Raw genomic sequence first — 49,449 nt, 5'->3', positions numbered from 1 at the left:
AAATCGGTAGTTAAATGCTCTTTCCATGTGGGATTCAAAGGAGTTCTCACATTGTAGCACCTAAGATGTAATTGTGGTAGCCTATGGTTAGTAAAGCCGCCCTGGAAGGGCGGGGTTTCAGACCCAATTTTTCTGATGAAGCAATTCAATCTATACCGTCCTTGGATTATCCATAACTTTTTTAGAATAGGACTTGGCCTGATGGTTTCAAGTTCTTGCTTATGGACTCAAGGGACTTCGGCTCGTTCCGCAGAGCCGCCCGATCGCACATCGGTAACCTTGCCTCCTGAATCTAATGTAGAGTATAACCACAATTTATCTACAACAGAAGAATCCTTAGCTTCCCCAGTAGCGCAAGCGCCGAATGGGCGATCGGTGACCATTGAGGAAATTAAAGGAACGGTTTGGTTTAACGATCGCCCAGCTCGTGTGGGAGATCAATTGAGAACTCCAGAAGATCGGATCGTCACGGGAAAGGACTCAACCGCTAGGTTACGCATTGATAGCCAAGTTGGGGTGGTAGAATTGGCTCCGCAAACCACGTTTCAAGTGGATATCCTCGAAGGTGGCAACCCACCGATTACGGGGTTTTATATTCCCCTGGGCCGAGCGCGGTTTTCGATCGCCCCATGGGTCAGTAATCCAGAGCGTCTGTTAGGACAAGCCGAGGAAGAAATTACGGGATTAAAGAGTCTAGATATTGCTCTGGATATTGCCCAATCAACGGAGACAGAAAATGCACCGGTGCGGGTAAGGACTCCGGCCGGGGTTGCAGGAGTGCGAGGAACATCTTTTGGAGTCAATGTGGGCCCAGATGGGAAAACAGGGATTTCTACCATCGATGGTCTGGTGGGAGTCTTCAGTCAAGGTCAAGAGGTATTGGTCAATCCGGGATATTATGCGGTGATTAATCCCAATGAACCGCCAACCTTACAAGAAATCACGCCAGCCCTATCAACGTTGAGGATTCGGAGCATCTCACCTGCGGGTAATGGAGCTGTGATTGTAGCCCAAGCCGATCCGATGGATATTGTGTATGTGAATAATCGGGAAGTGGCCACGGATGCTGAAGGTAAGTTTAGGGTTCGGGTACGATCTGGCGATCGCGTGAGAATTGTTCTGCGCGGCCCCTCTGTGCGCGAGCGACACTATATTTTGAATGTGGATGTCAGAGATTAAGGGTCAATCCAGGGGCTAAACCATCAGTTTTAAGTGTTCGGCGGCGATTTTCAGTTGTTCTGTGCCCGATTTGAGTTGACTGATGCCATCGGTGCTAATTTTAGCGGCCGTATTCAGTTCGTTAATGGCTTGTAAGATTTGGGCGATCGCCTGCTCCTGTTGTTGACTGCTTAAGGAGGTTTCTTGATTATTGACAAAAACTTCCTGAATAGATTGGGTCACCCCCAAAAATGACTGGGCTGTGTTTTTCAGGGTTATACTGCTCGTCTGCACCGTCACCTTACCCCGATCCGCAATAGTCACCGTATCGGCGATCGCCCCTTGAATTTCATTGACCAAATGATTTATTTTTACGGCTGACTCTCGGCTTTCATCAGCGAGTTTACGGATTTCTGCGGCCACCACACCAAACCCACTCCCATATTCCCCCGCCCGTACCGCTTCAACCGCCGCATTGAGCGCTAACATATTGGTTTGGTTGCCTAAATTACTCACCAATTCGGAAATACTGGCAATTTCTTGGGCATGTTGCTTGAGTTCTCCAATTTTGGTGGCCATCATATTCACTTGTTGGTTTAAGGTGTTGATGTCCTCAAGGGTATGTTCTGCGGCTTGGTTACCCGCTTCGCTCAGTTCCAAAGCATTGGTGGCATTATTCACCGTTGATTGAGCCTGTTGTGCAGATGTTTTAGCCGTTTGACTCAGTTCATCAATTGACATCTTCGTTTGAGTCACAGAAACCGCCTGTTGACTGATAATTCTTTCCTGTTCTTGGGCAATGGAGTCAATTTCACTAGAGGATACGGCAATGACATCGATCACCTCTTGCAACGCAGCCGTAATCCCTCGGCGAATAATGATAAACCCTGCGGGAGATCCTACCAAGATTGCTACGATCAGTAGGGGAATAAAAACTAAGAGGGTTTCTCGATAAATATTGCCAGCAATTTGCCGTTCTTGACTGGCGACTTTTAGTTGTAATTCGGTTAATTGATCGATCCGTTGTGTGATCGGATCGATCGCTAAATAAAGTTCTCCATCAAGGCGATCTAATGTGGTGCGATCGCCTGTTCTTAACACTTGTTCTAAATTTTCAATTTCTGGGTTAGCTTGAATAAATAGACGTTGAATTTCCTGCACTAAGTTTTCTTCTGCATGGGTTAAATCTGTTTGGATATAAGCTTGCCAATTTCTTTCTATTTCTATTTGCGCTTGTTGCACAGAGACTAAAGCTTGGGTTAGAGAGATTTGGTTGGCATTCGCTTTATTTACGGCATCGATAATGCGGATGGCATAGTTATCTGAGACTTGTTTTAATTGCGACAAGGGAACCACTCGATCGTCATAGATCGTTTGAATACGATAATTAATCCGATTAAAAGAATAAATGGCATAAAATCCGACTATGCATAAAGTAACTAAGGGAATACCAAAGCCTAGGTATAACTTTTTACTCAGTTTCACGACGGAACCTCCTATGGTAGCGCTATACGCTGGTAATGGGTAATGGGCAGAAGGGTAATGGTTTACAGTGGTTTTCCCTGCTATACAGTACATCTTGCTTCCCATTTTTCTAAGGAATCCAGAACATCAAACCAACTTGGCAAAATAGTCAATAATGTTATTTTTCACAAGGGTGCAAATTGACAACATTTTTTAACACCCATCAAATCGTTACAAACACGGGTTGTTCAAAGTTTATACTTCCGAAAAGACTGCCAATAACTATGGTTTTAGCCACCCAATTATAACCTGGATTTTTCTAGCAAAATCGAAAAAAATATTTAATTTTGTTTGTAATTTAAAGGGTCACAAAAGGACTCTATACCAGATTTTAAGACATACAAAACCACGGGAGTGACCAGAAGAGGGGGACAGACTTGTGCGGTTTTCAGGGTGGTGACTACGCCAGCAAGTTGTCCGTGCTGAAAGTAGCTCTGACAGGGGTCTTGGCATAAAATCACGCGACAGCGTTTAGCGACTCCAGATAACCAGTCCGTGCGATCGGGTTGTTGTCCGGCTTGAATGCCCAGGGAGATTGCCGCATCTTCGAGATCTCCTTCACAGTCTTCAATTTGGTCTAAGGCTTCTAGGGCTTCTGGCTCGGCGGCTAATTCCGTGCGATAATGGGCGATCTCTTGGGAAGAAAGGACAATCGTCATAAGAATCTGGCAGTGGAGAACGGGAATAATGGTAACATCAGGTAAGGCATTATGCTCTTTTCAGACCTGCCAGCGCCGAGAATCTATATGTTGACTGACCTTGAACAACAATTAGCCGACCTTAAGCAAGCCGCAGTGGAGGCGATCGCCACCTGCGAGGATCTCCAGAAGCTGGAGGAACTCCGGGTGACTTATCTGGGTAAAAAAGGTCAGTTGCCGAAAGTGTTGGGAGGAATGGGCAAATTAGATCCCGGCGATCGCCCCCGTATCGGTGCAGTTGCCAATGAGGTGAAAACGGCTCTCTCTACAGCCCTAGATGATAAAAAGAGCGCCCTGCAACAAGCCCAAATTCAAGCCAAATTGGAAGCCGAAACCCTGGATGTGACCATGCCTGGGGTCTATCGTCCCCAAGGGCGCATTCATCCGTTGAATAGCACGTTCGATCGGGCGATCGATATCTTTGTGGGACTTGGCTATACCGTCGCAGCCGGCCCGGAAATGGAAACGGACTACTATAATTTTGAAGCCCTAAACACCCCCCCCGACCATCCGGCTAGAGATATGCAAGATACCTTCTATCTCCCCGATGGGAATCTGCTCCGCACCCATACTTCCTCGGTGCAAATTCGCTACATGGAGAAGAATGACCCCCCGATCCGCATTGTGGCCCCTGGACGCTGCTATCGTCGCGATACCGTGGATGCTACCCATGCGGCGGTGTTTCATCAAATGGAGTTACTTGCGGTAGATGAAGGTCTCACGTTTACGGACTTAAAAGGCACAGTCAAAGAATTCCTCACCCAAATGTTTGGCGAGGTGGATATCCGCTTTCGAGCCAGTTATTTCCCCTTCACGGAACCCTCGGCAGAAGTGGATGTGCAATGGAATGGCAAATGGTTGGAGGTTTTAGGCTGTGGCATGGTCGATCCGAATGTCTTAAAAGCGGTAGGCTACGATCCAGAAATTTATACTGGGTTTGCGGCTGGTTTTGGCATCGAACGGTTTGCCATGGTACTGCATCAGATTGATGATATTCGCCGATTTTATAGCAGCGATCTGAGGTTTTTACGTCAGTTTTAAGAGGTTGAGGAGCCAGGGAACCGATGACAAGTCTATCGATCCAATCTGAACAGAGATTATGGCCAATCGATCTCTCTGCGCTCATTTCCCTACCCACAATGAGCGATCGCCAGTTTTATGAATTTTGTCGCACCAATGCCAATTTACGCATTGAACGCAATTCCAATGGAGAAATTATCGTTATGCCTCCAGCCTTTGCTGACACGGGAAACCGCAATGGTAGAGTTTTTGGCCAGCTTTTTATGTGGTCTGAAACTGATGGAACTGGAGAAGCATTTGATTCGAGTTCCGGGTTTACATTACCCAATGGAGCCGTGCGATCGCCAGATGCAGCTTGGATATTTAGCGATCGCTGGAATGCACTCTCACCCGAACAGCAGGCTTCTTTTGCCCCCATCGCACCTGATTTTGTCGTCGAATTACGTTCTAGCAGCGATACCCTTGCCAGTCTCCAGAAAAAGATGGCAGAGTACATCAGCAATGGGGTACGCTTAGGCCTGCTCATCGATCGCCAGAACTACAAAGTGCATATCTATCGCTGCGATCAAGAACCCCAGATTTTGGATCGTCCAGAGTCAGTCAGTTGCGAACCGGAGATGCCGGGGTTGGCGCTGAAGATGGCTAAAATTTGGTAATCTGGCTATGGTGGATGACTCCGATCTGTCCACAGGCATCCGTATAATACCACCCCCCACCATCAGACCCATAAATATTGATATCCCTGCGATCGTTCACCGAACACAAAATATCTCCATATGGTTTTAACCCTCCATTAACGGTAATGATATCTTAACATTTAGATGGTTGGCAACCATGAATGCCCTGATCGCCGAGTAAATACCAAAGCCAAATATGGGTATCGAGCAAAGTTTTCATGCCAAAACGTCCCAAGCTTCGGAAACTGGTTCAATAATATCCCCTAAAATTTCACCCGTACCTTTCATTATGCCAAAGCTCGGACGTACTATTGGGTTAGTGGCAGGATAAACAATGGCTAATGGTTTTCCTTCATGAAGAATTGTAAGCGGAATTTTAGTCTGTTCAACTTCTATCAGTAGATTCTGTAAGCTTTCTGGTAATTCAGTGGTGGTAATTTGTGTCATCTTTTTACTTGAAATCTCGGTTTAGGCATCTTCACTCAAGATTTCGTCTAAAATTTCTTGAGTTAAGCCATTTTCTTGTGCTTGCGATCGCATGTCGTCAATAATATCGTCTAGCGATCGCTGCTTGAGCATCTGCTTAAGCCATCCATTGACGATTATTTGCATCTTTTGACGTTCTACCAAGGTTTTTGCTTGATAGACTTGGGCAATTTCTGAGTCAACTTCGATACTAATGCTTTCCATCATCTACCTCTCAATCCTTGGTTAGGCTGGTTTCTAGTTTAGCATCGACCGCGATCGCCTCCAGTCATACCATTTCTCTTTAATCTTGCAACTAATCGATCCCTGAGAGACAAGTTGCTCTCAGCCCCTTGTTAAAGCGCATCATCATAGAGAAATGGTATCAGCGATCGCTGCTAGATTGTTAATCGTAGATGTATCACTGACAACACTAGACTTCCTGTACTGACGACTGAAAATCCAAGATTTTTGCATATAGACTATCTACGGACTCTTCCGCGAATAGTTCATCCTTCAGCTTCAGGTAGTCACTCCCTCTGAGATTGCAGGCCGCCCAAAATCGGGCCACCTCAGAGGGTTCCATGTGGGCGAAAAGAATTTCCAGCCCTTCTTGTAGAATTTGCTGCTCACTCTTCATTTGAATCATCGTTGCTAATCTCCAAAACAAAATCCACCGGATTCATTACCTTTATTGCCAAGTTAGAACACCGATTAATCAGCCGCTTGTCACAAGTAATAAAGTAATTGCTACTAGCTGCCTCAGCACAAGCAACATGCAACGCATCAACCGCCTTTAATCCATTATGTTCTAATTCCTGACCTCTTTGCTTAATCATGTCATCAACGTTCAACCTTGATCCTGCGATTTGAAGAGACTGACTCATTGCTTTCCGTTTGACTGGATCGGGATTCCGACTATTTTCGTACTCTAGCACTGAAGAACTAACCAGTTCAAAGATTTGTGCTTTGATGGATTGAAGAATGATCGCCACTGCTTGGGTTTCTAAAAAAATTTTGGGTTGTGTTTGATCATCAAAAGGACGATTGTAAACACTGGTATCTAAATAAACTTTATAACCCATCAATCAGTGCCTTCAGTAACTCAACACCATTCAATTAGCGAACCTGCCCCATACCCTTTTGCGTATGGGTGGGGGCGGGTTTAGGGTATCGATCCTCTTTCTCCTAGATTATTGGTGAAACCCGCCCCTACAAAACAATGATATTTCTGAACGGGTAAGGAGGAAAATCCATCTTCCCCCTTACCCAGAGGGTTAACTAAACCACGGCGGTTTCGTGCTGCGCGTGCAGGCGGTCTTTCTTCAACGCTTCCGACAGACGGTTCAGGGCGTTCACATAGGCTTGTGCAGACGCAACGACAATATCCGTATTCGCTGCATGACCCGAATATACCCGGTCTTCATGTTGCACGCGGATGGTGACTTCACCGATCGCATCTATCCCCGCCGTAACTGACTGCACGGAGAACTCGATCAGCTTATTCGGCACATTAATCACCCGATTAATTGCCTTATAAATCGCATCCACCGGCCCAGTACCGATCGCCGCATCCGTCAGCTCTTCCCCATCCGGAGTCCGCAGCGTTACCGTTGCCGTCGGTTGTGCGCGATCGCCACAGGACACCTGCACCAACTCCAAACGGTAAAAGTCCGGCGCTTGTTGAATCTCATCATTCACGATCGCCTCAATATCCCAGTCGCTGATCTCCTTCTTCTTATCCGCCAACTCCTTAAAGCGCACAAACGCCTTATTCAAATCCGTATCTGACAACTCAAAACCCAACTCTTGCAGCCGGTTACTAAACGCATGACGGCCCGAATGTTTACCCAACACAATCTGGTTTTCACTCAAGCCAATGGACTCGGCATCCATAATTTCATAGGTGAGCTTATTCTTCAGCACCCCATCCTGATGAATACCCGACTCATGGGCAAACGCATTCGCCCCCACGATCGCCTTATTCGGCTGCACCAACATTCCCGTCAGATTCGACACCAACCGCGAACTCTTGTAAATTTGCTTCGTATCGATCTGCGTCAGAGGTTCCGTAGACTCCGGAGGGCGGCCAAAGAACGGATTATAATACTGACGGCGCACATGCAAAGCCATCACCAACTCCTCCAGAGCCGCATTACCCGCACGCTCTCCGATGCCATTAATCGTACATTCGAGTTGACGAGCGCCATTTTCCACGGCTGACAAGAAGTTAGCCACCGCCAAACCCAAATCATTATGGCCGTGAACCGAAATAATCGCCTGGTCAATGTTCGGCACATTCTCCTTAATACCGCGAATCAACCCCCCAAACTCAGCCGGAGTCGTATACCCCACCGTATCGGGAATATTAACCGTGGTTGCGCCTGCGGCGATCGCCACCTCCAAAATCTGATACAAAAACTCCGGATCGGAACGTCCCGCATCCTCCGGCGAAAACTCCACATCATCCACAAACGACTTCGCATAAGCCACCATTTCCGGCGCAATTTTCAGCACCTCTTCCCGGCTCTTCTTCAGCTTATACTGCAAATGGATATCCGAAGTCGCAATAAACGTATGAATCCGGGGTTTAGCCGCCGGTTTCACCGCCTCAGCCGCCGCCTTAATATCCTGGCGCGTCGCTCTCGCCAACCCACAAATGGTTGGCCCCGTTTCGGTTCCCACCGTTGCGGCAATCTTCTGCACCGCATCAAAATCCCCCGGACTTGCAAACGGAAAACCGGCCTCAATCACATCCACTCCCAGACGGGCCAGTTGTTTAGCAATCACCAGTTTTTCATCACCATTCAGGGTTGCCCCTGGACATTGTTCACCGTCGCGGAGAGTGGTATCAAAGATAATGATACGGTCGTGTTGAGGTTGCATAGTCATACAAGCTATTCGACAAAAACAGGTTCATCTCATTTTAGCCCACATTTTAATATATTAGTAATATATGAGGAAATACAAATTATGCCCTATAGTAAATTTACCCTCAGTCGCGCTGTAGAAGATTTTGAACTAACCTTGATTGAAGGCGATCGCTTTTTCCCTAAAATTCAACCAGTCCAACCGACCCCCCTACTCCAAGAGATCCTAAAAGAAACCATCCCTTGGGCGATCGCCGTCAGTAGTGAAAAAGCCCGTTCCGAAGGAATCATTAACCCCGTTTTGTTGGAAGTAAAACGTCAACTGAAAGGACAAATTAGTGTTTTTTCGGGTGAAGAGTTTACCGTACAACCGGAAGTAGATTTAACCGGATATGTAGATTTTTTGATTAGTCGTTCCCCTGAACAATTGTTCATTAAAGCTCCTGCTGTTGTGTTAGTCGAAGCCAAAAAAGAAGACCTCAAACCTGCTTTAGGTCAGTGTTTAGCTGAGATGGTCGCTGCTCAACGGTTTAACCAACAAAAACAACAAGCGATCGCCACAATTTATGGGACTGTCACCAGTGGAACGGTGTGGCGGTTTTTAAAGCTCGAAGGACAATCTGTTACCATTGATTTAACCGATTATCCATTACCCCCCGTTGAGCAAATTTTAGGATTTCTAATGTGGATGGTGCAGGAAGGGTAAAGTTTCACTGTAAGCATTCACCGTCAGCTATCAGTCATCAGCTAGGGACGTAGCATACTACGTCCCTACAGGTTTTAGATAGGGATTAGAGCGGTTAACTCAATTGGCCCAACAACACATGCTATAGATCGGTTTTCTCAATTAACGGTCGGATATCATTCAGGTCAATATAGCGGTCTGTTGCGTTTCGGAGTTCCCTGGCAATCATTCCTTCCGTGGAAACGACGGTAATATGGGTACTTTTAGAGCGCAATAACTCGATCGCCCGTTCAAAGTCCCCATCCCCACTAAATAAAATAACCCGGTCATATTGCTCTACCGTATTAAACATATCAATAACAATTTCTATATCTAAATTCGCTTTCTGGGAATAGCGCCCCGAATGGTCATCATAATATTCCTTAAGGATTTTTGTGCGTACCGTATAACCCAAACTAATTAAGGCATCTCGAAATCCTCTTTGATCTTGGGGGTCTTTAATCCCAGTATACCAAAAGGCATTAGCTAGATCCATTTCTTCCTTGCCCGCAAAGTATTCTAAAACTCGTTTCGGATCGAAAAACCAGCCATTTTTTTGTTGGGCATAGAACATATTGTTTCCATCGACAAAGATTGATACACGATTTTTATTTTTGTATCCCATAAAATGTTAGTCCTAAAAGATTTGAGGTGCATAACAGATGATTAACGGTCGGCAGAGGTGCTAACCGTTCAAAGAAAAAACCCACCCCATCCAGTCTGGCCATTTAGACCTTTTCTGGGGGGCACTATTGAGCGTTAGAGTAGGAATTTCAGGAGGAATTTAGACCTGAAAATTGAGTCAATAGAATTGAGGGTAAAAATTGAGTTGTAAGGGTTTTAATAGGAAAAACAAAGCGATCAAATCGCCTAAAATTTATACAAGAATAAAGAGACTTAATCGCTTCGAGAAGGTTCTCTAATTCGATTTCGGTCTCTAAATTCTGATTCTATTATGACAGAAAGTCTTAGCTTTTGCTCAAGAGTTTTGTCAAGAGTTGGGAAATTCTGTGGCGATGGGGTGTTCGGGATAGGAACACCAATCACTCCAACTGCCAACATAGAGTTTTTCTTGGGGTCTTCCAGCAAGCGCCAGGGAAAATAAGTTAACACAAGCGGTAACTCCGGAGCCACAGTATACCCAGAATTCTGCATCATCAGGATAGGCTTGCCATCGAGTTTGGCGATCGTTCATCGGTTGCGTCGCTCCCGATTCGGTGGTGACCTCTTGCCAAGGGTGGTTAACCGCTCCGGGAATATGACCGGCTATGGGATCGATGGGTTCAGTTTTGCCGATGTATCGGTCATAGGCTCTGGAGTCTACCAGAATGACATCGGGTCTTTCTCCTAATCGCTTAATCGCTTCACAATCGACCACCCAATCCGATTGAATCTCAGGTGTAAATTCTCCCGATTGTTTTGCCACCCCTGGTTCTTGACTGACTGGATATCCAGCTTCTTGCCAGCTTTTCCAACCCCCATCTAAAATGGCGACTTGCTCATGACCTAGATAGCGCAGTAACCACCAACAGCGAGAGGCAAAGGCCATCCGGGAGTTATCATAGGCAACCACTAAGGTTTCTCCGGATTTAACGCCGAGTTGGGCGAGTTTCGCGGCGAATTCTTCTGCATCGGGTAAGGGATGACGACCGCCATGGGTGTGTACGGGGCTGGATAGATCTTCATTGAGATGAAGATAGAAGGCTCCGGGAATATGTCCGGCTTGGTATTCTTCTGTGCCCTGTTCCGGGTTGGCGAGGGAGAAGCGACAATCAATGATGACGATTTGAGGGTCTGCGAGGTGTTCGGATAACCATTGTGGAGAAACGAGCAGGGAGGGAAAGGTCATAATCAATTAAAAATTAAAAATTAGAAATTAAAAATTGGGTCTGAGTTGGGGTACGTTGGCTCGTTAGGAGGCCGATGATTAATTTACCGCGATCGGGGAGTCTCCAGCAAGGGGTATGGAGGATGATCGTATTATGTTGGCTTATTGGGTTGCTTGGGAGTATTTTGATTTTTGTATCGTTACAAAATGTTGTAAAAGTTTACTGTTTGCGCTGCTCTTTTTTTGCCTAACGGGTTGACAAGGGTTTGAGACCGATTTATGATTTTGAAAATCCAAAGGTCTTTTCTTGCCTAAATGCTTTATATGAACTGCAAAGCTGATTAGTTCGTTCAGTTAATCTGGAAAATTCCCAACTTTGCCTGCAAACGAGTCATTTTTTTGAAGGACTAATGTTAAGCAATATTTGACAAAATACTTAAAATAGGGTAGTGGTTCAACCATGGATCGAATAACCCCTTTTACTCCTCAACCTACGGGTGATGGATCTTGGACATTTTTTTCCCCAGAATTTGGGGAATTGTTTCACTCGCACCATGGAGCCAAGCAGGAAGCGCAAAAGAAGTTTGTGGAACCGACTCGACTGGTAGAGCAAGCGGTTAAGGGTGAGGTTTGTTTGCTCGATATTTGCTATGGACTGGGATATAACAGCGCCAGCGCCCTGGAAACCCTGTGGTCGGTGAATCCCCAGTGTCAGGTGCATTGGGTGGGATTGGAATTGGATAAGCAAGTGCCCAAAATGGCGATCGCCCACAATTTCCACCAAAACTGGCCCCATCCCATTAACACCATTTTGCCCCAACTGGCCGACACCGGCAGAGCCACCACGCTCCAATTTAGCGGCACACTCCACATGGGCGACGCTCGCCAAACCCTAGAAGCTGTCATTGCCCAAGGTTGCCAAGCCGATGCCATCTTCCTCGATCCTTTTTCGCCTCCCACCTGTCCCCAACTCTGGAGTGTGGAGTTTTTAGCATTAGTCGCCCAAGTCCTCAAACCGGAGGGTTATCTGGCGACTTATTCCTGTGCGGCTGCGGTGCGAGCGGCTTTGAGGTTAGCTGGATTGGCGATCGGAACCACCACGCCAGTGGGCAGGAAATCACCCGGAACCCTGGCCCGATTTTGCTCAGACGATCTGATCCATCTATCAGAGAAAGAGGAGGAACACCTGCAAACCCGCGCCGCCATTCCCTATCGAGACCCCACCTTAACCGATACGGCTGAAGTCATTCACCAGCGCCGACAACAGGAACAACAAAGCAGTTCTCTAGAGCCAAGTTCCCACTGGAAAAAGCGTTGGGCTTAATGCTGGTAATTGTTAATTGTTAATTGTTAATTGTTAATTGTTCATTGTTCATTAAACCCAATTTCTCTAAAACCGGTTCGGTGGAAACCACGTGACGCTCTAAGCCCAATTCTTGGGGAGAGAGTCCCAGAGCCAAACCGACTAGCTGGGGTAAATGGAGAACCGGTAAGCCCAAAGGTTGCTCAACCACCCGCGCAACTTCCGGTTGCCTAGAGTCGAGATTCAGGTGACAGAGGGGACAGGGAGTGACTAGACAATCGGCTCCAGAGGCGATCGCCTCTTGTAAATGACCTCCCGCCATCTTAAACGACTCCGTAGTGGCATAACTGGAAATCGGCCAACCACAGCATTGAGTTCTGCCCCGATAGTAAACCGGACTCGCGCCCACCGCCTCAAACAAATTTTCCATCGACTGGGGATTATGGGGATTTTCCCAAGCCATTTCCTGTCCGCGCAGCAGATAACAGCCATAGAACGCCGCACACTTTAAGCCCTTGAGGGAACGACTCACCCGTTTCTGAATCGCGTCTAAACCATAATCGCTCACCAATACCCAGAGTAAATGCTTCACTGCGGTTGAACCTTGGTAGGGACTGCACCCCTCCTGCTTCAGTAACCCATTCACCTGTTGCAAATACTCTCGATTCTCCTCTTGAGCGTGCTTTAACCGCTCATCCACATGGCCAATCACCCCCTGGCAAGTGCTACAGTGGGTCAATAGCGGTAAATTAAGTTCCTCAGCCAAAGCAATATTGCGGGCATTTACCGTATCTTCCAACAATTGGGAATCTTCCTTAAACGTGCCCGAACCACAACACGAGGCTTTTTTCAGTTCCAATAACTCAATTCCTAGGGCTTCGGCGATCGCCCCCGTAGATTGATATAGCTCTCGACATGCACCTTGGGCAACACAGCCAGGAAAATAAGCATATTTCAGGGACGATTGGAGAGATGATGTAACCATGGGGTGTTCTCTATTCACACAACAAAAGACCTCTAACACTGTATCGCTCTGGCAACCGACTCGACTAATCTTCAGGGAAAGTTAAGGTCTATAGCACGACCCATCAAGGTTTGAGCCTCATCTTCCCTAGTGAGCTAAATCTTTCCAGGATCGAAACCGATAACAAAATTATCTGCAATGTAACCCTTTCCGATAAGATCAAAAAATGCTTAAAATGATAAGTTGCACAGTAAACCTGTTAAGCCCATCAATTAAGGAAGAAATTTAACCATGTCAGATTCAACGTTCGAGAAAGTCAAAAAAATCGTTGCCGAGCAGCTTGGAGTAGACGCAGAAACAATCAAACCTGAATCCAGCTTTGCTGAAGACTTAGGTGCTGACTCCTTGGATACGGTAGAGCTAGTCATGGCTCTAGAGGAAGAGTTTGATATTGAAATTCCTGATGATGCTGCTGAAAAAATTGCTACAGTCCAAGCGGCTGTAGACTACATCGAAAAACAAGGAACCCCTGCCTAAATCTGACCTGACCGATCGCTAACGAAAGTCTTTCGTCCTTTGTCCTTTGTCCAGATGGCAAGTGACGAATGGCAAATGACGAATGACGCAAGTTTTAAGAAGAACCCATGACAAATTTGGAACCAAAACGAGTAGTTGTCACCGGACTCGGAGCAATTACTTCCATAGGAAATACTCTAAAAGACTATTGGGATGCCTTACTACAGGGCAAAAGTGGTATTGGCCGGATTACGCATTTTGACCCCATAAGCCATGTCTGTCAGATAGCTGGGGAAGTCAAGAATTTTGATCCCCATGAGTATTTGGATCGCAAAGAAGCCAAACGGATGGATCGCTTTGCCCAATTTGCTGTATCTGCCAGTCAGCAAGCCTTGCAAGATGCTCGCTTTGAGATTACGGATTTGAATGCTCATCAAGTCGGTGTCATTATTGGGACTGGAATAGGTGGCATAAAAGTCCTCGAAGATCAACAAGAAACTTACTTAACCAAAGGGGCAAAAAAGTGTAGTCCCTTCATGATTCCCATGATGATTGCCAATATGGCCGCTGGGCTAACCGCAATTCATACGGGAGCAAAAGGGCCCAATTCTTGCACGGTAACGGCTTGTGCTGCGGGTTCCCATGCCATTGGCGATGCCTTTAGATTGATCCAACAAGGCTATGCCCAGGCCATGATTTGTGGCGGTTCAGAAGCAGCCGTTACCCCTTTGTCCCTCGCTGGATTTTCTAGCGCTAGAGCCTTATCGACTCGCAATGATGAGCCAAGTCGCGCTTCTCGTCCGTTCGATCGCGACCGAGATGGGTTTGTCATGGGGGAAGGTGCGGGAATTCTGTTACTCGAAGAACTCGAACATGCTCTCCAGCGCCAGGCCAGAATTTATGCAGAAATGGTCGGTTATGGAATGACCTGTGATGCTTACCATATGACGGCTCCGGTTCCGGGAGGAAAAGGGGCAGCTAGAGCCATTTCCCTGGCCTTAAAAGATGCTGGCATTACCCCCGATGGAGTCAGTTATATCAATGCCCATGGAACCAGTACCCAAGCCAACGATCAAACGGAAACTCAAGCGGTGAAAACGGCCTTAGGGGAAGCGGCTCATCAAATCGCGATGAGTTCAACTAAGTCCATGACGGGGCACTTATTGGGCGGTTCAGGGGGAATAGAAGCGGTAGCCACAGTTAAGGCGATCGCCGAAGATCATGTTCCGCCCACCATTAATTTAGAAAACCCTGACCTAGAAAATGGGTGTGACCTCGATTATGTAGCCAACCATTCCCGGAAAATGCCCGTAGACGTGGCCCTCTCCAACTCCTTTGGTTTTGGGGGGCATAACGTGACCCTGGTGTTCCGTAAATATCGTTCCTAAACCTTGCACATAACCTAAATTGATTGCCCATCGATCCCCCTAATGGGAACATGGGTGTAGACCCTGGGCTAATCCCAAGCCCTTGAACTTGGAGACCATTTACCAAGTCCAGCCTCTGTACAACAGTATAATCAGCAAAGAACTATGGCCGTTGCAACCCAATCCGTTGAACAACTCTGTATTAACTCGATCCGCTTTCTAGCCATTGATGCCGTTGAGAAAGCTAAATCGGGTCACCCCGGCTTACCCATGGGAGCTGCTCCCATGGCGTTTGTGCTGTGGGATCAATTCATGCGGTTTAATCCCAAAAATCCTAACTGGGTGAACCGCGATCGCTTTGTCCTTTCTGCGGGTCATGGCTGTATGCTTCAGTATGCCCTGCTACACTTGACGGGCTATGACCAAGTGACCCTAGAAAGCTTACAACAATTCCGCCAATGGGGTTCGATTACCCCCGGACACCCGGAAAACTTTGAGACCGAAGGTGTAGAAGTGACCACTGGCCCCCTAGGACAAGGGATTGCCAATGGGGTCGGTTTGGCCATGGCGGAAGCCCACCTAGCCGCTAAATTCAATAAACCGGATGCCCCACTGATTGACCATTACACTTATGCAATCATGGGTGATGGTTGTAACATGGAAGGAGTGTCGGGTGAAGCCTGTTCCTTAGCTGGACATTTAGGACTGGGTAAACTGATTGCCTTCTATGACGATAACCACATTTCCATTGATGGTCATACGGATATATCCTTCACCGAAGATGTAGGCAAACGATTTGAAGCCTATGGTTGGCATGTCCAGCATGTGCCGGATGGGAATACGGATTTAGAGGCGATCGCCGCAGCTATCCAAGCGGCAAAAGACGTAACCGATAAACCCTCCCTGATTAAAGTGACCACCACCATCGGCTACGGTTCCCCCAACAAAGCCAATACCCACGGTGTCCACGGAGCAGCCCTAGGAGCCGATGAAGTCCAAGCCACCCGCGACCATCTGGGTTGGTCTTATCCTCCCTTCGAGATTCCCCAAGAAGCCCTTTCTCGCTTCCGTCAGGCGGTTGACAAAGGAGCCAGCGCTGAAGCCGAATGGAATCAAACCTTTGCCACCTACAAAACCAAATATCCCCAAGAGGCAGCCGAATTTGAGCGCATGACCTCTGGAACCTTACCGGAAGGTTGGGCAGATGCCCTACCGAGCTACACCCCAGAGGATGGGGGAATGGCAACCCGCAAACACAGCTATACCGTCCTCAATGCCCTGGCTCCTGTCCTGCCAGAATTAATCGGCGGTTCGGCTGACCTTGCGCCCTCCAACTTAACCCTGATGAAAGTGTCTGGGGACTTCCAAAAAGGGCAATATGAGAACCGGAACCTACGGTTTGGGGTACGCGAACATGGCATGGGAGCCATCTGTAATGCGATCGCCCTGCACAAAACTGGACTCATTCCTTACGGCGCGACTTTCCTGGTATTTACCGACTATATGCGGGCTGCCATTCGCCTCTCCGCTCTCTCTGAAGCTGGAGTGATTTGGGTAATGACCCACGACTCCATTGCCCTGGGAGAAGATGGCCCTACCCACCAACCGGTAGAAACCGTGGCTTCTCTGCGAGCTATTCCCAACCTGTTGGTGATGCGTCCAGCAGACGGAAATGAAGTATCGGGAGCCTATAAAGTGGCGATCGAAAATCGCGATCGCCCCACCCTATTAGCCCTCACCCGTCAAAATGTACCGAACCTTAAGGGTAGCGGAATCGACAAAGTTGCCAAAGGCGGATACGTGCTATCCGACTGCGAAGGCACACCCGATCTGATTCTAATGGCGACAGGAAGTGAAGTCTCTCTTTGTGTAAAAGCCGCAGAAAAACTGAGCGCTGAAGGTAAAAAAGTGCGCGTGGTTTCCCTCCCTTGTTGGAAACTCTTTGATGAGCAAGATGAAGCCTATCGCGAATCCGTATTACCCAAAGCCGTGACCAAACGCTTGGCCGTCGAAGCCGGTACACGCTTTGGTTGGGATCGCTATCTCGGCTCAGAAGGCGATATGGTCAGCATTGACCGCTTTGGCGCGTCTTCTCCCGGTGGTACAGCCATGGAAAAATTTGGCTTTACCGTGGAGAATGTGGTCGCTCGTGCCCAGGCTCTCGGATAGTCTCCAATGGCAGGGTTAACCCTGCCGAATCTCCCATCACGAAGAAGGATGTCAAATCCTTCTTCGTGTCTTTCCTTTGATCTGAACTGACGGTTGAGCAGGCATCAGGACAAACCAATGACTCAAGAAACCTGGGGACTGCTCCTCAAAGTCCTATCCACATCTGTACTCATTTCTGTGGCAATTAAGTATGGAGGCAGTTGGCTTCCCCTAGGGGCTACGTCCATCAGTGCCCTGATATTAATCCTCTTGCCTACCCTAGTGATGTTGGCGATTTTTAGCTGGCGAGGCTTCCCTTAATCTGGCTGTTGAGTGTTAATTCTTAGCCATTAGGGGCAAAATTTTGTGCTAATGAAGAATAAGCCGGTATTCTAGAGTTAGAGCGAATTATCCATGCAGATTATAATTCGTACTTAACTCTCTGTGCGATCGCTCAAACCGGTGTTAGAGGCATTGGGCCTGACTCCGGCATCAGCTAAAATCTGCCCCAGGAGGGAATCTCTATCAAACCGTCTCGCTCAACGGCCCTCGCCCATTCTCTTCCTCTGATAGGAGTCAACTAGCAGCGCCCATGTTTATTCTCAAACGGCAGGATGTTGAACTATCTAAAGTTCAGCACCCCAGCGCAGAACAACCCATCCCCATCCTTACCTATCAGGGACAAACCTATCGCCTGCTCAAAGTATTTGAATCCCATCAAGCAGAAGAAGCGAAAGCCCTGTGGCGGGATTTAATTGACAATAAAGGGAAAGTCTCTGTATTACTCCAAGAACCGGAACGTCATAGCGTTTGGGGTAAAATTCGCCTCGATCAACTCGGTGGAGAAGGCTCAAGTTCGGATCAGGCTCTGCCGTTCCTGTTCACTCAAGGGTGTTTTTTAATAGCCCAAGCCGTGGCGATCGACATTGAAGACCTATTGGGGCCCAAACAAGCGAAAGCCTTTGAAAAAAGCCTGATTGAAGTCTTTCGACAATGGAATTTACCCCATGCTAACTCGCAATCTACCATTGTACAACTGATCACAGTCGATCCCCTAGAAGATGGCTTTCCCACGAATGCTTGGAAAGAAGTGGATCTGAGTAACTTTTTGCGGGAAGTCCATCGCTTAGGAAAAGAATACTTTGGTAATACCAGTTTTACCGTGGGAGCCATGGAAGTTTTAGAGGATTTGCCAGATAGCGATCGCCAGCCCTTTATGAAGTGGCTGCAACAATCTGGATTAGCCAAAGTCTGGCAAAGCTAAAAAAACTATCGCGATCTAGGGGTCAATGACCTCAATTTAACTTAAGATGATGTCAATAACCCCTCAAACCTGCTAACCTTGGTGTTTACCTCCAGCGGCCAAAACCTGTCATTGTTCAGGGAATTTTTATGAGTAGTTCTGCCCAAAAATCATCAAAATCCATCCTAACCACCCAATCCATTATCTTAGCTGGAATTACTTGGGGTATCCTTTCTCTGCTCTTCTTCCTGCTCTTTAGTGCTAACCCCCCAGATTGGTATTCCCCCCTAACCTACATTTTTGGATTTGTCAGTAACCTCGCAGCAGCGTTCCTGTGTTTTAGAAACTGGCAAAGCCCTCAAATCGTCAGCGGCCGAAGTGTTTGGCTCGGTATTGGTCTAGGAATGTTCTTTTATTTCCTCGGCGATATCCTCTTTGGAGTATGGGAGCTAGGATTTAATCAAGACCCGGCTGTATCCCCGGCTGACTTTTTCTATGTGATTTCCTACATTTGTCTGTCAGTGGGTATGTTTTTGGCCGTCACCACTCGACGACTGAATCTCGAACCGAAACAATGGATGATTGTGGCTGGCATTTTCCTGACTTCAACTTTGTTAGCAGTTTGGCTGTCTCTACCGACCTCCATGGATGCAGAAGCTCCCGCCTCAGAGCCAACGGCTGAAGTGGTTGCTGAAGCGCCTGCGGCTGCGCCCTCAGAAGAGTCTCCAGAGACAATGGCCCCACAAGTCGTGCTAAAAATGGAAGAGCAGCTCCAACCGCTAGAACCGTTTGTGACTTTGCTCTATACCATGTTGGATGTGTTGCTCTTAATTGCGGCAAGTACCGTATTACTGGCCTTTTGGGGCGGACGAACCTCCCAATCTTGGCGGATGATTGCAGCGGCTGCCTTTTGTCTCTATATTGCTGATATGTGGTTTAAGTATGCGATTGCTCGCGTACCCGACTACGAGAGTGGCGGACTTCTAGAGATTTTTTGGATCTTTAGCCCGATTCTATTTGGCATTGGTGCAGCCCTAGAATTTGACTTGTCTACTCGCTCAACCCGCCGGAGTCGTAGACGTGGATCGAGTTAGTGCGATCGGCTTCTGTGGAAAATCAGTTTCCTTTCCAGCCCTTGATTCGGTATTGTGGAAAAGAGATCATTCTTACAAGCAATGACTTGGTGTTCTCCTGCTGTATTGTCTGCGGTGAAGTAGTCTTATGTCTCCAAGAAAACTAACAGAATCGGAAAAAGTCGATATCATCAAAACCTATCGTGAGACAGTAGAGACCACTTCAACATTGGCAACTCGCTATAGTGTTAGTAATTCTACGATTAGTCGGTTGCTCAAGGCCCGTCTGCCCGCAGCCGAATATGAGAGTTTGGTACAGCAAAAACGGGCGGCGGCTGGTAAGGGGAAAATGCCCACTGTGCCCAGTGAGACCCCATCTCAACCGACTCAATCTTCTCAACCGGAAGTGCAGAAGGTGGAGCCGAGTATTCCAGAATCTGATGAGACTCCTCAACCGACAGAAGAACAGGGGTTATCTTCAGAGCGGCGACCTAAACTCCGCAGCCGCTCCGATCCTTCTACCGATCCTTCTACCGATCCTTCTACTGAGAGCCAGGAACGGGTGTCTCATCCTTCCATACCTGGGTTGACTCTTCTGCGCTCCGATCTTGACTCCGATGAGGGGGAGGGGGATGAGGATGAGGATGAGTATTACGCCCAAGCGAGTACGTTACGGGAATTACTCGGAGAAGATTTGGATGAGGAAGATCTCGATGAGGATGAAGAGGACGATGAGGATGAGGATGAGTATTACGAGAGTGGTCAATTTGCTCTCCATGGCGGTATCCCTGCCCAAGTTGAGGTTTTACCTCTCTCAGAAGCGGTTTTGCCGAGAATTTGTTATTTGGTGATCGATCGCACAGCAGAGTTGATTACTCGTCCTTTAAAGGAGTTTGGAGAGCTGGGACAAATTCCTTTAAAGGAGGTGGGTGAACGTACTTTGCCGGTGTTTGATAATCATCGGGTGGCTCGCCGGTTTTCTCGGCGTAGCCAGAGGGTGATTAAGGTTCCTGATAGCCGGATGTTACCGAAGACTAGCCCCTATTTGTATGCGAAGGGGATTACACGGTTATTGTTTGATGGCCGGGTCTATGCTTTGGATCGGAATTAATCCCACCTTGATTCGTCTAGATCTTCAGGTTCAGAGAGGGGGGAGGGGCGATAAGGCTTGTTCCCCCAGGGCACAATCAGAAGACCGGCAAGCAGTCCTAGGGAGGCGCTGAAGGCTAAGAGGATGCCGATGGGGATCTCTACAGACTCAAAAAGGAGAAATTTGAGGGACACGGGGGTGGCATTCTGAACGGAGAGAATGGCGATCGCACTAATCCAAATACTCAGAAGCAGACTCAGGCTGAGATGACGGGCTATCATATGTGGAGCAAAGATCGAGAAGGGTACTCTTGTTAAGGGATTATACAGGGCCTTGGGCGATAGAGCATTTTTGTCTGCTATAAGATACAGTTTTGATATTACTTCCAGAGGGCAATTCCGCCTAAAAGTCCATTAATGTTAGCAACAATACTGACATTTGCGGGGAGTTTAAGGTCTACTTTTTTGGCTTCTCCTCCCCCTAAATAGAGATGATCGTAGTTAAAGAGGTGTTCGAGTTTGGCGATCGCCTTTTTCAAGCGCTTATTCCATTTTTTTGTCCCAATTTTCTCTAAGGCTGCTCGTCCTAATTGTTGCTCGTAAGTTTGTTTTTTACGGAAAGGATGATGGCCGCCTTCCAGGTTCGGAACCAGTTTTCCATCGACAAACAAGGCGGTTCCAAAGCCGGTTCCTAGGGTGATCACCACTTCCACTCCTTCACCGCAAATGGCTCCAAAGCCTTGAATGTCGGCATCATTAGCAACTCGTACCGGTTTCCCCAAAGATTCCGAGAGGGTCGAGGCGAGGTCAAATTCACCCCAATCGGGATCAAGGTTAGCAGCAGTATAAACAATACCGTGGCGGACGACTCCGGGAAAGCCCACGGAGACTCGATCAAAGGCTCCTGCTTGTTCGGCTAAAGCGGCGATCGCCCCCAAGACGGCTTCTGGTTTAGGGGGTTTGGGAGTCTGCACCCGCACGCGATCGCCCATGGGATGACCTTTGCGATCCAAGACCATCGCCTTAATCCCACTGCCGCCAATATCAATGGCTAAAGTCCGATCCGTTGATTTCGATTTTGCCATAGTTTCCCATTCCATTTAGAAACATTTCCGATACAATAAAACTCCGATCGCACCCAAATTTTTCTGTTTCCCATGTCTGAACCCCTTCCCTCAAAACCCGTGAGCGTTTGGCACTATAAGCCCTGGTGGTGTCAACCCTGGTCTATCATTTTAACCGGAGTTACGGCGATCGCCCTGAGTTGGCTCATTTTTCATCGCTGGTGGTTTTCTCTCATTGTCTCCCTACCCATGCTCGCTTGGATGGGCTATTTTATCCTCATTTGGCCCAAACTGATCCAACAGAGTGGTCTGTTACCCCTCGATCCACAGGGGGATCGATCTAAAACTTAGGGCGCTTTGGTCAAAATGGAGTGAATGGTTTACTCTTAAATTTAGCACTGCACGCGATCGGGAGGATAGGGTTACGCAGAATACTCGTCTGAATGAACTCTTCAACGTTTTGGGTCGGGAGGTCGCTAGGGTATTACGCAACCCTTGGCGGCGTTTGTCCTTACTGACCATTAGTTTTTTATTCGGTTTCTTTCTGGGTACAGCCCTATCCACGATCGCCGGTCAAAGGGCAGAACAGGATATCCTGGTGGCAGCAATTTTGGTCATTGGGATCGAAGTCTTAAATCGTCTCATTTATGGCTCTAAACTGTGGAGTGAAGATCGCCTCTGGCGAGATGTAATCAATGGGTTGAAAATTGGCTTGGTATATAGTTTATTCGTCGAAGCCTTTAAATTAGGCTCTTGAGGATGGGGAATGGGGAAAAGGCAATAGGCAAGCTAGCAATAGGCAAAAGGGAATGGGCAAGAGTTGATCTTCGCCATCCTCCCGATCCCTGCACTACTTGCTGGAATCCTAAAGAAAGAGTAAAGTTTCTTTACAAATCCCTCACACACGCTCTGTTGTTGATCGACTATGCACAAATCCAGCTTATTCTTGGCCACTCTATTGGTCTGGGGAGGTTTTCAGGGGGTTGCGCCCTTGGCAGTCCAAGCCTCTGAAGGGGTAGAATGGCTCGCCCAGCGATCGCCCAATAATGCCCAACTCGATGCCCTGTTGGAACAGGGGAATCAATTGGTCGAAGCCAGAGATTATCCTAGGGCCATCCAAGTTTTTCAACAAGCCCTTAGATTAGATCCCCAAAATGCTCGCCTCTATTCCGGTATTGGCTATCTGCAAGCCATGCAAGGCAATTTTGGCGAAGCTGCTCGGGCCTATCGTCAGGCGGTGATCTACGATCGCCAGAATGGAGACTTTTACTATGCCCTCGGCCATAGTTTAGCCAAGATTGGCGATAATGCAGCAGCCCAGATTGCCTATCAACAAGCCATTCAGCTAGACCGGAACAATTTAGAGGCCTATCTGGGTTTAGGGGTGGTGCAATGGCGACAGAATAATTTTGCCGCCGCGAAACAAACCTATGAACAGGTACTCAGTGCCGATCCTCGCAATTTTCAAGCCCATGAGTTACTCGGAGCGATGTACCTCAAACAGGGGCAACTTGATGATGCTATTCAACACCTACGACAAGCGGAACAACTTAATCCTCGTTCGGGTAGCATCCAGGTCAAGTTAGCGAGTGCGTGGTTAGCTCGCGGTAATGTGGATTTAGGGCGCGAAGCGTTGGATAGAGCGGCTCAACTGGATTCTCGGAATCCGGTGATTTATATGACCATTGGTAAAATTCAAGAGAGCTTTGAGAATTGGCCGGAAGCCTATCGAGCCTATCAACGGGCGGTATCCTTGGATCGGAATTTGGTGGATGCCCATCGAGCCATGGGGGATATTCTGATGCAACGGAATGATATCCTGTTGGCGATCGCCACCTATCGTCAAGTCGTGCAATTAGCGCCCCAAGATCCCCAAGGCTATTATAAGTTGGCTTTAGCGCTTAAAGAGCGCGATCGCACACAGGAAGCTCGTTCCATGCTAGAACGCGCCCTACAACTCTATCAGGTAGCTGGCGATCGCGAGGGCATTGATCGGGTTAAAACCTTGATGGAGGAGTTAGATTGATAATGAACAATTAACAATTAACAATTAACAATTAACAATGATTCATTTGTAGGGGCGATTTTTTTTCACCCCTGCTTCTAAATGCTCTTATTCCAATATTCCAAACCAGTCAAAATCACCTCTTCTAACCACTGCTGAAAACGTTTAATTAAGGTCTCTTGTGCATCTGCATAGGAAAATTGGAATGGAGAATCAGTTAAAGACTGAATCTCGCTAATATTGCGCTCTCCTTCCTCCCCATTATCCCTATGATAAGCACATGCAGTACAGACGAGTAATCCTTGATATTCACGACCAAGAACATGAAAAGATAACAGAATCGTTGTGGCTGCACCTACATTGATCGCTAATTGTAGCCAACTGTGATAAGGGCGAAGATTGGCAAAATAATCCAACTGTTTCGCGGTTTCTAAAACTTGATAGCGATGGTAGTCCGATCGCCGATCGCCAATGGGGGCAGCTACGGTAAAGATGGATGCATTATCGACCACATTTTGCAGCGATCGCCGAATTTCCTCCGCTATGGCTTGTAAGCGATCGGAAGCTATATCAAAAAGAATTGAAGCAAAATATTCCACTTTCTGACACCGCTCTTGCCGAGAAGCTGACTGATTCTGCTTTAACTTTTCGGCAATTGAAGCAATAATAACTTGGGTGCGTCTACCCTCAGATAGCACTTGTTCTGATAAACCCAGACTTCTTAAAAAAGCTTGTTTTTGACTCTTCGCAAAGAGATTCACTAAACTTGACAAATTCCCCCGATCGCCCTCTTCCAGTGCCGCAATATAAACCGCACGATCGTCACGGGTGAGAACCAAAGGAAACCAACTCGCTTGGATAAACACTAAACTCGCTAAACATCGAGCTACCCGACCATTTCCATCTTGAAAGGGATGAATTTGGGTAAAGCGATGATGCAACCAAGCAGCTTCAATTTCAGGAGGAATATTTTCAGCGCCATGTTGATGATGCAGTGAGATCAGCCGATCCATTTCCGAGGCTACTTGTTCCGGGGGGCAATATTCATGCACTGAACCATCGAGTCGTAGAGGATTATTCGGTTGACGTTTATAATCGCCTTTAATTAAGGACACTTGAAATATTTGGTCGCTGAGTGTATCTAGGGCTTCTATACTGTCTTGACTTTGAGTTAACAGTTGATGGAGTTGCTTGATATAAAACGTGGATAAGGTTCGTTGTCCCCCGACAAAATCAAATAACCCTTCGATCGCCGCTTCTTGATCTTTAATCAGCGAAATCACCTGTTTAACGGGGCGATCGGTCGAACCATGGGGAATGAGAGCCTCATTAATTCCCTGCTCAATCAGTAGACGAGTAATCCCGCGATCGATGGTGTATAAACGCTCAATAATTCCAGTTTCGATCGCGATTTCCCGCCGCAGTTTGTCGTTAAACGTTTGAAATTCACCGGACTGACGCAATCGATCCGCTTGCTCGTTCCAAACGGTCACCAGGGGCGGTAATTCCGAACTGGCAAGGGTTTTCCAATTTAGGGGTAAGTCTTCGATCGGTTGCCAGGTCACGATCGCTGTTGCAGAATGCGCTCGGCGATGGCCAAATCAATGGGCGTAGTCACCTTAATATTAGTTTCTTCTCCCCTAACAATTTTGACCGGTAACTGGCATTGCTCAAAAAGGGCAGCATCATCGGTAACTTCCCAGCCATTCGCCCGTCCCTTATCATGGCAGGTTTTGATCGCCTCTACCGCAAACCCTTGGGGAGTTTGGGCAGCCCAAAGATCGGCGCGGTTAGGGGTACTTTCAATCCAGCCATCGCCATTAACCACCTTAATCGTATCCTTGACGGGGATAGCCGCAATTAACCCCTGGCACTCTTGAAGGGCGATCGCGCATCGGTCAAACAAATCCGGAGTCACCAAACACCGGGCCCCATCATGGATCAAAACCCCTTTAGCGCCCTCTGGCAGCGCCTGTAAGCCGTTGTAAACCGATTCTTGGCGCGTTGAACCCCCCACAATCAAATGGACGGGTTTTTGCCCGCCTAAGCCGCCGATAATCTCCTCAAACGCCGAAAAATCCGTCGGTTGTCCCATAATGCCGATCCACTCAACGGTTTCGGCTGCTTCTGCGGCTCGTAGCGTCCAAGCCAGCAAGGGATCGCCCAATACCGTTAACAGCATTTTATTGCGATCGCTGCCCATCCGCTTCCCCATCCCTGCTGCTGGAATCAATACATGCATAATCGTTATCAATTAGAAAGAATGATTAAAAATGGGTTGGTAGGGGCGAGTTTAACCCATAGCCAGGACACTCACCAGTCAATGTTATAAACCCGCCCTCTTTCTCTGTATCTCATTTATATCTCCGTAGTTTATCATCTATCATACACAACAGGTTTTTGTTATCGAAAAATTTGGGTAGAAACCTCGTCCTTTACGGACTCTTGCCCCTTACCCACCATATTCATAACCTTCTTCATAGCCTTTGACATAGCCCTCTGCCCATCCTTGAATCAGGGGACGGGGATTGGTGTTCATCAGCATTTGATAATTATTTTGGTTGGGTTGATTCGCTTTTCTGGCTGCTACACCGGCTTCAAACCCTTCGTTAAAACCTTCATTAAAGCCTTGATAATACTCGGCATTTCTGGGACGAGTATCAATGGTCTCTAGTTGGGCGCGGATTGTTGCTGGAGAAAATGGGTTTTCTGAGGGAAGGGTTTGAGCTTTGAGAGGTAGGTAGGTGGTTAAACTCAACAATAAGGTGGTAATCGATAGCAGTTGGTATTTCATAACCCTGATACTCCGGTAAGCTTGATATCTTTACTTTCACCGAATTGGGTATGAAGGGGGGCGCAGATCGTGCCACTTTTAACGCAGGCGCAAGTGGACAGGGGGTAAAGGGTTCTGGAAAGACGGGTTGAGGCGATCGCCTTCAGGACAGTTGCACTACTGGCGATCGATGTTTTGCCTAATTCCCTATTCCCTCCCCCTAGCTGGTAACCATTACCCGGCTGTTGGGTGAGTCCACTAGACCTCTATTCTTCAATTAACAGGGCAATTTTGCCCATCATTGAGCCTTTCTCTAGCAGCTCATGGGCGGCTGCGGCATCTCTGAGGGCAAAGGTGGTTCCTAAATGGATTTTCAGGTCTCCCCGATCGATTAAACGGGCGCACTGCTGGAGAATTTTGGCTTGATCTTGTTGGGCAGATACCAGACTTTGCACCATGGGGGTGAGCATTAACTCTAAACTTATGCTTAGATTTCGATCTCTGGCAATTTTCCAGTTGGTATCGGCAGCAGGGGACAGAATAGTGACCAGGTGACCATAAACCCGGACGGCGGGAAAGGTTTGGGCAAAGGTTGACCCGCCTACGGTATCGAAGGCTATGTCAACCCCTTCTCCAGATGTCCAGTTAAGGGTTTCTTGAACAAAGTCCGTATCTTTGTAAAAGATGGCTCGGTCTGCCCCTAGGCTTTGCACAAAGTCTGCTTTTTCTACGGAGCCAACGGTAGTACAAACGGATGCCCCTTGCAGTTTGGCCAGTTGTACGGCTACGTGACCGACTCCACCCGCACCAGCATGGATGAGGACAGTTTGGCCGGGTTGGAGACGAGCGCGGTCATAGAGGGATTCCCAAGCCGTAATTAGCACCAGGGGCGCGGCGGCGGCTTCAGCAAAGCTGAGGGAGGTAGGTTTGTGGGCTACAAAGAGTTCATCGACCGTGGCATATTGGGCGTAGTTTCCCGGATGGCCACCGATACCAGCGTTGCAAAAATAGACCGGATCGCCCACTTTAAAGTTTTCGACTGCCGATCCGATCGCCTCCACTATTCCTGCCCCATCACAACCGAGAATGGCGGGCATTCGATCGGGGTACAAGGTTCCTCGTTTCCGTAGCTTGGTGTCAATGGGGTTGACTCCGGCAGCTTTCAGACGAATGAGCAGTTCCCGGTTTCCTTCGAGTTTAGGTTCGGGAACATCCTGGAGTTGTAGCACGTTTGGCCCTCCAGGAGCCGTCATAACAATAGCTTTCATCAGCACCTCCGAATAATTAACGATGGGATACTAAAACTCCAGGTTCTTTCTGAATGGGTAAAACATAGACACTATCGAGCTGGGCGCAATACTCGATGTCTTCCATACCATTTAAGCCAAGTAAGCGCTTGCCATGGCTGGCTTGTTGCAGCAGATCGACTAATTGTTCTTGCCATTGACGATAGAGGGCAACAGCAGCGATCGCCTCGTCGTTGATTTCCGAGACGGGAGAAGAGAGGGTAAATTCCGTTAACAGACTATGGGCGATCGCCCCAGCACAAACCGTATCTTCTAAGGAGAATTTCCCTTCCCATCCCGATCCCACGATCCAAATGCTCTCCGGTTGGTGGCTAGTAATATAATTGACGACTGATTGGCGATTAATTAAGGCTCCGGTGAGGACAGTTTTGGCCGCTTCTACCCGTTGCAGAGCGCGAGTCCCATTCGTTGTACTCATAAAAATACGCTTCCCTTTGACGACCTCTGGAGTACAACTTAAGGGAGAGTTCCCCAAGTCACATCCTTCAACCTTTGCTCCACCGCGCTCTCCAAACCGGAGACGCTTGTCTTGGGGCCATTGGGCGCTAACATCCATCAGTTTTTGGATATCGCTAAAGACTTGCACCGCTTCTGCCCCAGCGTGGAGGGCAGTGGCAATGGTAGTTGTCGCTCGCAGGACATCGACGGCGATCGCACATTCGGGTAAATGATCGGTAGGGGTTAATTCGGGCGTATGGTAAACAAAGAGTTTCACAACCTAACCTGGAGTTTTGAGTAACAATCAACATCCCATTTTAGAATCGTTTGAACCTTTCCGCTCTGGAGAGGCGGCAATAATCTGATTTCTTGCTCTAGATACACCGGTTGGCGGTGTATCTAGATGGCTGTTGAGACGGAATTGCGTGGTGATTTTAAGATGGGGGAGTTGGCGATCGCGATCGGGTAAACTTAATATACATTTATGCCTGCTAAAGATTTCTTTCATCAAGCTGTACGCCATGCCTTAGAAAAAGAAGGATGGATAATCACCCATGACCCTCTGATGCTAAGGTACGACCTGGGTAAACTTTATCTTGATCTGGGTGCACAAAAAATCCTAACCGCAGAAACCTTGCTATCTCTGTAGATACCTACACTTCTTTTTTTGCCATAGAGGTCGTCCAGGACATCATCAACACTCAACAGTTAAAACTCATCATCTATGAACCTCAAAAGGAGAGCATTAACCAATGGATACCCTAAACCACTATCGCCAAATTATTCAGCAACTCCTAGAAGACTATGCTCGTTTAAGTGACGATGCCCAAGACGGAGTGGAAACCCAGTTGATTTTTGATTCACTCAGAGATCATTACCAGCTTTTTCATGTCGGCTGGATAGGAGATTACCGGATTTATGGCTCGATCTTACACTTTGATATTAAGAATGGGAAAATTTGGATACAGCACAATGGCACAGAACAGGATATTGGCCAAGACTTGCAAAATAGGGGAGTTCCCAAAACAGATATTGTTATTGGTTTTCATACGCCATTTAAGCGACAGTTTACGGAATATTCTGTAAGCTGAAGGGTGATTAATTCTTCAAAGCAATTGTAAACTGGGATGAAACCCTGATAGCGGTAAGCGCATAGGGAAAAAATGGTGGTCTGTAGGAGTGTGTATGTTAAGTTGGTTCGTTCTGCTCTTGTTTGCGTTCGATGGTCTGCTATGGGCAGAGTGGATGAATACTCTGGATCAGTTGAGTTGGCTGAGTTTAGCTTGGGGTTTGCTGGCGATCGCCTCTGTAGAATGTGTGCGTGATGTCTATCATGCTCTCTGCCATGTCTGGAAACCCCTCTATCGCTTGCATGTGTGGCATCATCGGGTGTTTCGCCCCGATTTAACCCCAATCAGTGCAGACATTTATCAAAAGGCCCATTGGTACAATGATGTACCCGAAAGTTTGGTGATGTTAGCTTTTGCCAGTTTGGGTTTAGGACTGGCAGTGTATTGGAATGACCAACTGTGGGGAACGGGAGCAGCGATCATTTATTCTGTTACCTTTCTATTGACCGCCATGGGACGAGGAGCGGGGGTTCCGGGAATGGAGGAGTGGACGGATTCAACCCACCGTCCGGGGGCGTTTGATGCCATTCCTAGCCAGGGAAGGGTCAATCGCAGTTATCATTGGCGACATCATTTTGATAATCAGAATGCTTATTTTTGTGGCACGTTTACAATTGTGGATCGAATTATGGGAACAGCTTTATCTTTGAAAGGGAAAACGGTAGCGGTAACCGGTGCGTCTGGAACGTTGGGGCGATCGCTACTGTATCAGTTACATCTACAGGGGGCAAAACCCATCGCCCTAACCTCTGGAGAACAGCAGATCCAGATTACCGTTGAGGATCGAGCCGTGGATATCCCGACAATTTCTTGGCAAGTGGGGCAAGAGTCGGAACTCGAAGAGCGGCTGCAAAAGATTGATATTCTGATTCTCAACCATGGGGTTAATGTCCATGGCGATCGCACTCCAGAGGCGATCGAAACCTCCTATCAAGTGAATGCCTTTTCCACTTGGCGCTTGATGGAACTCTTCCTCAAAACCATTGACAGCAACCGGGATATGGCTTGTAAGGAAGTTTGGGTTAACACCTCGGAAGCCGAAGTTTCCCCCGCCTTTAGTCCCTTATATGAACTCACCAAGCGCACCATCGGCGATTTAGTCACCCTGCGCCGTCTGGATGCCCCTTGTATTGTCCGCAAACTGATTTTAGGGCCCTTTAAGAGTAATTTGAATCCCATTGGAGTATTATCGGCTAATTGGGTGGCCGAGCAAATTATTCATCAAGCCAAAGCCGATAGTCGCAATATTATTGTCACCATTAACCCGCTCACGTTTTTAGCGTTTCCGATTAAGGAATGGTGCAATTCCTTATATTTCCAATGCTTTAGTCAAAAAGCTACCCCTCTCGATCCAGAGACTGAAACCCAGCAACAAGAGGTTTAAATTCTTGAAAAATGGGGGAATTATGGCTATGATATCCAAGTTTTCTTTCTTGAATAAGCTATCCCTACGTTCGGTTTTAATTGTACCTTTTATTTTGCAAATTTCTGCTGCTGTGGGGATTACGGGATATCTGTCTTGGCGCAATGGACAACAGGCAGTGAATGATTTAGCCCGTCAGTTACGGGATGAGGTGACGAAACGCACTCAGCAACATCTCGCGGATTATCTGCAACAACCCCCTCGGATTAATCACGTGAATCGGCAGGCGGTGGAAGCGGGTAAACTGAATCAGGATGATTTTCAGGAACTGCAAAATCATTTTTGGCAACAAATGCAGCTTTTTCCGCGATCGCGGGAAATCTATGTCGGTAAACCCAATGGCAGTTATTTAGCTGTCAGTCGGGAACCCGATGAAAGCTTAATTGTCAAAGAAGTTCTCGGTGAAGGCGATCCCATCGGGCGCTTCTATAGTCTCTCGGAAACCGGCGATCGTCAGGATCTGATTCGGGAAACCGCTCCCTACGATCCCCGCCAAAGACCTTGGTATCAAGGCACACTGGAAGCCAGAAAAGCCACCTGGAGCGATATTTATTTATTTCGCTATGGCGATCTGGGAATTACCGCTTCTGAATTGTTTTTCAATACTGATGGCAGCGTCGGTGGCGTGATGGCAGTGGATTTAGTTCTCAGTGGCATTAGTGAGTTTTTATCCACCATTAACGTTAGTCCCTCTGGGGAAATCTTTATTGTAGAGCGATCGGGTTTTCTGGTGGCTACCTCTAGCGACGCTCCGCCTTTTCTCTTGGGTGCAGGGGGCAGAAATCCCCAACGGTTAATGGCTGCAAACATTTCCGATCGCTTAATTCGAGCCACGGCTGAATTTTTGATGGAGGAGAAGAAACTAGAGCAGATCGCAACCCCGACACAATTCAATTTCCAGCGAGCTGGCGATCGCTCCTTTATACAAGTGGCTCCCTACCCAGATGACTTAGGCTTAAATTGGTTAATTGTGGTTGTGGTTCCAGAGTCCGATTTTATGGAGCAAATTCACGCCAATACCCGCCACACCATTGAACTGTGTCTCCTCGCTTTACTCGTTGCCACTGGATTTGGGTGGATCACAGCCCATTGGATCAGCGAACCCATTATGCAGTTAATTGTCGGCAGTCAAAAATTAGCCAAAGCCGCCTTAAGTCGGTGTGATAACGAAACCCTCGCCCAGAATGTGGAAGTTCGAGGCGTAGAAGAGGTGAAAATTTTAGCCCACTCTTTTAACCAAATGGCGCAACAGCTTCAAGAGTCCTTTGCCGAGCTAGAATCGCGGGTAGAAGAGAGAACCGCAGATTTACGCCGCGAACAGGAGAAATCAGAAGAATTATTGCTCAACATTCTACCAGAGGCGATCGCCGAGCAATTAAAACAAGAGACCCAGGCGATCGCTGAATACTTTGAATCCGTCACCATCCTCTTTTCCGATATCGTTGGCTTTACCTCTTTATCCGCTCGCATGGCTCCCATCGATTTAGTCAACTACTTAAATGAAATGTTTTCCAGCTTTGATTATTTAGCAGAAAAACATGGCTTAGAAAAAATAAAAACCATTGGCGATGCCTATATGATTGTCGGCGGCCTCCCCATCCCCCAACCCAATCATGCCGCCGCCATGGCCGCCATGGCCTTAGATATGCAAAAAATCATGCAAAATTTTGCCCTGGAAAATGGAGAATCCCTACAAATTCGCATTGGTATCCACACCGGGCCAGTGGTCGCTGGCGTAATTGGAGTCCGCAAATTTAGTTATGATTTATGGGGCGATACCGTCAATACCGCCTCGCGCATGGAATCTTCCGGAACTCCGGGCAGAATTCATGTCAGCCATCAAGTTTATGAACTCTTAAAAGAATGCTTCCAATTTGAAGAACGGGGCATCATCTCCGTAAAAGGCAAAGGGGAAATGAAGACCTATTGGTTAGTTAACCGTTGATCGGGTAAAAATATTATATTAGCCCATATCATCCTCTTCGTCTTTTGTCTGCACACCCCGCACAATCCGCGATAGTTCACTTTTTTCATTCACAGAAATTCGACTGGGTGAACCACTAATAATCCCTTCATAGTGACGGAAAGAATCCTTAATTTCTGCACCATGCTCTGTAATCGCATATTCACGAATCCCTTTATCATGCCAGGAGCCGCGCATTTTGAAAACATTAATAGCTCGCGACATCTCCCCACGAATTTCCACATATTGCAACATTAAAATGGTATCGGTAATCGTCGAAATATGAGATTCCGTAATCGAATGAGACCCCATAAACTGATCCGTCGTATTCGTAAAGAAACCCGTAATTTCTTCCTGTTTCGCATATCCCGTCACCCCAATCACGAATTGACGGAAAGCATTATTACTTACCCCTCGTGCTAAAGCTGACAGAGAATCAATCGCAATCCGAGACGGTTTAAATTCTGTAATTTTAGATTTAATCATTTGTAAATGATCTTCTAATCCTGCCGACTCTGGATAAGAACAGAGAATTTTCAGCAACCCTTTATTTTCCAGTTCTTCAAAATCAATTCCCCACGAGTTAGCATTGCGGAAAAGCTGGGCCCTCGATTCTTCATAGGCAAATAAAATCGCCCGTTCTGAATTTTTACAGGCATTTTCTATAAATTTACTCACCAATAAGGTTTTACCTGTTCCCGTTGCACCTGTAGCCAAAATAATCGAATCCTTGAAAAATCCACCGCCACACATTTCATCTAAGGTGCTGACTCCAGAAGAAACCCTAACATTAGAAGAGCGTTGGGTAAGTCGCATCGCACCAAGTGGAAAAATATTAATTCCATCATCAGTAATGGTAAAAGGATATTCTCCTTTCATATGTGTGGTTCCCCGAAGTTTAAGGATTTCTACAGTTCTGCGTCTTCGTTCCCCCTCTAAGGCATTGCGAACAATCACCACATTATCAGAGACAAATTCTTCTACCCCAAAACGAGCGACTTTCCCATATTCTTCTTCCCGTTCTGTAGTCATGACGGTGGTTACTCCCAGTTGTTTGAGTCTGGCAACCAGGCGAAAAATTTCCCGGCGAACCACAGACACAGCATCATATTGTTGAAATACAGCAGTTACGGAGTCAATAGAAACCCGTCTAGCCTTATATTTACGAATTGCATATTGCAGTCGTTCTATCAGAGCAGATAGGTCAAAGTTACCGACAATATCTTGTCCTTCTGGGTCAGGAGAAGCGTCTAATATAAAAAGTTTGCCATCATCTATGAGTTGCTGTAAATCCCAACCAAAACTAGCGGAGTTCTGAATAATATCTGTAGGGGATTCTTCAAAAGTCACAAAGATTCCAGGTTCATTAAAACAGGTGATTCCATTGTAGAGAAATTGAATGGTCATCATAGTTTTACCTGTCCCGGATGTCCCGCTCACTAAGGTACTTCGACCTTGAGGTAGACCCCCATGACTAATGTCATCAAATCCTTCGATCAAGGTTCTGATTTTAGTAATACCGGTGAGTTTCGTATTTACCGTTTTTTCGGGTTCACTCAATTGATCAAATGTATTCATAGGTGATCTGGCTCTAAATTAGAATAATAAAAGGGATGATGAAAAAATCGAATGGTCTTGATCCTTACTGTTTTACATCATACTTTCATCATCGCGCAGTTCATCATATAATAAATCGAGTCCAATCAGCACTTTTTCGCGATCGGAAAGATCTCCAATAATTTTACGGACGGGAGGGGGGAGAATTTTAGCCAGGGTAGGAGTAGCCAAAATTTTGTCTTCTTCAGCCAGTTGGGGATTTTTGAGGACATCAATCACTTTAAGGGCGTAAACTCCTTGAAACTCTTGTTCTAGAATGTCATTGAGAGTTTTTAACGCCCGCACGGAGTTGGGGGTGTTTCCGGCAACATAGAGTTTGAGGATGTAGGTTTTTTTCAGGGGACTCATGGTGGTTCTGTGTCAAAGGGTTCTAAAGGAACGTGGTCATTCAGGACTATGAATTAACAAGATTTAGGGTTGGCGAGGAATTGAACGGCGATACATTTCACATAAATGGGCAATGGTATCGATTAGGGTTAAACGATAGTCAAGTAAAATCTCTTCACTTCGTCCTTCTAGCTGTAACTGCTTGGAATATTCTTCCATGAGTTCCATGTGAATTTCAACGATTTGAGACACAGAAATATCAGCAAAAAAAGCAATGTTTACAAAGTCGTCGATTTTGGAGTTGACTCCTTCATCGTCGGAGAAGTAGGTTAGTATTATATCCTCATAGTCTTTTTTTAAGCAATCGAGTAACTCTTGTTGTTTCTCATGAGACAAACGACGGAAAAAGTTTTTGGGGTCTCGTTTGTAATACACGCCGAGATATCCTAGTCGTTCTTTGAGTTTTTCCCCTAAACGTCGTTGTTGACGCTTGAGGGAGTGTTGGGTGTCGATCGCCTCGATCGCATTGCCCTGTTGTGTGCTGGTCGATTTTGGGGTAGTTGATAATTCCAGAAATTGCTCGATCGCCCGATCGATGACGGATGCAACTTGTTGAAGCTCATCGGCTGTGACTTCCAATATGGCATCATGGTATAATCGCCTCATCCCTGTTAAATCGGGAACGTCTATACTGCCTCTTTCTTCTGGAGTCTTTAAGTCAATAGGAAGGATTTTGGAGTTTTCAACAGATTCCCGGATTGTAACCATGGGTAAATAGATTTTTTGTTCCCGTAATTTACCTAAGAGTTCCAGGATCTCAGGGATCTGTTCGATCGCCAAACAGTCAATTTGCTGTCTGTGCCGATCCAAATATTCTATCAACTCACCTTCAGAACCTAGGCGAGTGTGGGCATGGCGAGTGTCATCTAGGTATCGATCCATTGCATCACCTAGAGACTCCGATCGGATAAAAGTACAGATAGACAGTTGAGAGGGCACGCCAAGGTGTTAAAAGAAACTACAGGTATCAGCCAAGCCGATATAAAAAAGTTTTGCTTCAATAATCCAGGAAATGGGTTTTTGTTACAAGTCTTTATATAAATGTAAACATTGTACCCTTAATTGTAAATAACTTGTCATGTTTTGACGAGTTTTTCCGATTAGCTTGTACGACTCTAAGACTGAAGCCACCAGATGTTGCTAACATTGTGGTTACTGAAACTTATGAATTCTCCTTTGCTCCAAGCTTTTACTGCTCCAGTTGTTGTCTGTGTACAAACCACTCTACTCGAAAATGCCTTAATGGAATGGAGTTTAACTGACCAAGCGCTTTTGGTGGTTATCGATCCGGCCCAATTTCCGATCGCCTGTATTCAGTTTTCCCGGTGGTTACCCTATTGGCTAAAACCCGGATCGCAAGGGGTTCAGGCTTCCTCTTTACTCAAGATAAACCCCCAATTATACCAAATTGGAGAACCCATTCTCGAACCGATCGCCTGTTTTTCCAGCGATCTAGAGATGGACGAACTTCAGGAGCAACTCAAAGAGTGTAACCCAGGGATTATCCGTCATTATGCCCTCATTAACCAGAAACAGGAATTTGTAGGATTACTGGATAATCAACGGTTGCTTCAGTATTTTTTAGAGCAAAGGGCCCCTTATGGGCCGGGATCGCAGGAACCACAAGCCAGGCCCACCCTTTTAGAACATCCACACAGGAGAAACGCTACTCTCGATTGGATGGCCTCACCCCAGTCTAGATTCACTTCTGAGGGGATAGACTCGATGACCCAATCCAAGAGTTCTGAAGACTCTACAGCAGACTGGCAACTTCAGGGACTCTTAACCCGCGTGACTCAACTGGTAAAGGAAAATCAAAAAAAAGACCAGATCCTAGCCTACATCAGCCATGCTCTCAAAACCCCGATTACGAGAATTTTAAGCCTATCCAAGCTATTGCTCCACCCCCATCAGTCCCCGGCCAATCTTCGGCAAAAACAGTATTTAACGTTGATTCATCAAGGGGGAAAACAACTGAGGATGATGATTGATGATATGGTCACTTGGACGCAGCTTGAACTCGGAGAAGTTACGTTAAAGAAATTACCGGTAAAATCTTCTCAGTTAGGCGATCGCATCCTCTCCACCTTTGAAGAGCTGGTACAAGATTTACCCCAACCTCCCCGCCTCAATTTTACCCCAGATCCACAGATTAAAGAGGTGATGGCCGATGAATTTTGGCTAGGGCAAATGATCCATCGACTCTTATCCTATAACCTTTGGGCGATCGGCGATCGCCTCAGTGATGCCCAGAATTATCGCTCTACCCCCCTCCAACTTGAACTCCAATCTCAAGGAGGATTTTGGATTAGCTTCCGGTTAACCAACCCCCATTTAACCACCCCCATTAACCTTACTCCTTGGTTCTCCACATCCAGTCACCCGAACGCCTTCCCTTCCTCCCCCACTTGGGAATTAGGATTAGTCATTGTCAGTCAACTCGCCCAACTCCATGGGGGCGATCTCATGTGTACTGTCACGGAAAAAGAAGGCACAGAATTTACCCTACTCTTACCCTCACAACTGCTCCATCAACCCTCAGAAACGGAAATCGAGTCCTCTGTGCCGCAAAAATTAACCCTTTTATGTTTCTCTCCGGGTACACCTCAAAAAGGAACCTATCAAGAATGGGTACGGGGATGCCACACCTTGAAAGGTCAAGATTGTCGCCTCCTGGAAGCGGAAGATTTAGATCAGGCAGAAATCTTAGCCAGAGTCTGGAAACCCCATGTTTTAGTCTTCAATGATGCCGGGTTAGAGGATATTCAAGGTCATTTAAACGCTTTGCGTCAATCGGAATCTTTATGTTATTTACCCCTGATCACCCTCAGTCAGGAAACGACTCAAATGGCCAATCAAATTCCCGGATTGTTGGTATTTCCTTGTTTGGTTTCTCCTGATTCTGATTTGGCGGTTTCTACGTTGTTACAAGTAATTAAGATAGCTGCGAGTCAGGGATAGGGGGCGCTCCCTGAGCCAAGCTATACAGCGCTTTGCGCCCTCTGTGGGGGAATGGGGGAATGAACAACAGACTCAATCTAGCGAGTGAGCTATTCTAGAGATCCTTAAAAAACCGCCATTAATGCACCAAATTAGGTGAAAGAGTCCACTACGGTAATAATTTTTAATTTTTAATCGATCGCCCAGAGTGAAACTACAAAGAATCAGGATCGATATTTAACTGTCGCAGTTTCTCCCGTAGCTGTTGTAAATCCGACTCAGCGCTGTTAGCTCTGTCGCGCTCTAGTTCTTTTTCCTGACGCTGGCGATCGCGCTCTAATTCGGCACTGTTAGCTCTGTCGCGCTCTAGTTCTTTTTCCTGACGCTGGCGATCGCGCTCTTGCACCACATCCTCATACGTTCCGAACGCTTCCCCACTCGGCGTAAATAACTGCAAATCCTGCGAACTGGTACTAAAACTCACCTGCAATAACGGACTTCTCCAACCCTCCATTTGCGTAATTTCTGTTAGTCTTCCCCCACTTCTCAACCATCCTTGCAGTTGATTCTTTTTCGGATTGTAGACATAATATTCTTCCACACCATAGTAATCGTAGAACTCAAACTTATCCTCCATTTCTCCTTTACTATTACTGGGTGAAAGAATCTCAAACACCACTTGAGGCACTATATTGCCTTCTTCCCATTGTTTATAGGAGCCTCTATCTTTTTTCTCCACTCCAAAAACCACCATCACATCTGGTGCTTGCCTAAAATTCAAACTTTCTTCAGCTACCGTTAACCTTCCTGCTTCTCTGGGATACCACAACAAATCACCCGCCACAAACACATCTTCTCGCTCTTGAAACAGAGCGGACAATCCTCCAACAATAGTTGTAATTAAGCGAAATTGAATCGTATTATCCGCCATCGGCTTGCCATCACTGTCTGGGTAGAGTCGAGCGGCAACTTGCGATTGAGAAAGCAGTTCTTGTACCATCGTTTTCTACCTGAATACTGAATCGTGTTTGCATTCGTGTTTTGAGGATAGCACACAGCACTTTGTAGGGGAGTGGGGGAGTCGGGGAATGGGGGACACGGTGATGCGGTGGATAGGGAAGATTGATGTCCTATTACCCATTACCCATTACCCATTACCCATTACTCAAATGTATCTTTTACTCCAGAACCAGTGGCTTCTTGAATTAAGGCTTCGGCGCGATCGCCATCTTGATAGAGTAATTCCAAAAACTGCCAGGGTTCCATCCCCACTAACCGGGCGTAAAATCCGACTTCGCCCATAATTCTCGCTTCTGACTGGCGCAAATACATACTCAGGCAATGATGGGCCTGGTTTTCGGGTTGGCGTTGGGTACGGAAAAAGGCTAAAGCGTTTAATAATCGGTCTTCATAGGGCGCAAGGGGTCTAATGTTCAGGTTTTGGGGAGTGCGTTGAGTCATGATATCAATTAACAAGGGGTAGGGAGAGTCTATACTATAAATTTACGATGTTTAAACTGAGTCTCCAGACCTGCCAACTTTTAGTCCATGAGTTTTAAGGAAGAATTTGAACTACTGCTACGATCGCGCTATCCGATCGTCTACATTCCCACGGCTGAAGAAGAACGGGTGGAAAAGGCGATCGCCGAATCGGCCAAAGATCTGGGCAGTCGGGGAGTCTATACCTGGGATTTCGTCGAAGGTTATCAGGGCAATCCCAATGATAATGGTTTTGGTCGTCGCAATCCCCTCCAAGCCCTAGAATTCGTCAATAAAGTCCCCCCAACTGCCGCCGGGATCTTTGTCCTCCGAGATTTTCAGCGCTTTTTAGACGATATTTCCATATCGCGGAAACTGCGAAACCTAGCCCGGAGCCTAAAATCGGAGGCTAAAAACCTGGTGATTCTGGCTCCGGAAATTAGCATTCCCACGGACTTAACGGAAGTGATTACGGTTTTAGAGTTTCCCTTACCCCAGAGTGGAGACATTCGCGAAGAAGTCACCCGCTTATTAACCGGGTTAGGACAAGTCATCGATCGCGAAGTACTCGACGAAATTGTCCGGTGCTGTCAAGGTTTGTCCCTAGAGCGCATTCGCCGGGTATTGGGAAAGGCGATCGCCACCCATGGGGAATTGCGCCCGGAAGATGTAGAACTGATTTTAGAAGAAAAACGGCAAACCATTCGCCAAACCCAAATCCTAGACTTTTATCCCGCTCAAGAACAAATTTCCGATATTGGCGGCTTAGAAAACCTCAAAGATTGGCTCTTGCGTCGTGGGGGAGGCTTTTCCGATCAAGCTAGAGCCTATGGACTGCCCCATCCCCGTGGCTTGCTGCTGGTGGGCATTCAAGGAACGGGAAAATCGCTCACGGCAAAGGCGATCGCCCACCATTGGCATCTTCCCCTCCTGCGTCTGGATGTGGGGCGACTGTTTGCCGGACTCGTGGGAGAATCGGAATCGAGAACTCGGCAAATGATTCAACTCGCGGAAGCCCTGGCTCCTTGTATATTGTGGATCGACGAAATTGACAAAGCCTTTAGCGGCATGGGATCGCGGGGCGATGCTGGCACAACCAACCGGGTATTTGGAACCTTTGTCACCTGGTTAGCAGAAAAAACCTCACCGGTTTTTGTCGTCGCCACGGCTAACAATATCCAAAGTTTACCGCCCGAACTCTTACGCAAAGGGCGATTTGATGAAATCTTCTTTGTTGGTTTGCCCACCCAAGAAGAACGACAAGCCATTTTTGAGGTTCATCTCTCCCGGTTGCGTCCCCAAAGTCTGAGAAATTATGACTTAAAACGCCTCGCTTATGAAACTCCCGATTTTTCCGGCGCAGAAATTGAACAAATGATCGTCGAAGCCATGCATATTGGCTTTAGTCAAAACCGGGATTTTACCACTGATGATATCCTAGAGGCAGCCAGTCAAATTGTGCCCTTAGCTCGCACCGCCCAAGAACAAATTGAACTGTTACAATCTTGGGCAGCATCAGGTAAAGCTCGACTCGCGTCTCGTTCGAGTGGTTTAAAGTCTCCCTTGTAGTTCTTATTCTTTTTCAAGATTTATCCTTATGGTTGGTAGATTTGTTTCTGGATTCTTTCAAGCGATCTTTGGGGTGACATTGGCGATCTCCCTGATGTTAGTGGGTGGATTAGCCACCGCCCGTTATTTTATGGCCAAAATGACCATTGACCCTCCCAAACCCGAATTTCCAGAGGCAGAAGAGGCTAAACCTGCTTCTGCCTCCCTTTCTACTGCGGCTGAAATCCAAAAGCCCAAAGAACCGGAACTGCCAGAAGGAGCGTATAAAGCGAGAGTCACTTGGCCAGATGGTCTGATCTTGCGCAATGCCCCCAGTTATGAGTCTACGTCTATTGGTGGAGTCGGTTATAACGAAACCTTGTACGTGATTGGAGAAAGTGAAGACAAGATCTGGGATAAAGTCCGCATTGGCTCTCAGGATGCCTGGGTGAAAGGGGGAAATGTGGAGAAGGTGGAAGACTAAACGATTGGCTCACCGCTTAATGTTAAGAAATATCTCTAAACCTCAAGGTTGATTGCAATTTAAGGGCGATCGCACACTCTGGAGAAATTTGGGTGATACCCTGAGAAGACAAAAAGCATCAGCGCTCACCCAGAAATGATCCTCTATGTATAATAAGCATTCTGATTCCGATTGGCTCGAAGCGATCGTGACGGGCAGTATCGGTGCAGGTATTGTTACCTCTTTTGCCGTTAGCCAAGGGCAACATCCCCTCGTGGGTCTAGCTATTACCCTATTTGCGGGCATCTCTGCTTGGTTAATCGATCGGGCATTGACTTAAACTGATACTATTTCTATTTCATATCAAGTCCGGAAACTCATGAAAGTATCGGGCCAGGTGGGCAGGGTATGCTTGTAGAAATTTAATCATGTCGCTTATCCTCCTGCCTACCCTAGGATGGTTTGCTAATTGAAACAAATTGAACCCATGTTTACCCTGATATTGTCCTTGGGGAAATTCGTCTCTTCCGGTTCCCGCTTAATTCAAAGTCTGCTAACAATAACCCTGATTCTAGGCTCGTTTGCCCTCTGTGTCCGAGCTATGGAAATGGGAGATGATGGGCCGCAAGTGCGGGAATTGCAGCAACAGTTGCAAAATTTAGGGTACTTTAATTTACAACCAACCGGGCGATTTCGGGAACTCACTAGAGACGCGGTAATCCGCTTTCAACAAGATCAAGGCTTAATCCCTGATGGCATTGTGGGGGCCCAAACTTGGAGTCGATTACGTTCAGCAGGCACTCGGAGACCGACTTTAGACAATTTTCCCCTACTCCAGCGCGGCGATCGCGGCCCTCAAGTCATGGCTCTACAGGAAAACCTCATGGCGAAAGGCTTCTTTAACGGCCCCATTACCGGATTATATGGCTCCTTAACCGAGGAAGCAGTTCGCTCCTATCAGCGCTCGGCAGGCTTAACCCCAGATGGCATTTATGGCCGTCACACCCAAGCCAGACTCGAAGGAGGTTCACCCCTGGGTGAGTCCCTCAGTTCCAGGTCAGATCCCCATGTCCTAGAATTACAGCGCCGCTTAAAAGCCAGAGGATTCTATGATGGCCCCTTAGATGGCATTTTAGGCCCCCAAACTCAGGAAGCCATATCCAGAGCGCAACAGAGCTATGGCATTAGCCCCGAAGATATTCGCTGAGTGTCCCTATCGGTAGTGCCGTGACAACCCTAAAATGGTGGGTTACGGCGGATTGATAGATTGCTGTCAGAGTCTAGGTTTTAGCCGCCTAACCCACCCTACGCTAATGCACATTTTTAGCTGTGTCACGGCAGTAGGGTGTGTTAGCGAAGCGTAACGCACCAATTCGCTGCCTGAGCAACCAATCCTTGAGCAAAAGAAATCCATAGTGAGTCATTTTGAGTCATGTTACTCGAAAAAATCGCCTAAAATAAGGGCAACATAGACATCTGGATTAAGATACCCCACTCCCTATGGACTCTCTAGCCTATCTCCATCTAGCCCTAGCCTATCAAGACCCCACCAGCCCTGAATTGATCTTGGACAAATGGCTGAAACAATTCTGGCAACAGTGGCTCTCTAAACCCATCTCTAGTCGCTTTATCCTGCGATTACTCTCTGTAGCCACTGCTCTGACGATTCTGACTTTAGCCCAAGTTGCTCTCGCCTTATTACAAAGGGGAAGTGTTGGCCCGGAGGTGAGAGAACTTCAGTGGCAGCTACAGCAGTTGGGATACTATCAAGGCCCAATAGATGGTAACTTTGATTGGGCAACCGATCAAGCAGTCAGGAATTTACAAAGACAAGCTGGCCTTCAGGTAGATGGTGTCGTTGGCCAGGATACTACGTGGGCTATTAGTCAACGTTTGGGAGGGACTCCGAGAATCCCAACCGTACCCGTCTCATCCTTCCTTCCCCCTCCCCCTCCACCGAATTTCAACACGCCTTCTTATTTCGGCTCCAATGTATACAATCCATCGGTTCAACCCTTCAATCCATCGGTTCAACCCTTTGGGATAATTAACCGTCAATTAGCACCAGGCGATCAGGGAAATGATGTTGTAGAACTCCAAAGACTATTAATCAATAACGGTTTCAATCCAGGCCCCATTGATGGATATTATGGCCCCCAGACCAGAGATGCTGTGGAGCAATTTCAGCTCTCTAGGGGTTTATTTGCTAACGGTATCGCTGATGCCGAAACCATACGAGCTTTACTTGGCGGTGGATCGGGAAACAATATGGCCATCCCCAGGTTTACGCCCAAAGGATATGTGGTGATTATTCCCACAGGCGATAATACTCTGGTGACTAGAGTTCAGCAATTTAACTCTGGGGCACAACTCTACCGCAATCGCCGAGGTCGGTATATTTATGTGAACACCTATCTTAATCGCGCTCGTGCCGAGAGTGAGTCGGCTTTATTGCGATCGCGAGGATTTACCAATGCCAGAGTCGTCTATTTCCGTTAACCTCACTAGCTATAATCTTCAATGGAAGACACAGCTTTTTGCAATCCGGGTAGAAGAGCTTCAACATAATCGGGCCAACCAATCACAATCATTTGCTCGTGGGCTAGGCTATCCGGATCGATGGCATTGGGGGTAAACTCTAGGGGTTGGCCCTCAAGATCGCAACAAACTAATCCGGCTTTCTGAGCTAAGGCAATGGGGCCAACAGTATCCCAGAGTTTGACACGGCGATTAAAGTAAAAATACAAGCCCACCCGGCCAAAAATGACTTCTAACACCTTCAAGCCAAAGCTGCCTAAAGAATTAAACTGAATGTGGGGAATAAACTGAGTTATAGCTCGGCCATAGGTTTTGCGGTCTTGAAAACCAATTTGCACCGGACAGAATGAGGCAGAGGGAGAGGAAGGCCTTTGGGGAATCATGGCCTTGGGCAGTTCTTGAGAGCGAATTTCAAACAATCCCCAATCGTAACCCCCATAATATAATCTGGCCCGTGCCGGAGCATAAATCCAACCGGCGATCGGTTGATAATCTCGCAACAGTCCCACCATCACCGAATAATCTTGGCGACCATTGACTAAGCTTTCTGTACCATCTAAAGGGTCAATACACCATAATTGTTCATATCCTTGATGGAATAAGCGTCTTGATGCTTCGTTTTCCTCGGTAATAATCCCATCTTGGGGAAACATACCCCTAAAAGCCTGAGCCAGCTTCCGGTCTAAATAGCGATCGACATTGGTAACATAATCTCCTGGGCCTTTTTGAGCCACCTCAAACGATTGACTGAGCAACTCAATTTGTTGACCACACTCTTGTAATACCTGAGTGATTTTGGGATTAAACTCAGATGCAATCCGATCCATAGCTCTCTCGACATAAAAAAACGGGGTAACCAGCATTAGGTTAACCCGTTAACTTGGAAACGCGCTAGAGAAATTACTTTTGTACGACCAATTTCACGTTCGCGTTTTGCAGACCAGGACGCTTAACTTCGCTCAGGGTCTTGTTGACTGCATATTTCTGGTTGATGGAGTTGATCAACTCGGTTTGGTTGTGCTTCTTCGCAACACCCCAGAGGTCAGCGATCAGGTCGAAAGAACCATCAGCATTGCGAGACCAACCGAGGTCATACTCGCCTTCGAGAACAGCAACGATGTCAGCACGAACCTGTTGGCCGTTGTATCCGCGCACATTGGCTTCACTCTTAACGGAGATACCCAGGTCACGCAAGGAAGACTTGAGGATTTCAGCGTCGGAGATTTTGGTACGCAGGGTGCTAAAATGAGACATTTGAGATTTCCTCCTAAGAAAACGGTGTTTGAGAGAAACGACAACTTATGGATTGAAACTATGCCTTTGATCGTTGATGGCGATCGCCGGCTTTGGATAAACTAGCGAGGGATACGCTAGTCTTTCCTCCTGTTGGGAGCAGGAGAGAAAGTCTGTTAGAACTCCAGTCGCTGATACTCAGCAACCGAAGCAGCAGCAGGTCTTGCCCGTCGTCTTGCCCAATCTCTTAGGGCAGTTACCTGTTCTTGCATCGTCTTCGACAGGGGCAACGTGGCTTTAACCGCAGCAATGATGTCCAGTTGGGTAAACTCCCGATCCTGGGCAAAGGCTTCATACATGGCTGCAATAATGGCCTGCTCAATTTCAGCTCCAGAAAAACCATCGCAGATCTTCGAGAGTTGCTCTAGATCGAAGCGGGAAACATCTCGGCGACGTTTTTCTAGATGAATGGTAAAAATATCTGTACGCTCTTGTTCATTGGGTAGATCGACAAAGAAGATTTCGTCAAAGCGACCTTTACGCAAGAATTCTCCCGGTAAGCGTTCGACGCGGTTAGCGGTTGCCATCACGAATACTGGAGAGTCTTTTTCCTGCATCCAGGTGAGGAACGATCCAAAGATCCGACTAGAGGTTCCCCCATCGGAGTCCGCAGATCCGGTTCCTCCCGCAAAGGCTTTGTCGAGTTCATCAATGAACAAGATAGCAGGGGAAATGGATTCAGCCGTTTTCAGGGCATTTCGGAGGTTCGCTTCTGAACGACCGACCATGGAACCATCGTAGACTCGACCCATGTCCAATCGGAGTAGGGGCAATCCCCAGAGGCGAGAGGTGGTTTTGGCAATTAAGGATTTTCCACAACCGGGAACCCCTAGAATGAGCATTCCTTTCGGTTGGGGTAAGCCGTATTGCCTGGCTCGCTCAGTAAAGGCATTAGAGCGCTGTTTGAGCCATGATTTCAGTTCCTCTAAGCCACCGATCGCATCAATGGTTTCGTCTTCTTCAATATATTCCAGGATACCGTTGCGGCGAATTAACTGTTTTTTCTCAGATAGAACGATTTCTACCTCAGTTTCGGTTAATCGACCGGCTGTCACTTGGGCTTTGCGATACACCTTTTCGGCTTCGTCTAGGGTTAAGCCTAGAGCCGCTTTTAGGAGTTTTTCTCGCACATTGGTTTTGATCCGACTCGAACCGAGTTGGGCGGATAAAACTTGATTGAGAGCCTCTAGATCGGGTAGGGCAAAGTCCAGTACAATGACTTCTTTTTCAAGTTCAATGGGAATTTCTTGTACAGGAGACATCAGTATAATTGTCTTCTGTGTTCCCTTAAAATTGGCGATCGCATCGCGTAACCACCGCACGATCGTTGGAGTATAGAAGGAATGCAAGTCCTTAAAGATAAAGATCGCACCTTCTTTGGGAGGTTGGCGAATCACCCATTCGATCGCCGCTTCCGGTGACAACGTATTGTGCTGGGTTACGCTGCGAGGTTCTCCGTACTCAACCATTCCCCTGGTTACTGTCCAAACATAGAGTCGTCTTGGAGACTTGCCTTGTGCAAGGTTGGCTATGGATTGCTCTGCCCGCTCTTCCTCAGAAGTTAAGAGGTAGATTAGGGGATATTGAGCTTTAATCAGAATACTAAGCTGCTCTCGCATAGCGATCGACCTACTTGCAACAGTGGGGATATCGGTTGCGGCTAGACTAACCTGATGGGGACTAAATCGATAACTTTGAGGTTAAAGGTTTAGCTTAGAATCGGATTAGTCCGGCCGTTCCTATCGGATACGATCCGACGATGTTTAGCACGGAACTAATTCTTCCTCGCCAGATTCCGAGGGGCGGTCAAGGTTTGACACCCTCTCAACTGGCAGTTCCTCTTCAGACAGCACAGTGGGCTGATTCTTAAGAGCGACCAGTTCTCCATCATTGATAACGACTGAACTTTTACATTCTGGACAGGTATGGATTTGATACGTTTTCCCGTGGGAATCGTTTATATTTTCCACAACCTCTGGGTGTTCCAGGTAGAATGAAACTGCTCGTTCTACAATGGCTGACATCGGTTCTAAATCGACCGCCGCTTGTATTTTCAGCCGACGATGGAGTTCTGGGGGAATGTACAGCGTAACTTTTTGCTTGTCTTGCATATAGCTCTGGAGTCGTCCTATCCGGCTATGCTTATTACCTTATCGATTCTACCATTAGCTGTCAAGACGTAAAGACTGTATGACGGCAATATTGTTACATTACTTTACAAAGCAGGAGTTATGGAGGAAGGCGTTAAAAGCGCTAATCCCTTTGTGTGTCTTAATTTCAGTCTCTGCTTGCTCTGCTCATCCTCCATCAAGCAACTGGAAAATTTATCAAAATCCCCGCTATGGATTTACCTTTCCCTATCCCCACCAATGGCAAGCCCAACCCCCACCGGAAAATCAGGACGGGCAAATTTTTAGTCATCCCGATCGCCCAGAGATTCAGATCCAGGGGTTTGCCCAGTCTCAGGTCGAACCCCAGGGTTTAGAGAATGGGCCGAACTTCGTCACCAACCAGGGAATCAAAGCCGTGTTAACACCGACCCTAGAGACGACCACCAGTCGGTTAACCCTGAGAATTTATAGCCATCAAGTCTATTATGTTTGGGAGGGGCGATCGCCCAGTTCAGAATTTGCCCAGTATTATCCCCTATTTGAACAAATAGCCAGGGAATACACCATTCCCGTCAAATAAAAAGAGAGAGAGGCTATAATTGCGCTCTCTCTCTTCTTTAATCAAAAGCTAAAATCAGCTTTTGTCTCTCAGGTTAACCGATGATTAATCCAGGTCACCCATAGACAGAACTGGCTCATTTTCGCGGTCAATTCCTTTTTCAAAGCCAGCCGCAGCAGCACGAGCGCGACCCGCGTGCCACAGGTGACCGACGAAGAGGAAGAAGGCAAAAATGAAGTGAGAACCAGCTAACCAAGCACGGGGATTAACATAGTTAAACCCATTAGGCTCGGTAATAATTCCACCCACAGAGTTGATGGAACCGTTAGGTGCATGAGTCATATACTCAGCCGCACGACGCAGTTGCCAAGGTTGGATATCATTTTTGAGTTTGTTGAGATCCAAACCGTTGGGGCCACGCAGAGGCTCTAACCAGGGGCCTTGGAAGTCCCAGAAGCGCATGGTTTCACCACCGAAGATGATTTCACCAGTGGGAGAGCGCATCAGGTATTTACCCAGACCGGTGGGGCCTTGGGCGGAACCAATGTTAGCTCCTAACTTTTGGTCACGGGCTAAGAAGACGAAGGACTGAGCTTGAGATGCTTCAGCATTGGTGGGGCCGTAGAATTCGCTGGGATAGGCCGTATTGTTAAACCAAACATAGGCAGCAGCGATAAAGCCCATCAGAGCTAGAGCGGCTAGGCTGTAAGACAGGTAAGCTTCACCAGACCAGATGAAAGCACGACGGGCCCAACCAAAAGGCTTGGTGAGAATATGCCAAATACCACCGGAGATACAGATCAGGCCAATCCAGATATGACCGCCGATGATATCTTCCATATTGCCAACCCCGATGATCCAGCCTTCACCGCCAAAAGGAGCATTGACGAGATAGCCAAAGATCACGGCTGGGTTGAGGGTGGGGTTACTAATGATCCGTACCGCGCCACCACCAGGGGCCCAACTGTCATAAACACCGCCGAAGAACATGGCTTTGAAGACCAACAATAAGGCTCCTATTCCTAAGAGGATTAAGTGGTAGCCAATGATGTTGGTCATTTGGTTTTTATCTCTCCAGTCGTAGCCGAAGAAAGAAGAGTATTCTTCTAAGGTTTCGGGGCCACGAACGGCGTGATAAATTCCACCTAGTCCTAAGACGGCAGAAGAGATCAGGTGTAGAACACCGACTACAAAGTAGGGGAAGGTGTCTACAATTTCGCCACCAGGGCCAACGCCCCAACCGAGGGTAGCCAGGTGAGGAAGAAGGATAGCACCTTGTTCATACAAGGGCTTTTCTGGGATGAAGTGAGCCACTTCAAACAGGGTCATTGCGCCAGTCCAGAAGACAATGAGACCGGCGTGGGCAACATGAGCGCCCAGGAGTTTACCGGATAGGTTAATTAAACGGGCGTTACCAGCCCACCAAGCAAAGCCGGTGGATTCTTGGTCACGACCGCCCATTACCATTGAAGGATTAAAGGTGGTTTGCACGCTAGTCGAACCTCTTGTTCTACTCTCTACGATCTAGGTCAAAAAAAAGGTAATTTGATCAAGGGATGTGAGTCATTATCCCCTATCTAGGGATAATGACAACAGGTTTATTTTACAGAGCATTACCGCGAGGAAGAACCTCTTCGGGGAAGGTAAAGAATTGATGGGGTTGGTCAGCCGGAGCCATCCAAGCCCGAATGCCTTCGTTTAACAAGATGTTCTTGGTGTAGAAGGTTTCAAATTCTGGGTCTTC

The 49,449-nt window shown here is 47.2% G+C and carries 53 protein-coding genes and 2 pseudogenes; 26 read left to right on the top strand and 29 right to left on the bottom strand.

Annotated features, from left to right (window positions below):
- The first annotated feature begins 201 nt into the window (after window positions 1-201).
- Window positions 202-1,179 carry a FecR family protein gene (locus tag PJF56_RS02800; protein WP_283761120.1) on the top strand — a complete coding sequence of 326 codons (978 nt, stop codon included), beginning with the start codon at window positions 202-204 and terminating at the stop codon, window positions 1,177-1,179.
- A 15-nt stretch (window positions 1,180-1,194) separates the two neighbouring features.
- On the opposite strand, the gene PJF56_RS02795 is transcribed toward PJF56_RS02800, so the two are convergent.
- Window positions 1,195-2,643 (bottom strand): HAMP domain-containing methyl-accepting chemotaxis protein, encoded by a 1,449-nt coding sequence (locus PJF56_RS02795; RefSeq protein ID WP_283761119.1) that lies wholly within the window; start codon window positions 2,641-2,643, stop codon window positions 1,195-1,197.
- A 320-nt stretch (window positions 2,644-2,963) separates the two neighbouring features.
- Window positions 2,964-3,341, bottom strand: a complete 378-nt coding sequence (locus PJF56_RS02790) for a hypothetical protein (RefSeq protein WP_283761118.1) — start codon at window positions 3,339-3,341, stop codon at window positions 2,964-2,966.
- 87 nt (window positions 3,342-3,428) lie between these two features.
- Between PJF56_RS02790 and pheS the strand changes: the two genes are divergently transcribed.
- Together pheS and PJF56_RS02780 are read left to right on the top strand one after the other, a co-directional pair.
- The gene (gene pheS, locus PJF56_RS02785) at window positions 3,429-4,421 is read left to right on the top strand and encodes a phenylalanine--tRNA ligase subunit alpha (protein ID WP_347179424.1); all 993 of its coding nucleotides are present in this window, start codon (window positions 3,429-3,431) and stop codon (window positions 4,419-4,421) included.
- A 23-nt stretch (window positions 4,422-4,444) separates the two neighbouring features.
- The gene (locus PJF56_RS02780) at window positions 4,445-5,056 is read left to right on the top strand and encodes a Uma2 family endonuclease (RefSeq protein ID WP_283761116.1); all 612 of its coding nucleotides are present in this window, start codon (window positions 4,445-4,447) and stop codon (window positions 5,054-5,056) included.
- Window positions 5,057-5,293: 237 nt separating this feature from the next.
- On the opposite strand, the gene PJF56_RS02775 is transcribed toward PJF56_RS02780, so the two are convergent.
- The 5 genes from PJF56_RS02775 to PJF56_RS02755 form a co-directional block, all read right to left on the bottom strand.
- Entirely contained in the window at window positions 5,294-5,524 is a 231-nt protein-coding gene (locus PJF56_RS02775; protein ID WP_283761115.1) for a type II toxin-antitoxin system Phd/YefM family antitoxin, read from the bottom strand.
- Between the two features lie 21 nt (window positions 5,525-5,545).
- Complete coding sequence (locus PJF56_RS02770) at window positions 5,546-5,767, bottom strand: hypothetical protein (RefSeq protein ID WP_283761114.1); 222 nt, start codon at window positions 5,765-5,767, stop codon at window positions 5,546-5,548.
- A gap of 208 nt (window positions 5,768-5,975) precedes the next feature.
- Window positions 5,976-6,191 carry a hypothetical protein gene (locus PJF56_RS02765; protein WP_283761113.1) on the bottom strand — a complete coding sequence of 72 codons (216 nt, stop codon included), beginning with the start codon at window positions 6,189-6,191 and terminating at the stop codon, window positions 5,976-5,978.
- Window positions 6,172-6,627, bottom strand: coding sequence for a PIN domain-containing protein (locus tag PJF56_RS02760; RefSeq protein ID WP_283761112.1), 456 nt, complete (start codon window positions 6,625-6,627; stop codon window positions 6,172-6,174). Before PJF56_RS02760 ends, PJF56_RS02765 begins: the two co-directional genes overlap by 20 nt.
- A 196-nt stretch (window positions 6,628-6,823) precedes the next feature.
- On the bottom strand, window positions 6,824-8,428 hold the full coding sequence (locus PJF56_RS02755; protein ID WP_430540867.1) for a 2-isopropylmalate synthase: 1,605 nt from the start codon (window positions 8,426-8,428) through the stop codon (window positions 6,824-6,826).
- 87 nt (window positions 8,429-8,515) lie between these two features.
- On the opposite strand from PJF56_RS02755, the gene PJF56_RS02750 reads away from it, so the two are divergent.
- Window positions 8,516-9,118 (top strand): hypothetical protein, encoded by a 603-nt coding sequence (locus PJF56_RS02750; RefSeq protein WP_283761110.1) that lies wholly within the window; start codon window positions 8,516-8,518, stop codon window positions 9,116-9,118.
- Window positions 9,119-9,239: 121 nt separating this feature from the next.
- Here the strand turns inward: PJF56_RS02750 and PJF56_RS02745 are convergent, their stop codons facing one another.
- Window positions 9,240-9,761 carry a LabA-like NYN domain-containing protein gene (locus tag PJF56_RS02745; RefSeq protein ID WP_283761109.1) on the bottom strand — a complete coding sequence of 174 codons (522 nt, stop codon included), beginning with the start codon at window positions 9,759-9,761 and terminating at the stop codon, window positions 9,240-9,242.
- 366 nt (window positions 9,762-10,127) lie between these two features.
- Window positions 10,128-10,985, bottom strand: coding sequence for a sulfurtransferase (locus PJF56_RS02740; RefSeq protein WP_283761108.1), 858 nt, complete (start codon window positions 10,983-10,985; stop codon window positions 10,128-10,130).
- Between the two features lie 439 nt (window positions 10,986-11,424).
- Between PJF56_RS02740 and PJF56_RS02735 the strand changes: the two genes are divergently transcribed.
- Window positions 11,425-12,288 (top strand): tRNA (5-methylaminomethyl-2-thiouridine)(34)-methyltransferase MnmD, encoded by an 864-nt coding sequence (locus PJF56_RS02735; RefSeq protein WP_283761107.1) that lies wholly within the window; start codon window positions 11,425-11,427, stop codon window positions 12,286-12,288.
- Between the two features lie 19 nt (window positions 12,289-12,307).
- Here PJF56_RS02735 and PJF56_RS02730 read toward each other — a convergent pair whose 3' ends face one another.
- Complete coding sequence (locus PJF56_RS02730; protein ID WP_283761106.1) at window positions 12,308-13,252, bottom strand: CoB--CoM heterodisulfide reductase iron-sulfur subunit B family protein; 945 nt, start codon at window positions 13,250-13,252, stop codon at window positions 12,308-12,310.
- A 270-nt stretch (window positions 13,253-13,522) separates the two neighbouring features.
- On the opposite strand from PJF56_RS02730, the gene acpP reads away from it, so the two are divergent.
- The 7 genes from acpP to PJF56_RS02695 all read left to right on the top strand — a co-directional run bounded on the left by acpP (window position 13,523) and on the right by PJF56_RS02695 (window position 20,689).
- Window positions 13,523-13,768, top strand: a complete 246-nt coding sequence (acpP, locus tag PJF56_RS02725) for an acyl carrier protein (RefSeq protein WP_283761105.1) — start codon at window positions 13,523-13,525, stop codon at window positions 13,766-13,768.
- 107 nt (window positions 13,769-13,875) lie between these two features.
- Window positions 13,876-15,135 carry a beta-ketoacyl-ACP synthase II gene (gene fabF / locus PJF56_RS02720; protein WP_283761104.1) on the top strand — a complete coding sequence of 420 codons (1,260 nt, stop codon included), beginning with the start codon at window positions 13,876-13,878 and terminating at the stop codon, window positions 15,133-15,135.
- Between the two features lie 144 nt (window positions 15,136-15,279).
- Complete coding sequence (gene tkt / locus PJF56_RS02715) at window positions 15,280-17,283, top strand: transketolase (protein WP_283761103.1); 2,004 nt, start codon at window positions 15,280-15,282, stop codon at window positions 17,281-17,283.
- Window positions 17,284-17,400: 117 nt separating this feature from the next.
- Complete coding sequence (locus PJF56_RS02710) at window positions 17,401-17,583, top strand: hypothetical protein (protein WP_283761102.1); 183 nt, start codon at window positions 17,401-17,403, stop codon at window positions 17,581-17,583.
- Between the two features lie 271 nt (window positions 17,584-17,854).
- Window positions 17,855-18,526, top strand: coding sequence for an Npun_F0813 family protein (locus tag PJF56_RS02705; protein ID WP_283761101.1), 672 nt, complete (start codon window positions 17,855-17,857; stop codon window positions 18,524-18,526).
- Between the two features lie 128 nt (window positions 18,527-18,654).
- Window positions 18,655-19,599, top strand: coding sequence for a hypothetical protein (locus tag PJF56_RS02700; RefSeq protein ID WP_283761100.1), 945 nt, complete (start codon window positions 18,655-18,657; stop codon window positions 19,597-19,599).
- A gap of 127 nt (window positions 19,600-19,726) precedes the next feature.
- Window positions 19,727-20,689, top strand: a complete 963-nt coding sequence (locus tag PJF56_RS02695) for a hypothetical protein (protein ID WP_283761099.1) — start codon at window positions 19,727-19,729, stop codon at window positions 20,687-20,689.
- On the opposite strand, the gene PJF56_RS02690 is transcribed toward PJF56_RS02695, so the two are convergent.
- The gene (locus PJF56_RS02690; protein WP_283761098.1) at window positions 20,686-20,949 is read right to left on the bottom strand and encodes a lipopolysaccharide assembly protein LapA domain-containing protein; all 264 of its coding nucleotides are present in this window, start codon (window positions 20,947-20,949) and stop codon (window positions 20,686-20,688) included. The two genes, PJF56_RS02695 and PJF56_RS02690, sit on opposite strands and share 4 nt — an antisense overlap.
- A gap of 98 nt (window positions 20,950-21,047) precedes the next feature.
- Window positions 21,048-21,752: an ROK family protein gene (locus PJF56_RS02685; protein WP_283761097.1), complete on the bottom strand. Its 705-nt coding sequence runs from the start codon at window positions 21,750-21,752 to the stop codon at window positions 21,048-21,050.
- Window positions 21,753-21,824: 72 nt separating this feature from the next.
- On the opposite strand from PJF56_RS02685, the gene PJF56_RS02680 reads away from it, so the two are divergent.
- The 3 genes from PJF56_RS02680 to PJF56_RS02670 all read left to right on the top strand — a co-directional run bounded on the left by PJF56_RS02680 (window position 21,825) and on the right by PJF56_RS02670 (window position 23,757).
- Window positions 21,825-22,082 (top strand): DUF6737 family protein, encoded by a 258-nt coding sequence (locus PJF56_RS02680; RefSeq protein ID WP_283761096.1) that lies wholly within the window; start codon window positions 21,825-21,827, stop codon window positions 22,080-22,082.
- A gap of 109 nt (window positions 22,083-22,191) precedes the next feature.
- The gene (locus PJF56_RS02675) at window positions 22,192-22,488 is read left to right on the top strand and encodes a DUF565 domain-containing protein (protein ID WP_283761095.1); all 297 of its coding nucleotides are present in this window, start codon (window positions 22,192-22,194) and stop codon (window positions 22,486-22,488) included.
- Window positions 22,489-22,656: 168 nt separating this feature from the next.
- Window positions 22,657-23,757, top strand: a complete 1,101-nt coding sequence (locus PJF56_RS02670; protein ID WP_283761094.1) for a tetratricopeptide repeat protein — start codon at window positions 22,657-22,659, stop codon at window positions 23,755-23,757.
- A 77-nt stretch (window positions 23,758-23,834) separates the two neighbouring features.
- Here the strand turns inward: PJF56_RS02670 and PJF56_RS02665 are convergent, their stop codons facing one another.
- From PJF56_RS02665 to PJF56_RS02640, 6 genes are all read right to left on the bottom strand, one after another.
- Window positions 23,835-25,301 carry a Fic family protein gene (locus PJF56_RS02665; protein WP_283761093.1) on the bottom strand — a complete coding sequence of 489 codons (1,467 nt, stop codon included), beginning with the start codon at window positions 25,299-25,301 and terminating at the stop codon, window positions 23,835-23,837.
- Entirely contained in the window at window positions 25,298-25,978 is a 681-nt protein-coding gene (gene ispD, locus PJF56_RS02660; protein ID WP_283761092.1) for a 2-C-methyl-D-erythritol 4-phosphate cytidylyltransferase, read from the bottom strand. Before ispD ends, PJF56_RS02665 begins: the two co-directional genes overlap by 4 nt.
- A 210-nt stretch (window positions 25,979-26,188) precedes the next feature.
- The gene (locus PJF56_RS02655) at window positions 26,189-26,530 is read right to left on the bottom strand and encodes a hypothetical protein (protein WP_283761091.1); all 342 of its coding nucleotides are present in this window, start codon (window positions 26,528-26,530) and stop codon (window positions 26,189-26,191) included.
- A gap of 245 nt (window positions 26,531-26,775) precedes the next feature.
- Complete coding sequence (locus PJF56_RS02650; protein ID WP_283761090.1) at window positions 26,776-27,777, bottom strand: zinc-dependent alcohol dehydrogenase family protein; 1,002 nt, start codon at window positions 27,775-27,777, stop codon at window positions 26,776-26,778.
- Between the two features lie 16 nt (window positions 27,778-27,793).
- Entirely contained in the window at window positions 27,794-28,531 is a 738-nt protein-coding gene (locus PJF56_RS02645) for a 2-phosphosulfolactate phosphatase family protein (protein ID WP_283761089.1), read from the bottom strand.
- Window positions 28,532-28,558: 27 nt separating this feature from the next.
- The gene (locus tag PJF56_RS02640) at window positions 28,559-28,762 is read right to left on the bottom strand and encodes a hypothetical protein (protein ID WP_283761088.1); all 204 of its coding nucleotides are present in this window, start codon (window positions 28,760-28,762) and stop codon (window positions 28,559-28,561) included.
- Between PJF56_RS02640 and PJF56_RS22005 the strand changes: the two are divergent.
- The 4 genes and pseudogenes from PJF56_RS22005 (at window position 28,739) to PJF56_RS02625 (ending at window position 32,752) form a co-directional block, all read left to right on the top strand.
- Window positions 28,739-29,019 (top strand): annotated as a pseudogene (locus tag PJF56_RS22005) (element excision factor XisH family protein). The gene PJF56_RS02640 and the pseudogene PJF56_RS22005 sit on opposite strands and share 24 nt — an antisense overlap.
- Window positions 29,007-29,345, top strand: a complete 339-nt coding sequence (locus tag PJF56_RS02635; RefSeq protein WP_283761087.1) for a XisI protein — start codon at window positions 29,007-29,009, stop codon at window positions 29,343-29,345. Before PJF56_RS22005 ends, PJF56_RS02635 begins: the two are co-directional and overlap by 13 nt.
- A 172-nt stretch (window positions 29,346-29,517) precedes the next feature.
- Window positions 29,518-30,768, top strand: a complete 1,251-nt coding sequence (locus PJF56_RS02630; protein WP_347179423.1) for a bifunctional sterol desaturase/short chain dehydrogenase — start codon at window positions 29,518-29,520, stop codon at window positions 30,766-30,768.
- Window positions 30,769-30,790: 22 nt separating this feature from the next.
- Window positions 30,791-32,752, top strand: a complete 1,962-nt coding sequence (locus PJF56_RS02625; protein WP_283761085.1) for an adenylate/guanylate cyclase domain-containing protein — start codon at window positions 30,791-30,793, stop codon at window positions 32,750-32,752.
- 18 nt (window positions 32,753-32,770) lie between these two features.
- Here the strand turns inward: PJF56_RS02625 and kaiC are convergent, their stop codons facing one another.
- The 3 genes from kaiC to PJF56_RS02610 form a co-directional block, all read right to left on the bottom strand.
- Complete coding sequence (gene kaiC / locus PJF56_RS02620; RefSeq protein ID WP_283761084.1) at window positions 32,771-34,348, bottom strand: circadian clock protein KaiC; 1,578 nt, start codon at window positions 34,346-34,348, stop codon at window positions 32,771-32,773.
- Between the two features lie 72 nt (window positions 34,349-34,420).
- A complete protein-coding gene (gene kaiB, locus PJF56_RS02615; protein ID WP_283761083.1) occupies window positions 34,421-34,735 on the bottom strand; it encodes a circadian clock protein KaiB in 315 nt (104 codons plus the stop codon).
- Window positions 34,736-34,798: 63 nt separating this feature from the next.
- Complete coding sequence (locus PJF56_RS02610) at window positions 34,799-35,713, bottom strand: circadian clock protein KaiA (protein ID WP_347179421.1); 915 nt, start codon at window positions 35,711-35,713, stop codon at window positions 34,799-34,801.
- Window positions 35,714-35,938: 225 nt separating this feature from the next.
- On the opposite strand from PJF56_RS02610, the gene PJF56_RS02605 reads away from it, so the two are divergent.
- Window positions 35,939-37,735, top strand: a complete 1,797-nt coding sequence (locus PJF56_RS02605; RefSeq protein ID WP_283761081.1) for a sensor histidine kinase — start codon at window positions 35,939-35,941, stop codon at window positions 37,733-37,735.
- 193 nt (window positions 37,736-37,928) lie between these two features.
- Here the strand turns inward: PJF56_RS02605 and PJF56_RS02600 are convergent, their stop codons facing one another.
- Both PJF56_RS02600 and PJF56_RS02595 read right to left on the bottom strand, forming a co-directional pair.
- Window positions 37,929-38,714 carry a Uma2 family endonuclease gene (locus tag PJF56_RS02600; protein ID WP_283761080.1) on the bottom strand — a complete coding sequence of 262 codons (786 nt, stop codon included), beginning with the start codon at window positions 38,712-38,714 and terminating at the stop codon, window positions 37,929-37,931.
- Window positions 38,715-38,875: 161 nt separating this feature from the next.
- A complete protein-coding gene (locus PJF56_RS02595) occupies window positions 38,876-39,175 on the bottom strand; it encodes a hypothetical protein (protein ID WP_283761079.1) in 300 nt (99 codons plus the stop codon).
- Window positions 39,176-39,262: 87 nt separating this feature from the next.
- Between PJF56_RS02595 and PJF56_RS02590 the strand changes: the two genes are divergently transcribed.
- From PJF56_RS02590 to PJF56_RS02570, 5 genes are all read left to right on the top strand, one after another.
- On the top strand, window positions 39,263-40,762 hold the full coding sequence (locus tag PJF56_RS02590) for an AAA family ATPase (protein WP_283761078.1): 1,500 nt from the start codon (window positions 39,263-39,265) through the stop codon (window positions 40,760-40,762).
- Window positions 40,763-40,790: 28 nt separating this feature from the next.
- Entirely contained in the window at window positions 40,791-41,225 is a 435-nt protein-coding gene (locus PJF56_RS02585; protein ID WP_283761077.1) for an SH3 domain-containing protein, read from the top strand.
- Window positions 41,226-41,370: 145 nt separating this feature from the next.
- Window positions 41,371-41,544, top strand: coding sequence for a hypothetical protein (locus PJF56_RS02580; protein ID WP_283761076.1), 174 nt, complete (start codon window positions 41,371-41,373; stop codon window positions 41,542-41,544).
- A gap of 147 nt (window positions 41,545-41,691) precedes the next feature.
- The gene (locus PJF56_RS02575) at window positions 41,692-42,411 is read left to right on the top strand and encodes a peptidoglycan-binding domain-containing protein (RefSeq protein WP_283761075.1); all 720 of its coding nucleotides are present in this window, start codon (window positions 41,692-41,694) and stop codon (window positions 42,409-42,411) included.
- Window positions 42,412-42,704: 293 nt separating this feature from the next.
- Window positions 42,705-43,703 (top strand): peptidoglycan-binding domain-containing protein, encoded by a 999-nt coding sequence (locus PJF56_RS02570; protein WP_283761074.1) that lies wholly within the window; start codon window positions 42,705-42,707, stop codon window positions 43,701-43,703.
- Window positions 43,704-43,708: 5 nt separating this feature from the next.
- Here the strand turns inward: PJF56_RS02570 and PJF56_RS02565 are convergent, their stop codons facing one another.
- The 4 genes from PJF56_RS02565 to PJF56_RS02550 form a co-directional block, all read right to left on the bottom strand.
- On the bottom strand, window positions 43,709-44,569 hold the full coding sequence (locus PJF56_RS02565) for a 3'(2'),5'-bisphosphate nucleotidase CysQ family protein (protein ID WP_283761073.1): 861 nt from the start codon (window positions 44,567-44,569) through the stop codon (window positions 43,709-43,711).
- A gap of 73 nt (window positions 44,570-44,642) precedes the next feature.
- On the bottom strand, window positions 44,643-44,996 hold the full coding sequence (locus PJF56_RS02560; RefSeq protein WP_283761072.1) for a DUF1257 domain-containing protein: 354 nt from the start codon (window positions 44,994-44,996) through the stop codon (window positions 44,643-44,645).
- A gap of 155 nt (window positions 44,997-45,151) precedes the next feature.
- Window positions 45,152-46,654 (bottom strand): stress-responsive protein Ycf46, encoded by a 1,503-nt coding sequence (ycf46, locus tag PJF56_RS02555; RefSeq protein ID WP_283761071.1) that lies wholly within the window; start codon window positions 46,652-46,654, stop codon window positions 45,152-45,154.
- Between the two features lie 144 nt (window positions 46,655-46,798).
- On the bottom strand, window positions 46,799-47,146 hold the full coding sequence (locus tag PJF56_RS02550) for a slr0373 family blue light stress response protein (protein WP_283761070.1): 348 nt from the start codon (window positions 47,144-47,146) through the stop codon (window positions 46,799-46,801).
- A 151-nt stretch (window positions 47,147-47,297) separates the two neighbouring features.
- On the opposite strand from PJF56_RS02550, the gene PJF56_RS02545 reads away from it, so the two are divergent.
- On the top strand, window positions 47,298-47,726 hold the full coding sequence (locus tag PJF56_RS02545) for a hypothetical protein (RefSeq protein WP_283761069.1): 429 nt from the start codon (window positions 47,298-47,300) through the stop codon (window positions 47,724-47,726).
- Window positions 47,727-47,810: 84 nt separating this feature from the next.
- On the opposite strand, the gene psbC is transcribed toward PJF56_RS02545, so the two are convergent.
- Window positions 47,811-49,172 (bottom strand): photosystem II reaction center protein CP43, encoded by a 1,362-nt coding sequence (psbC, locus tag PJF56_RS02540; protein WP_347179422.1) that lies wholly within the window; start codon window positions 49,170-49,172, stop codon window positions 47,811-47,813.
- Window positions 49,173-49,308: 136 nt separating this feature from the next.
- Window positions 49,309-49,449: pseudogene (locus PJF56_RS22000) on the bottom strand (photosystem II D2 protein (photosystem q(a) protein)); the annotation flags it as partial.

It is taken from the genome of Roseofilum halophilum BLCC-M91 (assembly GCF_030068445.1).
GTDB lineage: Bacteria > Cyanobacteriota > Cyanobacteriia > Cyanobacteriales > Desertifilaceae > Roseofilum > Roseofilum halophilum.
This window is presented reverse-complemented; position numbering and strand designations above follow the sequence as displayed.

Coding starts and splice junctions, on each gene's coding strand:
- PJF56_RS02800 (WP_283761120.1), top strand. CDS start 202: ATGGTTTCAAGTTCTTGCTTATGGACTCAAGGGACTTCGGCTCGTTCC.
- PJF56_RS02790 (WP_283761118.1), bottom strand. CDS start 3,341: ATGACGATTGTCCTTTCTTCCCAAGAGATCGCCCATTATCGCACGGAA.
- pheS (WP_347179424.1), top strand. CDS start 3,429: ATGTTGACTGACCTTGAACAACAATTAGCCGACCTTAAGCAAGCCGCA.
- PJF56_RS02780 (WP_283761116.1), top strand. CDS start 4,445: ATGACAAGTCTATCGATCCAATCTGAACAGAGATTATGGCCAATCGAT.
- PJF56_RS02775 (WP_283761115.1), bottom strand. CDS start 5,524: ATGACACAAATTACCACCACTGAATTACCAGAAAGCTTACAGAATCTA.
- PJF56_RS02770 (WP_283761114.1), bottom strand. CDS start 5,767: ATGGAAAGCATTAGTATCGAAGTTGACTCAGAAATTGCCCAAGTCTAT.
- PJF56_RS02765 (WP_283761113.1), bottom strand. CDS start 6,191: ATGATTCAAATGAAGAGTGAGCAGCAAATTCTACAAGAAGGGCTGGAA.
- PJF56_RS02760 (WP_283761112.1), bottom strand. CDS start 6,627: ATGGGTTATAAAGTTTATTTAGATACCAGTGTTTACAATCGTCCTTTT.
- PJF56_RS02755 (WP_430540867.1), bottom strand. CDS start 8,428: ATGCAACCTCAACACGACCGTATCATTATCTTTGATACCACTCTCCGC.
- PJF56_RS02750 (WP_283761110.1), top strand. CDS start 8,516: ATGCCCTATAGTAAATTTACCCTCAGTCGCGCTGTAGAAGATTTTGAA.
- PJF56_RS02745 (WP_283761109.1), bottom strand. CDS start 9,761: ATGGGATACAAAAATAAAAATCGTGTATCAATCTTTGTCGATGGAAAC.
- PJF56_RS02740 (WP_283761108.1), bottom strand. CDS start 10,985: ATGACCTTTCCCTCCCTGCTCGTTTCTCCACAATGGTTATCCGAACAC.
- PJF56_RS02735 (WP_283761107.1), top strand. CDS start 11,425: ATGGATCGAATAACCCCTTTTACTCCTCAACCTACGGGTGATGGATCT.
- PJF56_RS02730 (WP_283761106.1), bottom strand. CDS start 13,252: ATGGTTACATCATCTCTCCAATCGTCCCTGAAATATGCTTATTTTCCT.
- acpP (WP_283761105.1), top strand. CDS start 13,523: ATGTCAGATTCAACGTTCGAGAAAGTCAAAAAAATCGTTGCCGAGCAG.
- fabF (WP_283761104.1), top strand. CDS start 13,876: ATGACAAATTTGGAACCAAAACGAGTAGTTGTCACCGGACTCGGAGCA.
- tkt (WP_283761103.1), top strand. CDS start 15,280: ATGGCCGTTGCAACCCAATCCGTTGAACAACTCTGTATTAACTCGATC.
- PJF56_RS02710 (WP_283761102.1), top strand. CDS start 17,401: ATGACTCAAGAAACCTGGGGACTGCTCCTCAAAGTCCTATCCACATCT.
- PJF56_RS02705 (WP_283761101.1), top strand. CDS start 17,855: ATGTTTATTCTCAAACGGCAGGATGTTGAACTATCTAAAGTTCAGCAC.
- PJF56_RS02700 (WP_283761100.1), top strand. CDS start 18,655: ATGAGTAGTTCTGCCCAAAAATCATCAAAATCCATCCTAACCACCCAA.
- PJF56_RS02695 (WP_283761099.1), top strand. CDS start 19,727: ATGTCTCCAAGAAAACTAACAGAATCGGAAAAAGTCGATATCATCAAA.
- PJF56_RS02690 (WP_283761098.1), bottom strand. CDS start 20,949: ATGATAGCCCGTCATCTCAGCCTGAGTCTGCTTCTGAGTATTTGGATT.
- PJF56_RS02685 (WP_283761097.1), bottom strand. CDS start 21,752: ATGGCAAAATCGAAATCAACGGATCGGACTTTAGCCATTGATATTGGC.
- PJF56_RS02680 (WP_283761096.1), top strand. CDS start 21,825: ATGTCTGAACCCCTTCCCTCAAAACCCGTGAGCGTTTGGCACTATAAG.
- PJF56_RS02670 (WP_283761094.1), top strand. CDS start 22,657: ATGCACAAATCCAGCTTATTCTTGGCCACTCTATTGGTCTGGGGAGGT.
- ispD (WP_283761092.1), bottom strand. CDS start 25,978: ATGCATGTATTGATTCCAGCAGCAGGGATGGGGAAGCGGATGGGCAGC.
- PJF56_RS02655 (WP_283761091.1), bottom strand. CDS start 26,530: ATGAAATACCAACTGCTATCGATTACCACCTTATTGTTGAGTTTAACC.
- PJF56_RS02650 (WP_283761090.1), bottom strand. CDS start 27,777: ATGAAAGCTATTGTTATGACGGCTCCTGGAGGGCCAAACGTGCTACAA.
- PJF56_RS02640 (WP_283761088.1), bottom strand. CDS start 28,762: ATGAAAGAAATCTTTAGCAGGCATAAATGTATATTAAGTTTACCCGAT.
- PJF56_RS02635 (WP_283761087.1), top strand. CDS start 29,007: ATGGATACCCTAAACCACTATCGCCAAATTATTCAGCAACTCCTAGAA.
- PJF56_RS02625 (WP_283761085.1), top strand. CDS start 30,791: ATGGCTATGATATCCAAGTTTTCTTTCTTGAATAAGCTATCCCTACGT.
- kaiC (WP_283761084.1), bottom strand. CDS start 34,348: ATGAATACATTTGATCAATTGAGTGAACCCGAAAAAACGGTAAATACG.
- kaiB (WP_283761083.1), bottom strand. CDS start 34,735: ATGAGTCCCCTGAAAAAAACCTACATCCTCAAACTCTATGTTGCCGGA.
- PJF56_RS02605 (WP_283761081.1), top strand. CDS start 35,939: ATGAATTCTCCTTTGCTCCAAGCTTTTACTGCTCCAGTTGTTGTCTGT.
- PJF56_RS02600 (WP_283761080.1), bottom strand. CDS start 38,714: ATGGTACAAGAACTGCTTTCTCAATCGCAAGTTGCCGCTCGACTCTAC.
- PJF56_RS02595 (WP_283761079.1), bottom strand. CDS start 39,175: ATGACTCAACGCACTCCCCAAAACCTGAACATTAGACCCCTTGCGCCC.
- PJF56_RS02590 (WP_283761078.1), top strand. CDS start 39,263: ATGAGTTTTAAGGAAGAATTTGAACTACTGCTACGATCGCGCTATCCG.
- PJF56_RS02585 (WP_283761077.1), top strand. CDS start 40,791: ATGGTTGGTAGATTTGTTTCTGGATTCTTTCAAGCGATCTTTGGGGTG.
- PJF56_RS02580 (WP_283761076.1), top strand. CDS start 41,371: ATGTATAATAAGCATTCTGATTCCGATTGGCTCGAAGCGATCGTGACG.
- PJF56_RS02575 (WP_283761075.1), top strand. CDS start 41,692: ATGTTTACCCTGATATTGTCCTTGGGGAAATTCGTCTCTTCCGGTTCC.
- PJF56_RS02570 (WP_283761074.1), top strand. CDS start 42,705: ATGGACTCTCTAGCCTATCTCCATCTAGCCCTAGCCTATCAAGACCCC.
- PJF56_RS02565 (WP_283761073.1), bottom strand. CDS start 44,569: ATGGATCGGATTGCATCTGAGTTTAATCCCAAAATCACTCAGGTATTA.
- PJF56_RS02560 (WP_283761072.1), bottom strand. CDS start 44,996: ATGTCTCATTTTAGCACCCTGCGTACCAAAATCTCCGACGCTGAAATC.
- ycf46 (WP_283761071.1), bottom strand. CDS start 46,654: ATGCGAGAGCAGCTTAGTATTCTGATTAAAGCTCAATATCCCCTAATC.
- PJF56_RS02550 (WP_283761070.1), bottom strand. CDS start 47,146: ATGCAAGACAAGCAAAAAGTTACGCTGTACATTCCCCCAGAACTCCAT.
- psbC (WP_347179422.1), bottom strand. CDS start 49,172: ATGGTAATGGGCGGTCGTGACCAAGAATCCACCGGCTTTGCTTGGTGG.